The following is a 55,514-nucleotide window of genomic DNA, read 5'->3' as shown; positions in this document are numbered from 1 at the left end:
GCGGGCGTCCTTGAAGCGCTTGAGCTTCTCGTAGTTGCGGTCGAGATGAGCGGAGCACTCGGACTGCGTGAACTTCAGCTGGCCCTTGTACTGCTCCGCGAAGCCCTCGATCTCCTCGAACAGGAAGACGACGCGGTCGACCCATGGGAACTCGGCGAGCAGGAAGTCCAGCAAGCCGTCGAGGTAGCGCGCCTGCACCTTCGTCATGATGATCCGGATCTCGACGAGCTGTCCGGGCTTGCGGTGCCGCTGAAGGTGACGCAGGCCGAGCGTCGTCTGAGCGAAGCTCCCGGGGGTGCGAGAGGTGCTCTCGTGCGTCGCCGCCGTCGGGCCGAACATCGGCACCGCGATCTCGAACGGGTGCTGGCCGATGCCGCAGGTCCGCCGCGCGAAATCCTCGTAGGCGAACATGCGCCCGTTGCTGAGCAGGCGGATCAGGTTCCGCGGGAACTCGGTGCGGATGTGGGCGAGCAGCTTCAGGAAATCGGGGTGGTTCGTCGGCTCGCCGCCGGTCAGGTTGAAGTAGTCGCGCTCCTCGTCGAACTTGACGAAGGTGCGCAGGCCGGACTTGTAGTCGGCCAGCTTCTTCTTGAGCTCGTTGAGGGAATACTTGTCCGTCGTGTGCCGGAAGCCCTCGACCGGGTTCGAGCAGAACACGCACGCGATATTGCATTGAGGCCAGATCGGGAAGTCAGGCATGGACCAGGGGCTTGAGCTCGTCGTCTCCGACGCGCTTGAGGTACTCGTTCCAGACGCCCTCGCAGCGGTCGAACAGCGAGCAGCCGGCGCATTTCGCGGGCTTGCTGCGGCCGGCGACCGCGCGGCCCGCCCCGACGTCGTCGTTCTTGAAGTCCGGGGCCCAGTGGCGCGTGCGGAAGGTCGCGACCTCGCGGATCTCCGAGATCTGGTCGAGGTGGTCCGGGAAGTGGCACAGCGGGACGTAGCGGGCGACGAAGTCCTTGGTCCCCCCGGCGCGGCCGATGTCGAGCGCTTCTCTCATAAACGGAGCTGCGTCGGAGATACGGGGCACCAGGCCGTTGAAGTTGGTGTAGGCGCCGCCGTAGGTCGGGTCGACGAAGATATACTCGACGTGGTGTATCTTGAGCTTCAAAAAAAGCCGGGCTATGTCCGGCAGGTGCCTCATGTTCTGCTTGATGACCGTGCAGTTCCCGAAGATGCGCTCCAGGCCCTCCTTCCGGACGTTCTCGATGCCCTTCAGGAGGTCGTCGAACGAGCCCTCGGCGTACGTCAGCTCGTCGTGCAGCTTGGCGTCGTGGCCGTGGACGGAGAAAACGAGGTCGGTCACTCCCGCCGCGACGGTCTCCTTCGCGAACTCGGGATACGCGAGCATGCGGCCGTTGGTCACGACGACGATGTCCTTGAAGCCGAGCTTCTTGGCGGTCTTGACCAGCGGGATGAAGTCCCGGCGGATGGTCGTCTCGCCGCCGATCATCTCGAGGTACTCGACGCCCTGGGCTTTGGCCTGGACCATCTCCTCCACGATCTGGCGCGTGGACTTGTCCGGCAGGTCGCGCTTGTTGAGGTCGATGCAGAAGTGGCAGTGGCTGTTGCAGGAGAAGCCCGTGAAGAGCACCAGCTTCTGCGTGCGCCCGCCCTGCGGCGGCGTCCAGTCGCTCATGAGCGGAGCTCCCCTTTCAGCGACCACAGGTACTTGCCCTTCACGAACTCGCGCGCGACGACGCCCATCTTGATCAAGGTCTCCGCGGCGTGGATGACCGCGTTCTCGTCCTTGCAGTCCTTGCACAGCGGGAGGGACTCGGCCACGGCGAGGAACTGCTTGGTCGTGACGTTGTTCTTGATCTTGAGGACCTCGAGCACGCACTGCTCGTTGTCGGTCAGGACGCCGCCGCGGCCCTCGTGCTTCTCCATGCGCGGCGCGCGGGCGTCGTAGCGCTCGGGGACCTCGAGGATCGGCTTGATCTCGTCGGTGCCGAAGTAGCGCGCGTAGCTCGCGTCCCAGCCGATGCAGCGGTCGTTGTAGACGCACTTCTTGCACTCGTCGGTCTTCATCGTGTGCGCCTGCGCCGTCTGGTCGAGGTCGCGCTTCTCGCCCAGAGGATTGACGACCATCGTGTTGAAGGCGGACCAGCCCAGCATCTGCTGCTCGTAGCCGGGCAGGACGCAGGGCGTGAAATGGAGGAGGAGAGGAGGCTTCGGGTAGTTGATCTTGGTGAAGACCTCGTAGGCCTTCTTGATGTACGGCGCGATCTCCGTCATCGTCACGCCGATCTTGGCGCCGACCTTCGCGTTGAGCTTCATGTTGCCCTCGTACAGGGGCGCGATGATCACGAAGTTCGACAGCTGGAGCTTGAGCAGGAACAGCTCGTAGAACTCGACCAGATGTCTATAGTTCAGCTCGTTCAAGACGATGTTGACGCCGATGCCGACGTTCAGTTTTTTGAGGTTCTCGATCGAGCGGAGATTCTTCTCGAAGGCGCCGGGAACGGCCACCAATCTGTCATGGAGCTCGGCCGTGTGGCCGTGCAGCGAGTACTTCACGAAGGTCAGTCCAGCGTCCCTGAGCGTCTTCGCGTACTCGTAATCCGCGATGCGGATCCCGTTCGTCTGGATGCGCACGTAGCCGTAGCCTATCTTCTTGGCCAGCGCGATGAGCTTGGGGAGTTCCGGCCGGATGGTCGGTTCACCGCCGGTGAAGCCCAGGCGGCGATAGCCGTTCTTGTAAGCCATGTACATGAACTCCACGGCCTTCTCAAAGGGCAGGTCGTTGGGCTCCTTGCGCCACTCGAAGTCCTGGGAGCAGAACAGGCATTTCGCCGAGCAGTTGTAGTTGAGCAGGATGTCGAAGCACTTCGTGCCGTCGAAGCTCTCGCGGTCGATCCGCTCGAGCTTCGGCAGCTCCGTCATGATCCGGGGAGCGTCAGCCACCGCAGGCCTCCCGGATGTACGCGCGCGCCGCGTCGATGAAGAGGTCGACCTCGGCGGCGGTGTTGTACGCGCCGAGAGAGGCGCGCGCCGTCGCGTCGACGCCGAGCCGCCTGTGCTGCAGGTGCGCGCAGTGCTCCCCGACGCGGATCGCGATGAAGCGCCCGGGCAGCTCGTGGTTCAGGAAAAGGTTGAAGTCCACCGGGGAGAAGTCGTCGTGCGCGGCCGCGAAGGTCACCAGGCTGCCCTTCTCCAGGTCCTCGACCCGCCCGAGCACGCGGACCGCGTCGAGCTTCGCCAGCCCCTCGGCCAGGCGCCGGACGAGGCCGCCGACGTGGGCGCGCAGCCCCGCGGCGGGCAGGGATCCGCGGACCTCGAGCGCCTCGTGCAGGCCGATCGCCCCCCCGAAGTTCTGCACCCCGGCCTCGAAGCGCCCGGGCGCGTCGAGATAGACGGGCACGGGCGCGCTCACCAGGTCCCAGGAGACCGACTTCACGGTCCCTCCGCCGAGCTTCCAGGTCCTGAGGCGGTTGAGCTCGGTCTCGTGGCCCCACAGGACGCCGACGCCGAAGGGCCCGCCGAGCTTGTGCGCGGAGAACGCGACGAAGTCCGCGCCGAGCGTGGACACGTCCTCGCGATGGGTGCCCAGGTACTGAGCGTCGTCGACGAAGACCTTGACGCCCTTGCGGCGCGCCAGCTTCGCGGCCTCCGCGACGGGGACGACGCCCCCCATCACGTTGGACGCGTGCGTGATCGCCAGCAGCGCGGTCCGCTCGTCGAGCATCGACGCCAGGCGGTCGAGGTCGAGCCGCCCCTCGTCCGTGGGGCAGATCGAGAGCTCCAAGCGGCCCGCTCGAGCTGCTTCCATGAACGGGAGCGCGACGGCGTTATGCTCGAGGTCGGTGATGACGACCTTGCGGCGCTCGGCGTCGAACGGGAAGGCGCCGCAGACGATGTTCGCCGCCTCGGTCGTGCCGGAGGTGAAGACGATCTCGTTGGGGGTCTCGGCGTTCAGGAACGAAGCGGCGGAACGCCGCGCCTCTTGAAACCAGTCCTCGACCTGCTGGCTCAGCAGATGCGTCGAGCGCTTCCCGCCGCAGCCGCCCCAGTTCGCGTAGAAGTCCGCGAGGCGCGCGGCGACGCGGGCGGGCTTGAGCGCGGTGCACGCGCTGTCGAGGTAGACGAGACGCTTGCCGCCGATCTCCCGGCCGAGGGCCGGGTAGAGGGCGCGGACGGCCTCGACGTCGAAGGCGGCCGCGGCCGCGGAGGCGGGAGTCAGGGGAGGACCGCCTTGACCAGCGGCATGGGCTTGAGCTCGCCGTAGATCTCGAGATAGTCGCGGCGCGGGCCCGGGCAGGCCTCGCGCATCACGCAGCCGTCGCAGTCGGCGATCTGCTGCTTCTCCGCGAGGTGGACGCCGGGCTTGTGCTCGCGCATCTTCCGGTAATCGGCGTGGTGCTCCCGGTGGTCGATGACGAAGCACACCGGGATGTGGTCCACGTCGAAATCGACGCCCTTCTCGCCGCAGGCCTTGAAGGCGGCGTTGAGGAACGGGGCGGCCTCCTCGAAGCGGGGCATGACGAGCTCGTTGCCCTTGGCCCGGCCCATGCCCTTGCAGTAGCTGAACTGGATCCACTCGAAGCCCGGCATCTCCTTCGCCGCGAAGCGCACGAAATCCTCGCAATGGCGGTAGTTCAGCGCGTGCACGATGTAGTTCAGCCGGACCCTGGAGCCCTGCGCGATGAGCTGCTTGACTCCCGCGACGCGCAGATCGAAGGCGCCCGGAGTCTCCGTCACCTGCACGTCGAGCGCGGCGTCGTGGGCGGAGAAGTTGATGTTGAAGAAGTTCACCAGGCCCCGGATCAGCTTGAGGCGCTTGGGGTCGTAGCGCGTCAGAAGGACCCCGTTCGTCTGGAACTCGATGATCTTCCCCTTCTTGCGGCAATGGAGCAGGATCTCGAGAAGCTCGGCCGGGTCCTTGAGCATCGGGTCCCCGCCGGAGATCTGGACGTGGCCGGTCCTGTCCCGGTCTATCTCATCGAGGAGCGACTTGAGGGCGAAGGTCCCGGCGCGGCCCTCGGAGGAGCAAAAAACGCACTTGATGTTGCAGACACCGTTGACCGGGAGATGCAGTGCCATTGGGGGGAAAACTATACCACATTCTATTTAACGGCCCGGATGTCCCGCGACGGCTAGAGGCTGGGGCAGCCGCTCGTCGGGCAGGCGCAGCAAAGCATCGTTCCCCCGGGGTCGGTGGTGCCGGCGGACGTCTGCCACTTGGTCACCACGCCGCTGGTGAACGTGGCGTACCGGCCGGCCGGGCAGTTCTGGACGCCCAGGCCGTAGGTCGTCATCGTGCAGCTGCCGTAACCCGCCTGGCCGGCGCGGGTGACGAGGTTCCCCCCCGCGAAAAAATTAGGCGAGACGTTGGTTCCGTACCCGTTGCCCGCGGACTCCAGGTTGAGGTCGCCGTTCGTGTAGCGCAGCTGATGCGCGATGACCCCGTGATGGTGCAGGAAGAGCGTCGCGTTGCCGTTGACCGAGGTCGGGCCGGGGCCGCCGACCTCCATCGAGTAGCTGTTCACGCCGCCGGCGCCGGTGCCGTAATATCCCGCGGCGTAGACCTTATCCGTGAAGACGCCGCGGCCGATGACGGTGAGCTTCTCGTTGGGGGCGGTCGTTCCGATGCCGACCATGCCGCCGTCGCGGGCCAAGGTCGTGTCCCCCGTCGTGATCATTTTCGTGTACACGCCGGAAGGCGCCGGGTAGTAGGTGGACAAGGTGACGCTCTCCGAGTCCAACTCCGGGACCGCGCAGAGCATCATCGCGAAGGCGCCCATGGCGACGATCACGCGCCGGCTGAAGGTCAAATCGAACTTAACCCTGATTTCGGTCATAATACCCCCGACAGTCGAAGTGTAGCCCCGGAGAGGGCCTGAGTCAAGGCCTATCCCGGGAACGGGGCGTCGATGCCCAAGGCGGGCAAGGCGGCTCTCAATAACGCGGCTTTGGAGCCCGGGGACAGCGCCCCCGGACGCAGGCCGTCCCAGACGCAGGACAGCGCCTCTGGGAAGTCGAGGTCCCGGCTCAGGGCCTCGCGGAAGCGGTGCAGATAGCCGGTGACGCCCCGCGAACTGGGCTCCAGCGTCACGCCGGACAAAGCCCGGGCCGAGGACTTGAGCGCGAGCAGTTCCCCCCGGGCCGCCGCCAGCCCCTCGCGGGTGACGCTCAGGGGCTTGCGCGGGTGGGTCTTCAAGCACAGGTAATGAAGCTCCTCGGAGTAGGCGAAGTCCCCGCCCGTCGAGGGGCCGAGGAGAACGGTCAGGTCGGGCTTCCCCCCGCCTTGCGCCGGTTCGTAGCCGAGGAAGGTCAAGGCGCCCCGGGCGGCGGCGCTCACGGCGCGAGCCCGCGCGCCCGCCCCCTCCACGTGGAGGACGACTGTCGGGGGCGAGGCGGGCGCCCACGCCGCCAAGGTCCCGTCCGCGGCGAGCAGCCTCAGGCTCATGGGCTTATGTTACAATAAAATTCATGCCGCCCCGGCGCTACCCCGACACCGGCGTCTTCTACCGAGCTCTCGACCGGGAGTTCCCCCTGATCGTGCGCGGCGAGGGGTGCTGGCTGGTCGACGACGCGGGAAAGCGCTACCTGGACGCCTGCGGCGGCGCCTACGTCGCCAATCTGGGCCATGGCGTCTCCGAGGTCGCCGACGCGGTCGCCGAGCAGATCCGCAAGGTCGCCTACGTCAACGGCACGGCCTTCACCAACGAGCCCGCCGAGCTCCTCGCCGCCGAGCTGCGCTCGCTCAGCCCGAAAGGGCTCGATTTCGCCTACTTCCTCTCCTCCGGCTCCGAGGCCGTCGAGGCCGCCTTGAAGCTCGCCCGCCAGCACTGGGTCGAGTCCGGCAAGCCGGACAAGCACAAGATCATCGCGCGCAGCCCCGGCTACCACGGCAACACCTTGCTCGCGCTCTCCGCGTCCGCGCGCGGCGCGTACAAGAAGATGTACGCGCCGTGGCTCGTGCCGGTGACCATGATCCCCGCGCCGTATCCCTACCGCTGCGAGCCCGGCTCGCCCGCGATGACGGCCGAGGCCCTCGAGGCGGCCATCCTCAAAGAGGGCGCCGGCACCGTCGCCGCCTTCATCGCCGAGCCGGTCGGCGGCTCCTCCACGGGCGGCTCGGTGCCGCCGAAGGACTACTTCAAGCGGGTCCGGGAGATCTGCGACAAGCATGACGTTTTGTTCGTCGCGGACGAGGTCCTGTCCGGCGCGGGCCGCACCGGCAAATGGGCCGCCATCGAGCACTTCGGCGTTCTTCCCGACATCATGACCATGGGCAAGGGGCTCTCCGGCGGTTATGTTCCGTTGTCCGCCGTTTTGGCTTCGCGCAAGGTCATCGATCCGATCGCCAAGGGCTCCGGCGCCTTCAAGCACGCCCAGACCTTCTCCCACTCCCCCGCCATCTGCGCCGCCGGCCTCGCCGCCGTGCGCCACATCAAGAAGCACAAGCTCGTCGAGCGCTGCGCGAAGATGGGCGCCGTGCTCCAGGACAAGATCGCCGCCCTGCGCGAGCTCCCGGCCGTCGGCGACACCCGCGGCCTCGGCCTGCTCGCCGGCATCGAGTTCGTCGCCGACAAGAAGACGAAGGCGCCGTTCCCCCGCTCGCTCAAGTTCGCGGAGGCCTTCGTCGCCGCCGCCCAGGACGCCGGCCTCATCGTCTGGCCCAACACCGGCCATGCCGACGGCGAGAACGGCGACCTCGTCATGCTCGCCCCCTCTTTCATCGTGACCGAAGCGGAGCTCGACGAGATCGTCGCCCGCTTCAAGACCGCGCTCGACCGCACACAGGAGAAGCTCAATGTCCACCGCTAGCGCCGCGCCGTTCAAGATCACCTACTCGTCCGCCAACGCGGACCTGACGCAGTTCCACAAGGATTTCGACGCGGCGCTCAAGCTCGTCCGCTCCAAGGCCGGCAAGCAGCACCCCCTCTGGATCGACTACAAGGCCGTCGGCTCCGACTCGGAGCCCCTCCCCGACTACTCGCCCATCGACGGCTCCCTGCTCAACCAGTTCGCCGCCGCGACGCCGGAGCACGTGGACCAGGCCTGCCGCTCGGCGAAGAAGGCGCAGAAGGCGTGGGGAGCGCTCGGCTGGCAGAAGCGCGTGGAGATCATGCGCCGGGCCGCCGCGCTCATCCGCGAGCGCAAGTATGAGATCGGCGCGGTGATGAGCCTCGAGGTCGGCAAGAGCCGCATGGAGGCCATGGGCGACGCCGAGGAGTCGGCCGACCTCATCGAGTACTACGCCAAGAACATCGAGGACAACAACGGCTACGTCGTGCCGCTGGGCAAGCTCTCCCCCAACGAGAACACGCGCTCGGTCCTGCGCCCGTTCGGCGTGTTCGTCTGCATCGCGCCCTTCAACTTCCCGATGGCGCTGTCGACGGGCATGTCCGCCGCGGCCTTGCTCGCCGGCAACACGGTGGTGTACAAGCCCGCGCAGGACACGCCTTGGACCGGCCTGATGCTCTACGAAGTCTACCGCGACGCGGGCGTCCCCGTCGGAGCCTTCCACTTCATCACCGGCAAGGGCTCCGTCATCGGCGACACCTTCTGGAAGCACCCGTGCGTGGACGGCATCGTCTTCACCGGCTCCAAGGAAGTAGGCATGAAGATGGTCAAGGAGTTCTCCACCCTCTACCCGAAGCCGGCCCTGATGGAGCTCGGAGGCAAGAACCCGACCTACGTCTCCGAGACCGCGGACCTCGACATGGCCGCGGAAGGCGTGATGAAGTCCGCCTTCGGCCTGCAGGGCCAGAAGTGCTCGGCCTGCTCGCGCGTGTACGCTCACGAGAAGGTCTACGACGCGTTCGTCGCGAAGCTCGTCGAGAAGACGCAGGCCCTCAAGTGCGGCGACCCGACCGAGAAGGATGTCTTCTTCGGGCCCGTGGTGAACTCCCGCGCGGTCAAGACGTTCGAGGACGCGATCGTCTCCGCCAAGAAGGGCGGCCGGATCCTCGCCGGCGGCGAGCGCCTGAAGGGCGGCGTCTTCGACAAGGGCCAGTTCGTCGCCCCGACCATCGTCGAGCTCCCGCTCGACCACGAGATCTTCATGCGCGAGCTGTTCGTCCCGATCCTCGCCGTGGGCAAGGTCAAGGACATCGACCAGGCCATCGCCGAGGGCAACCGGGCCGAGTACGGCCTGACCGCGGGCATCTTCACGGGCAAGAAGGAGGAGATCCAGAAGTTCTTCGACGAGATCGAATCCGGCGTCTGCTACGCCAACCGCCGCACGGGCGCGACCACCGGGGCGTGGCCCGGCGTGCAGTCCTTCTGCGGCTGGAAGGGCTCCGGGTCGACCGGCAAGGGCGGCTGCGGACCGTACTACGTCACGCAGTTCATGCGCGAGCAGAGCCGCACCATCATGGAGTAAGACTATGGCCACGAAACTCGCGCCGGTGAAGCCCGATTATCCCCGCATCCTCGTCGCCCCTCCCGGGCCGAAGGCGAAGCTCGTCATCGCCAAGGACAAGGAGTTCTCCTCGCCCTCGTATATAAAGGAGTACCCGCTGGCGATCGCCGGCGGCAAGGGCGCGATGGTCGAGGACGTCGACGGCAACCGCTACATCGACTGGATGGCGGGCATCGCCGTCTCGTCGACGGGCTACCAGCACCCGGTGGTGACCAAAGCCGTGCAGGACGCGGCCGGGAAGTTCCTCCACATCTGCGGGACCGACTTCTATTACCAGGGCTTCAGCGACCTGTGCGAGGCGCTGGCCAAGTCCGCCCCCGGCGGCGGCAAGTGGCGGACCTTCCTGTCGAACTCCGGCACCGAGGCCATCGAAGGCGCGGTCAAGCTCGCGCGCCAGCACACCAAGCGCGCGGCGATCGTCTCGTTCCACAGCTCCTTCCACGGGCGCTCGTACGCGGCGATGTCGCTGACGACCTCGAAGGTCAAGTACCGCAAGGGCTTCGGGCCCCTGCTGCCGGAGACCGCCTACCACCTCCCGTTCCACAACCCGTACCGCAACACGGTCGAGGAGTGCATCAGCGCCGCGAAGGACCTCTTCGCGACCAAGCTCGACCCGTCCGACGTCGCCGCGGTGATCATGGAGCCGCTGCAGGGCGAGGGCGGCTACGTGATGCCCTCGAAGGAGTTCCTCCAGTTCTGGCGCAAGTTCTGCACCGACAACGGCATCCTCCTCATTTTCGACGAGGTGCAGTGCGGCGCGGGACGCACCGGCAAGATGTGGGCCGCCGAGCACTACGGCTTAGCACCCGACGTATTCGTCACCGCCAAGGGCATCGGCTCCGGCATGCCGATCGGCGCGATCGTCGCCAAGGAAGCCGTGATGACCTGGCCGCGCGGCTCGCACGGCTCGACGTACGGCGGCAACCCCGTCGCCTGCGCCGCGGCGCTCGCCACCATCTCGCTCATCAAGGGCGAGCTCGCGGACAACGCGACGAAGATGGGAGAGCGGCTCATAGCGGGCATGAAGAAGCTCCAGGCCAAGCACGACTGCATCGGCGACGTCCGCGGCCTCGGCCTCTTCGTCGGCGTCGAGCTCGTCGAGGACCGGGAGACCAAGGAGCCCGCCGGCGAGCTCATGGGCGACCTCGAGCAGTTGGCTTTCACCAAAGGCCTGCTCCTGCTCGGCTGCGGCAAGTCCACCATACGAGTTGCTCCGCCGCTCGTTCTTACTTCATATGACGTCGACAAGGGCCTCGAGATCTTCGACGCGTGCCTCACGGAGCTGACGGCCTGAGGCGTACGTTTATCTCAAGATAAACACGGCGGCCGCGGAACGCGGCCTCCGAACATCGCCCGCGCCCGCTGAAGGTTGTGCGGGCGGCAAAGCAGCCGGATGTTCGCCGGGTCGTCCGACGCGCCGCCGAGCGACCAAGGCACGATGTGATCGTACTCGAGCTTCGTGAGGGCGGCGCAGCGGACCCCGTCCGGCGAGACGAACGCACAGCGCCCTCCGTCGCGGCGCCACACCGCGTCGCGAACCGCGCGGGCCACGCGGCGCACCCGGTTCTTCGAGCGCCGCGTCGCGCGCGCCTTGCGGCGAAAAGGATCTTCCTTCTCGAGAAGGGCCGGACGCGACCGGAAAACGTATCGGATCACCCCGGGGGCTTCTACGTGGATCGCATCTCGCTTCAGGATCGCCGCCTCGCGCGGGGGCATCGCCGGTCTCGGCGGCGGCGACGGATGCCCCTCCGGCGAGCCCTGGGCCGCAGGTTCCACCGCCCCTTGCTTTCCCGCAGCCCCTTCCTCAGCGGAGCAGCTAGGAGCCTCGGCGCAGCCCGTCGTCGCTCCGACGATGGCGGCGAACCCAAGCTCGGCTTGAGAGATCTCCGGCGCCGGCTCAGGGATTAGCCGAGCCTCCTTGTAAGCGAGCTCGGCGACGATGGTCTCGACCTCCCTCAACCGCGCGCCCCGAGGCGCGGGCGATCAGGTCCCGAGCGTTCTCCGTCGTCAAATGCGGCGCCAGGCGCGACACCGACGACAGGCTCAACTCGCCGCTGCGCAGCTTATCGTAGAGTTCCGGCACCTTCGCCGCGGCGCGGGCGGAGTAGATGCGGCGCATCGCGGAGCCCTCGGAGAGCTTCAGCCGCAGCACGCAGAAATCGAACGCGGTGCGGTAGCCCATGTCGAGATGGACGCCGCGGCTCTCCACCTCGGCCAGGTACTTCAGCAAGTGGCAAAGCTTCTCCCGCTCTCCGGCGGCGGCGGCGTCCAATGCCGAGACCAGTTCGGCGTCGGTGAGCGCTCCGATCTCCGCCGCCGTCGGCAGACCGGGATTATCTTGAGATAAAACAACGGCGAGGCTTCCCTTGTTCTCCATTCCTATCATACGATCGAGCCTCCCGAAAAGTTTCAGCCGCGGGCGTCCATGCCCGTGATTTTTCGTAGAATAGCGACGTGAAGAACAAAGTGCTGTCCATGAAGGACGCGGTCGCGTCCTTGGTCCACGATGGGGATACGGTCGTCATCGAGGGCTTCACCCACCTGATCTGCTTCGCCGCGGGCCACGAGATCATCCGCCAGAAGAAGAAGGACCTGACCCTCGCCCGCCTGACGCCGGATCTCATCTACGACCAGATGATCCAGGCCGGCGTCGCCCGCAAGCTGATCTTCTCCTGGGCGGGAAACCCCGGCGTCGGGTCCTTGCACGCCTTCCGCCGCGCCGTGGAGTCCAAGCCCCCGACGCTCGAGATCGAGGAGTACTCCCACTTCGGCATGGTCTCCCGCCTCTCGGCCGGGGCGGCGAACCTCCCGTTCTGGCCGCTGAAGAACTACGAGGGCACCGACATCCCCAAGGTCAACCCGCTGATCAAGTCGGTCGAGTGCCCCTACACCGGAGAGAAGCTCGCGACGGTCCCGGCGCTGCGCCCCGACGTCACCATCGTCCATGCCCAGCGCGCGGACGCGGGCGGCAACTCCCAGGTCTGGGGCCTGATGGGCGTGCAGAAAGAGGCCGCGTTCGCCTCCAAGCGCGTGATCGTCGTCGTCGAGGAGCTCGTCGACGAGTCCGTCATCCGCCAGGACCCGAACCGGACCTTGATCCCCGGCCTGCAGGTCGACGCCGTCGTCGTCGAGCCCTGGGGCGCGCACCCATCCTACGCGCAGGGCTACTACGACCGCGACAACGACTTCTACGTGGCCTGGGACAAGATCGCCCGAGAGGAATCGTCGTTCAAGAAATATCTCGACGAATTCGTCTATGGCGTCAAGGATCGTTCGGAATACATGGCGAAAAACGCCGGCCTCGCCGAGAAGCTCAAGGCCGAGCCCCAGGTCTGTGCGGGCGTCGACTACGGATATTAAGGCCGCGCTCCGCCACCTGAAGAAGGCGGATCCGGTCCTCGCGCGCCACATCGAGGCCGTCGGCGCCTACGGCCTCGTGCCCAAGGACCAGGACACCTTCGAGTCTTTGGTCCAGTCCATCGTCTACCAGCAGCTGAACGGGAAGGCGGCCGCCACCATCCACGGCCGCGTCCTCGCGCTGTTCGACGACGGCAAGTCGCTGACGCCGGAGGGCCTCCTGAAAACGCCTGAGGCGAAGCTGCGCGGCGCCGGCCTGTCCGGAAACAAGCTGCTCGCCATGCGCGACCTGGCCGAGAAGACGCTGTCGGGGATCGTGAAGCCGCGCAAGGAGCTCGAGGCCCTGCCCGACGCCGAGATCGTCGCCCGCCTCACCGAGGTGCGCGGCATCGGCGAGTGGACCGTCCAGATGTTCCTGATGTTCAAGCTCGGCCGTCCCGACGTATTGCCTTCCGGCGATTACGGCGTGCGCAAAGCCTTCGGCCTGCTGTACCGCAAGAGCGCCAAGCTCCCGCCGCCCTCCGCCGTCGAGAAGCACGGGAAGCTGTGGGCGCCCTACCGCACCGTCGCCAGCTGGTACCTGTGGCGGCGCCTCGACACGGTCGGCCAAGGCTGACCTCCGGCGGCCGGCATCACCCCTGCGAGCCCCTCATGAAGTCATGGGTTTAGACCCATAACCCCGTGAGGGGCACGACAAGGTCATGGAACAAAACGCCCCCCTCGATCGTATGATGGTATGCCCCGACTCGTCCGCGTCACGCTGCCGCAGCACCAGGCCCTCAACGAGCTCGTCGTCCTGCTCAAGGACCCGCCCAAGGCGTTGACCTATCCTTTGGGGACTTACCTGAGGGCCTTGCGGGCCCGCATGCGGATGAGCCAGGAGCAGTTGTCCGTCCGCTGTGGGATCGATCAGGCGGAGATCTCGCGCATCGAGCGCGGCAGGATCGACCCGCGCCTGGAGACTCTCAGGACGCTCTTCGACGGGCTTTTCTGCGACCTGCTCATCCTTCCCCGGCCGCGCAAGCGCCCGACCGACGCCCTGGGAGAGATCGAGGCCTATCGGCGGTATTACGGGCACGAGAGATGTCCCTGGAAAGGGCAAAACATTCTAAAATAGACCCATGACCGCCGCGACCCAGGCTTCGACCGACTATACCCTCAATGAGCTCATGTGCGTGCTGGCCGCGCGCGAGATCGGCGACGGCGACGTGGTGTTCGTGGGCATCGGCCTGCCGAACCTCGCCTGCAACCTGGCGCGCGCGACCCACGCGCCGAACATGACCTTGATCTACGAGTCCGGCGCCGTCGGCGCCGTGCCCGACCGCGTGCCCCCGTCGATCGGCGACCCCGCTTTGGTCACCGGCTCGCTGATGGTCACCTCGATGTCCGATATTTTTCAGAGCTTCCTGCAGAACGGCAAGATCCAGATCGGCTTCCTCGGCGGCGCGCAGGTCGACAAGCGCGGGAACATCAACACGACGGCCGTCGGCCCGTACGCCTCCCCGAAGGTGCGCCTGCCCGGCTCCGGCGGCGCCTGCGAGATCGCCCAGCACGCGCAGCGCGTGCTCATCGTGACCAAGCTCGATAAGCGCGCCTTCCCCGACAAGGTGGACTTCATCACCTCCAATGGCAGGCGCGTCAAGAAGGTCATCACCAACATGGGCATACTCGAGCCCGGCGCCGACGGCGAGCTGACCTTGACCGCCCTCTATCCCGGCGTGACGTTCGAGAAGGTCCAGGAGAACATCGGCTGGGCCCTCAAGAAGGCGCCCCGCCTCGCCGAGGTCGCGCTGCCGACGGCCCGGGAGATCGACCTGCTGCGCAACACGCTCGACCAGAAGCGGCTCCACATCAAATGAAGGCGCTCGCTCTCGCCCTTCTGCTGCCGGCCGCCGCCGCCCGCGCGGAGGTGCGCGAGATCAAGTCGATGTCCGAGATCGCCGCCGACATCCGGCCCACGACCTTGCTCGTCTTCGACATCGACAACACGCTCGTCGAGCCCGTCGGGAACATCGGCTCGGACCAGTGGTACGACTACGTCGTGAAGGCCCTCCGGCGCGACGGGCTCGACGCGGACTCCGCCGAGAAGAAGGCCGGAGAGCTGTGGACCAAGACGCTCGGGACGGTCAAGGTCAAGCCCGTCGAGGACCTCACGCCGGTCCTCGTGCGCGAGGAGCAGAAGCGCGGGGTCAAGGTCCTCGCCCTGACCGCGCGCGGGCCCGAGGACGCCGCCGCCACATTCGCCCAGCTCGAGGCGATCGGCTTGGACTTGGAGAAGAGCGCCGCGGCCAAGGGCGGCCTGACCTTCGCGCCGACGGGGCGCTACAGCCGGGGCGTCTACTTCGTCGGGGACGGCCCGGACAAGGGGAAGGCGCTGCTCGCCTTCCTGGAGAAGATCGGCATGCGCCCGACGCGCGTCGTCTACGTCGACGACAAGCCGCGGCACGCGAAGAGCGTGGACGCGGCGATGACGGCGGTGGGCATCCCCTGCGTCGCGTTCCGCTACGGCGCGGCCGACGAGAAGGTCCGGGCGTTCAAAGAGGTCATGAGCGAGGCGTCCGACAAGGCGAGCGCCGAGATGCTCTTTCACGGCCGGGAGACGGTCAAATGACCCCGCCGACCTCGAAGCTGCCCCTGTCCTTCCTGCGCGTCCCCCCGGAATGGTCGCGCGCCGCCGAGCGCGGCCGAGTCGCCCTGTACCTGTCCTCCTGGCTGACCTTGCCGACCGCGGTGTGGCTCGTCGTCGCCGACGAGCTCAAGCTCCTCGCCGCCGGCGTGCTCGGCGCGGCGCTGATGCCGCTCGTCCTGCAGATGATCCTGCTGCCCGGCCACCTCCTCGCCCGGCGCCACGGCCGCCTGTACGCGCTCGGCGCGGCGGTGATGACGGCCGGCGCGCTGTGTGCCTGGACCTGGGCCGCCTCCTCCCCCGTGCTCGAGCGGGAGCACCTGCCCTTCCTCCTGCGCCTCCTCTGGGCCTACTGCGTCGCGGTGCTGCCCCTCGCCCTGATGGCCGCCGCCGACGAGGACTCCTTCGTCGCCTTCGTCGGCGCCGCGCAGATCCAGCTCGGCGTCCTGGCGCTGGCCGCGGCGCAGGCCGCCTCGCTTCCTCCGATCGCGAAGCACGCCGCGCTCTCTTTACTCGCCGCCGTCTCCGCCTGGGCCGTCCAACGCGCCTGGCTCCAGGCTCATCCCCCGAAGAGGTAACCCGACATGGCCAGCACCACGACCGACACGAAGCAGATCATCTACTCGCTCATCGACGTGGGCCGCATCCACCCGCCGAAGAAGCAGGTGCTCAAGGGCATCTATCTCTCCTTCTACTACGGCGCGAAGATCGGCGTGCTCGGCGACAACGGCTCGGGCAAGTCCACGCTCCTGCGCATCATGGCGGGCAAGGACACGGAGTACACCGGCCAGATCACGCAGTCCAAAGGCTACACGATCGGCCTCCTCGAGCAGGAGCCGCAGCTCGACCCGGAGAAGACGGTCAAGGACACCGTCTCGGAGGGCGTGGCCGAGACGATGAAGCTGCTCGCCGACTACAACGCGATCAACGACCAGCTCGCCGACCCGAACCTGACGCCCGAGGGCATGGAGAAGCTGCTCGACAAGCAGGGCAAGCTCCAGGAGCGCATCGACACGACCAACGCCTGGGAGATCGACAGCACGCTCGAGGTCGCGATGGACGCCCTGCGCTGCCCGCCCTCCGACCAGAAGTGCGGGACCTTGTCCGGCGGCGAGAAGCGGCGCGTGGCGATGTGCCGCCTGCTGCTGCAGAAGCCCGACATCCTGCTCCTCGACGAGCCGACCAACCACCTCGACGCCGAGTCGGTGGAGTGGCTCGAGCAGCACCTGTCGAAGTACGAGGGCACCATCATCGCCGTCACCCACGACCGCTACTTCCTCGACAACGTGGCCGGCTGGATCTTGGAGTTGGACCGGGGCGAAGGCATCCCGTATAAAGGGAACTACGCTTCTTGGCTCGAGCAAAAGGGCAACCGCCTCGCGCAGGAGGCCAAGTCCGAGACCAAGATGCAGAAGGCCCTGGCCGAGGAGCTCGAGTGGGTGCGCGCCGGCGTGAAGGGCCGCCGAGCCAAGTCCAAGGCCCGCCTGTCCAACTACGACAAGATGCTCGAGGAGTCGCAGAAGGAGAAGAGCTACGACGCGCTCGAGCTGTACATCCCGCCGGGGCCCCGCCTCGGCGACACCGTCATCGAGGCCGACGGCATCGCCAAGGCCTACGGCGACAAGCTCCTCTACGAGAACCTCACCTTCAAGCTCCCCCCCAACGGCATCGTCGGCGTCATCGGGCCCAACGGCGCGGGCAAGACCACGCTCTTCCGAATGATCACCGGGCTCGAGAAGCCCGACGCGGGCAGCTTCAAGGTCGGCGAGACGGTCAAGCTCGGCTACGTCGACCAGAACCGCCAGCTCGACGGCGAGAAGAACGTCTGGGAGGTCATCTCCGACGGCCTCGACATAGTGAAATTGGGCAAGCTCGAAATGCCTTCGCGCGCGTACTGCGGCCGCTTCAATTTCGCCGGCCAGGACCAGCAGAAGCTGGTCAAGAACCTCTCAGGCGGAGAGCGCAACCGCGTCCACCTCGCCAAGATGCTCAAGGAGGGCGCCAACGTCCTCCTCCTCGACGAGCCGACCAACGACCTCGACGTGCACACCTTGCGCGCGCTCGAGGAGGCGATCCAGGCCTTCCCCGGCTGCGCCGTCGTCATCAGCCACGACCGCTGGTTCCTCGACCGCATCGCCACGCACATCCTCGCCTTCGAGGGCGACTCGCAGGTGACCTGGTTCGAGGGGAACTTCGAGGCGTACGAGGAAGACAAGAAGAAGCGGCTCGGCGACGTGCAGCCCAAGCGCATCCACTACAAGAAGCTCACGCGCCGCTGATGGCGGAGGCCTATCCCGCGGCGCTGGCTCTGCTCCTCGCGGGGTGGCTCGCTTTGCTCCCCGCGGCGCTCGGCCGCCTGCGGGAGCGCCTGAGCGCGCGCGCCGGGTGCCTGCTCGGCGCGCTCCTGCTCGCGGCCCTGGCCCTGCGCCTCGCCGCGGGCGGGGCCCATCTCGTCTACAACGACGAGTTCGAGCACCTCGACATCGCGCGCCACCTCGCCGCGTCGGGGCGGTTCGTGGAAACGCTGGCGGGCGGCCTTCCCGGCTGGGACGTCCTCTCGCGTCCGACGTGGCCGGGAGGACACCATGTCGCCTTGGCCGCGTTCATGAGGCTGACCGGCGGCGGCGCCTTCCTCTGGAGCGCGCTCCTGTCGACGCTCACCGCGCTGTTCGTGTTCTGGGCGGCCCTCGAGCTGTTCGACGACGAGCGCGGGGCCCTGGCCGCCGCGTTCGCCTGGGCGGCCCTGCCGCTGGCCGTGCGCTACGGAAGGGCGAGCGACCTCACCAGCTCGTCGATATTCTGGCTCGCCGCCGCGCTCGCCGCCCTCCACGCCCGGGAGAAGGAGCCGCGTCTCGACGCCTTCGCGGCATGCACCGTCGCCTTCGCCGTCCAGGTCCGTCCCGAGAACTCCCTGCTCATCGGGTATGCCGCGCTGATCCGGGCGCCCTTCGCCGTTTATCTGCCCGCGCTCCTCGGCGCCGCCTTTCCCGCCGCCATCGCGCTCGCCAATCGCGCCGACGCCCTGCCGGGCTATTCCGCCGCGACGACCGCGCCGCTCTCGCACCTGGCCCGCCAGATCGGGCCCAACGTCTCCTTTCTCGCTTCGCGGGCCGAGTTCCTGCTCCTCCTCGTCCCGGCGGCCCTAGCCGCCTTCACGAAGCGCCCCGCCGCCCGGCTCGCGGCCCTGTCGGCGGCGCTGTTCCTGCTGTACGGCTGTTTTTTCCGAGGGCGCTTCGACACGGGGACCGAGGACCGCTACGCTCTCGCCGTGCTCCTGCCGCTCGCCGTCTCGGCCTCGGCCTGGCTTTCCGGCGCGGCCGTCCCCGCGGCCCTGCTCGCGGCGGGGCTCGCCTTCGCCCCGCCGGCGGCGCCCGAGGCGGAGCACGAGGCCTCGCGGCGCTTCCTGGAGAAGTCGGCGCACCTGATCCCGGAGCGCGCCTTCGTGGCCGCCTTCAACCCCCCGTTCGTGCGCGAGGTGGCGCGGCGTCCCGCGGCCGCGGCGTTCCTGCTCCTCGAGGACCTCCCCGCCTTCGAGCTCCAACGCGCGCGCGTCGGCGCGGACCCGCGGCTGGTGCTCTACAAGGATTGGGCCTGGCGCTCCCGTCCGGAAGCGGCTGCCCGCCTCGAGAAGGCCCTCTCCGCCGGCTACGGCGCGACGCCGCTGGCCGGCAACGGCTTGGACTCCTTGGTCTTGCTCACGCCCCGAGGCGAACGGGCGAGGTAGAGCGCGGCGGCGACGCCGTCCAGGTCGCGCCCCAGCTGCCGCTCGACCCAGACGAGGTCCACCGTCACATACCCCGGAGAGACGTGGCCGTCGATGAAGGCGACGTTCTTCCTCACGGCCTTCAGGTGCTCCGCGACGGTCAAGGTCCTCCGAGCCAGAGTCGCAGCGACGTCGGCCCAATCCTCCGGCTCGATCACCTCGCGCGCCAGCGCGCGGGCGCGTTTCTTGTCCTTCGCGTCGCGCACGACGAGAAGGGCAGAGGTATGCCCTCCCGGCGCCTGGCTGCGGTCGATCGACTCGGTCACGCGCAGGCCCTTGATCGCGTTCTGCCGGTACTCGAAGTCCGGCTTGCGCCCGCTCTTGGCCCGGAGCTGGGTCACCAGGTCGATGTATTCGGGACCGATCGTGACCGGGAGATAATGCTCCCCATGCTCCGCGGCCCGGTGCGGCGCCGCCGCCGGAGCCGGGCAGGCCAACGCGAGCGTCAGGAGAAGCCCGGCCGTCATCCGAGGACCTCGCGGGCGACGATGAGGCTCTGGATCTCGGTCGTGCCCTCGTAGATCTCGGTGACGCGCACGTCGCGGTAGTAGCGCTCGACGGGGAACTCGCGCACGAAGCCGTTGCCGCCGTGTATCTGCACGGCGTCGAAGCAGGCCTTGTTGGCGATGCGCGAGGCGAAGGACTTCGCCATCGACGCCTCCATCGTGCATTTCTCCCCGTTCGCCAGGCGCGACGCCGCGCGGTAGACGAGCAGGCGCGCCGCGGCGATGTTGGTCGCCATGTCGGAGAGCTTGGCCTGGGTGAGCTGGAACTCGGAGAGCTTCTTGCCGAACTGCTTGCGCTGCTTCGCGTAGGAGACCGCCTCCTCGAGCGCCGCCTGGGCGATGCCGACGGCCTGCGCGGCGATGCCGATGCGGCCGGAGTCCAGCTGGCTCATCGCGATCTTGAAGCCGCCCCCGACCCCGCCGAGCAGGGCCGTCTTCGGGATCTTCGCGCCGTTGAAGTTGATCTCGCGCGTGTCGGAGGCGCGCAGGCCCATCTTCTTCTCCTTCTTGCCGACGGTGAAGCCGGGCATGCCCTTCTCGACGAGCAGGCAGGTGATGCCGCGGGAGCCCGCCTCCTTGTTCGTGGAGACGAAGGTCAGGAACACGGTCGCGAAACCGCCGTTGGTGACCCACGACTTGGTCCCGTTGACGAGCCAGTGGTCGCCCGCGTCGACGGCCGAGGTGGACAGCGAGCCGGCATCGGTCCCGGCGCCGGGCTCGGACAGCGAGTACGCGCCGATCCATTCGCCGGAGGCCAGCTTGGGCAGGTACCGCTTCTTCTGCTCGTCGGTGCCGTGCTTGGCGATCGCCGCGCAGACGAGGGAGTTGTGCACCGTGGCGCAGACCTGGAAGGAGGCCGAGCCGCGCGCAAGCTCCTCCATCGCCGCCGCGTAGGCGAGAGGATCGACGCCCAGCCCGCCGAACTCCTCGGGCACGGACAGGCCGAAGAAGCCCAGCTCGGCGCCCTCTTTATAAACCTCGGCGGGGATCGCCTCGTGCTCGTCCCACTCCAGGGCTCCGGGCTTGAGGCGCTTGTCGGCGAACTCCCGCGCGGAGTCGCGCAGCATCGCCATCGATTCGGTGTAATTGAAATCCATGTTATTTTTTCGGGTACTCGTAGAAGCCGGCGCCCGACTTGACGCCCAGCCTGCCTTCCGCGACCATCCTGCGCAGCAGGCCGGCCGGCTTGTACTTCACGCCGCCGAAGCCCTTGTCGAGGACCTCCATGATGGCCAGGCACACGTCGAGGCCGATGTAGTCGGCGAGCGCGATGGGCCCCATCGGGTGCGCCATGCCGAGCTTCATGATGGTGTCGATGTCCTCCTTCGTCGAGACGCCTTCCTCGAGGCACAGGATCGCCTCGTTGATCATGGGCATGAGGACGCGGTTCGAGACGAAGCCCGGGAAATCGTTGGCGACGGCCGGGATCTTCCCCAAGGCGGCGGTCAGCGCCTTCGTCGCCTCGGTCGCCGCGTCCGAGGTCCTCTTGCCGCGGATGATCTCGACGAGCTTCATGACCGGGACCGGATTCATGAAGTGCATGCCGATGACGCGCGACGGGTCTTTTAAGGAAGCGGCGATGTCGGTGATGGGCAAGGACGAGGTGTTCGTCGCGAGGATCGCGCCGGGCGCGCCGTGGGCCTCGAGTTCCTTGAACACCGCGGTCTTGACGTCGAGGCGCTCCGGGACGGCCTCGACCGCGAACTGGAAGCCGGCCGCCTCCGCGATGGAGGTCGCGGTCTTCAGACGCGCCAGGGCCGCGTCCTTGTCGGCGGCCGTCATGCCGCCCTTGGCGACCTGGCGGTCCATGTTCTTCGAGATCGTCGCCACGGCCTTGTCCGCGAGCTCCTTCTTCGCCTCGACGAGGGTGACGTGATAGCCTTTCGAGGCGAAGACGTGGGCGATGCCGTTGCCCATCGTGCCGCCGCCGACGACGCAGACGCGGGTGATGTCCATGGGCCGAGTCTATCACATCTCACCCGCGGTCCAAAATAGACGCCGCGCCCGCGCCGGAGCGTGGTATACTGAGAACATGAACGATCGTTCATTCACCCGCGGCGGAGAGTCCGGCAACCGGGCCGCCATCCTCAAGGCCGCCGCGGCGCTCTTCCGGCGCCAGGGCTTCCACGGGACGTCCATCCGCGAGATCGCCGAGAAGGCCGGCGTCAGCCTGGGCAACATCTACAACCACTTCCCCACCAAGGAGCAGCTCTTCGCCACGCTCCTGAAGGAATACGAGCGGGAGTACTTCTCCCCCGAGCAGCCGCTCGCCCGCGTCCTCTCCGAGATCCCCTTTCCCGAGAACATCGAGGCGATGGGCCGGGCGAGCCGCGCGACCGTGGAGAACTTCGCCGACTACATGCGGCTGATCTACGTGGACATGGTCGAGTTCGACGCCCGGCACATCCGCAGGATCTTCCTGGCCATGCGCGAGCGCTACCGGAATATCCAGGCGAAGACCGGGACCGCCGTCGCCTCGGACGTGGACCCCGTCGCCGCGATGATGATGGTGTCCTTCGGCTTCTCGAACTTCTTCATCATGGAGAAGCTCTTCAGGGTGACGGGGCATTACGGCATGTCCGAGGATTCCGCCATACGGCTCTTCGCCCGGATCTACCGCCGCGGCGTGTCGCCGGAGACGCAACCGACAAGGAGGCTCAATTGCAAGTCAAAGACAAGGTCGTGATGATCACCGGAGCGGCGCGCGGGATCGGCAAGAACGCGGCCAGGATGTTCCTCGCCAACGGCGCCAAGGTCGCCGTCTGCGACGTCAACGAGGCCCAGCTCGCGGACGCGGGCCGGGAACTCGACCCGACCGGCGCCCTGCCGCTGCTGACCGTCGCCGCGAACGTCGCGGACCGGGCCTCCATGGACAAGGCGGTCAGGACGGTGACCGAGAAGTGGGGCCGGGTGGACGTGCTCATCAACAACGCGGGCATCACGCGGGACTCGCTCCTGGCCAAGATGTCGGAGGCCGACTTCGACAGCGTCATCGGCGTCAACCTCAAGGGCGTGTTCAACTGCACCCAGGCCGTCCTGCCGGTGATGTCGTCCCAGCGCAAGGGCGCCATCATCAACACCAGCTCCATCGTGGGCGTCTACGGCAACGTGGGGCAGACCAACTACGCGGCCGCCAAGTCCGGCGTGATCGGGATGACCAAGACGTGGGCCAAGGAGCTCGGCCGCAAGGGGATCACGGTCAACGCGGTGGCCCCGGGGTTCACCATGACCGACATGCTCGCCACGGTCCCGGAGAAGATCTTGGACGCGATCAAGGAGAAGACCCCCTTGCAGCGCCTGGGCACCCAGGACGACATCGGCAACGCCTACCTGTTCCTGGCTTCCGACGCGGCGGCCTTCGTCACCGGCCAGGTGCTCGGGGTGGACGGCGGCCTGGTCATCTGAGATGGCCGACCCTTACCTCGGCAAGCTCGTCTCCATCGAGGAGGCCGTCTCCCGGATCAAGTCCGGCGACGACGTGATCGTCGCCCAGTGCGCCTCGGAGCCGCAGGGCTGCATGGCCCGGTTCCACACGCTCACGGACCGAGAGGACGTCCGCGTCTTCGCGGTCCTGACCCTGAAGCCGTATCCCTTCTTCATGGACCCGGCGATGAAGGGGCGCTTCGAGCTGTGCTCCTGGTTCCACTCGCACGGCGCGCGCCAGGCGATGAAGGCGGGGACGGGCACGGTCACCTACGTGCCCAACATGCTCCATCGCGCGGCCCTGGACCGCATCTACGCGCACAAGCCGGACGTCTTCTTCGGGACCTGCACGCCGCCGGACCGCCACGGGTTCGTTTCGCTCTCGCTGGGCGTGACCTACGAGAAGGACGTCATCGACGCGGCCGGGACCGTCGTCCTGGAGGTCAACCCGAACCTGCCGCGCACCTTCGGCGACACCATGATGCACGTGCGCGACGTCGACCTCTTCGTCGAGCACGCGCAGGACGTGCCCACGCTCCCCGTCCTCCCCTCGGGGCCGGTGGACCAGGCGATCGGCGCGCACTTCGCCGAGCTGGTGCCGGACGGGGCCACCCTCCAGCTCGGCATCGGCGGCATCCCCAACGCCGCGGCGATGGCCCTCAAGGGCAAGAAGGACCTCGGCGTGCACACGGAGATGCTGGTGGATTCCGTCATGGAGCTCTACGAACTCGGCGTCATCACCAACCGCCGCAAGACCCTGCTCAAGGACAAGTTCGTCGCCACCTTCGCGATGGGCTCGCGAAAGCTCTACGACTGGCTCGACGACAACCCGACCGTGGAGCTGCGGCGCGGCTCCTGGGTCAACGACCCCGCCATCATCCGGCGCAACTCGAAGATGGTCTCCCTCAACACCGCGCTGATGGTGGACTTCACCGGCCAGGTGGCCAGCGAGTCCATCGGCACGGCGCAGTACTCGGGGACCGGCGGCCAGACGGACACCGCGGTCGGCGCCAAGGAGGCCTTCGACGGCGAGGGCAAGTCCGTCATCGCCACGGCGTCCACGGCCCGGAACGGGACCTTGAGCTGCATCGTGCCGACCTTGCCCGAGGGGGCGGCCGTGACCTTGCACCGCGCCAACTGCGACCACGTGGTCACGGAGTTCGGCATCGCCTACATGCGCGGCCGCACGGTCCGGGAGCGGACCCGCAACCTCATCGCCGTGGCGCATCCGGACTTCCGCGGCGACCTCACGGCTCAGGCCAGGAAGCTCGGCTACATATGAAGACTCAGGCACGCGTCGGCATCGCGGCATACGGATTGTACATCCCCGAGACGCGCATGACCGCCGCGCAGGTGGCGGCCGCGACCAACGGCGCGTGGACCGAGGCGGCGGTCAAGGACAAGCTGGGGTTCGACCGCAAGCCGATCCCCGGGCCGGACGACGGGACGCAGGAGATGGGCGTGAAGGCGGGCCTCGACTGCCTGAAGCGCTTCGATTACGACGCCGCGAAGATCGACGTCGTCCTCTGCACCGGCGAGGAGTGGAAGGAGTACCCGCTGACGACCTCGGGGATATACATCCAGGAGAAGATCGGAGCGAAGAACGCCTGGGCCCTGGACCTCCAGCAGCGCTGCTGCAGCCAGGTCTCCGCGATGAAGATGGCCAAGGACATGCTCCTCGCCGACGACGAGGTCCGCTCGGTCATGATCGTCGGCGGCTACCGGAACGGGGACTTCGTCGATTACGCCAACCCCCGTATGTCCATGATGTACAACCTCGGGGCCGGCGCCTGCGCGATGATCCTGGAGAAGGACGCCGACCGCAACCTCCTGCTCGGCTCCCACCTCATGTCCGACGGCAGCCTGGCCCGCGACGTCGGCGTGCGCGTCGGCGGCACGGCGGCGCCGATCACCCGCGAGAACCTCGACGGCGCGTACCGCTCCCTCGACCTCATGGACGCCGCGCACATGAAGGACCGCTTGAACCTCGTCTCGCTGCCCAACTGGTACGCCTGCATCGACAAGGCCCTCGCGAAATCAAGGTTGACGCGCCAGGACATCGGCTACGTGGCCGTGCTGCACTTCAAGCAGTCGATGCACAAGGCCCTCCTGGCCGAACTCGGGCTGAGCGAGGACCGCAGCACCTACCTGCGCGATTACGGGCACCTGGGCCAGATCGATCAGGTGCTCTCGCTGGACCTCGGCCTCAAGTCGGGGAAGATCAAGGACGGCACGGTCGTCGTCATGACCGCCGCCGGGATAGGCTACTCATGGGCCGCCAACGTCGTGAGATGGGGCCCGGCGTAGACGTCGAGGAGAGAGACATGAACCACCCGAAACGGACTGGGCCCATTGCCGGACTCTCGCGGACCGTTCGGCCCAGGGGAATACCGGCGCCTCGCCTTAAAATAATGGTGATGAACGCTCTCCTTCTCTCCATCGCGATGGGGTTCGCGTCCCCGGCTCGCGCCGGCGTCGTCGCCGCCCCGAGGCTGACCGGGTCGCTCGCCCCCGGCGGCGTCCCCGCGATCGCGGCCGGCGTGTCCGCTCCCGCCCTCTCGCCCGCGGCGCTGTCCGCCCCCCTCTCCTTGTCGGCGCCCGTGATCTCGGACGCTCCACGCCTCATGCTGCCGACCGCCATCCCCGCGCTGCCCGCTCCGCCAGTGATCGCGGCGTCGGGCCTGGCGAGCGTCGCCGGCCCGTCCGCCAAGGCGGAGGCCCGGTCGAAATCGCTCGACGACTCCGCCGCGGAGGCCAAGGCGCTGTTCGACGGCGGCCGCGCCGCCGCTCCGGGCGAGGGCTGGACGCTCGGCTCCTTCGAGGGCGACGGCGGAGCCCCGATCCACTACAAGTCCCGGGAAGGGACCGGCGGCACGCCGTCGCGCGTGTACGCCGGCGGCCTCGCCCTGACGGAGAGCTTCGAGCCCCTGTTCGCGCGAGCCCAGAAGCCCGCCGGCGACGAGCTTTTCGTGTGGACCCGCGGCCACGCGCCCTCCGCGTGGCTCATGACGAAGAGCCCCCTCGACGCCGACGCCCGCGACCTCGCGCGCGCGGTCCTCATCGCGGCGAAAAACTCTCCCGGCGGGAAGGTCGAGCTCGCCCTCCATTCCTTCGGCACGCTCGTCTTCCAGCGCATGACCCAGCTCCACGCCGAGCCCGCCGTCGCCGCGGCGCTCAAGGCGCTGTCCGGCTCCAGCGTCTTCCTGCTGCACGCGACGACGCACTTCGAAGGCAGCGAGAAGAAGGCCGGGCCGGACTTCGAGCGCATGGGCCAGGCCACGCGCGCGGTCGTGGACTGGCTCAACGCCGGCGACGCGACCGCCGACCTCTGGGAGCAGACGGCCCGCATGAACCCCTTCCTCGGGCCGGCCATCGCCGCCTGGCTCGAGACCTGGCGCTTCCAGCGCGGCCAGGTCATCGCGCTCGCCGCGAAGGACGCCGCCGGCATGATGCTGGCCGACCTCAAGGACCCGTGGGACAAGGCCTACGACCACATCCGCAAGGCGTTCATCAAGGACCTCAAGAACGACGCCAAGGACGCGGGCTGGCAGGAGGCGATGCTGCGCCGCTCGAGCGACATGTTCCGCCTCGAGTTTTCGCCCGAGGACGCGGCCCGCATCCGGACGCTCGGGATCCGCCTCGAGCTCATCCACGCGGACGACGACAAGCTCCTGAACTGGGAGAGCGCCAAGGTCCTCTTCGAGCGCCTCGGCATCGAGGCCCCCGAGAAGGCACCGCCCTCGGGCACCGTGCTGACCGACAAGACCGGCCGGTTCCGCGCCCGCATCGTCGCCGGCGATCACTACTGGCCGCTCAAGAAGCGCGACGAGCTGGCCAAGATCCTCAAGCCGTGAGCGTCCCCCGCGCCTTCGCCTTCCGCGTCGACCTGCCCCGCGAGCCGGGGATCGTCGAATACGAGCTGCCGGACCTGACCACCGCGCCTCAGCGCGCGGCCGGCACCCTCTCCGCCGACGCCGTCAACGTGGCCCCGCCGAGGGACCGCTGGACGCCGCTGGCCGCGGCCGTCCCGGGCACGCTCGTCGCCGGCGCGCTGCCGCCCGACCATCGCGCGCGCTTCCTCCTGCGCGTGCCGCGCGCCTGGAACGGCAAGCTCGTCGTCGCCGCGTCCGCCGGGCTCACGGACGAGACCTGCTACGACCTGTATTTCTCCGACTTCCTCCTCGCCCGCGGCTACGCCTTCGCCGCGACGGACAAGGGCGTGCGCCGCGCCGTGATCGACGGCGACACCATGGTCATGGCGATGACCCCCGAGAGCTCCGTGCTCCGCTGGGCCGAGCGTCTCGAGACCTTGGCCGCGACCGCGCGGGAGCGTCTTCTGCGCCTGCGCGGGTCGGCGCCGAGCAAGGTCTACGCGGTCGGCCTGTCCAACGGAGGCTTCCTCGCGCGCCGCGCCGCCGAGCTCGGCTTCGTCGACGGCGCGGTGGACGTCTCCGGCGTGCTGTGGCGGGCCGGCCAGGGGAACATCCTCCGCGAGCTGCCCGCGCTGCTGCGCGCCGTCTCCCGGGACCCCTGGGACCAGGAGGCGATCGCCCGCGCGGGCTTCCCGCGCGTCGACGCGAAATGGAAGCCCCTCGCCGACCTCTACAAGCTCGCGTTCTGGGAGTCGTCGCTCGCGTTCTTCCTGAGCGACCTCGACCCGTCGTACGCGGGCGCCCCCGCCGACTACGACCTCGATTCGCGCCCGGAGGCCCTGGCCGCCGTCCGCTCCTTCGAGAACACCGGAGACCTCAAGGCCCCCCTGATCTCCATCGCGGGGCGCCGCGACTACCTGATCCCCTGCGCGGGCCACGCCGAGGCCTACCGCGAGTTCGTACGCTCCAAGGGGCGGATCGAGCGCCACCGCCTCGTCGTCGTCGACGACGCCGCGCACATCGACGCGAACGCCGGCGCCTTCTCGTTCGCGGAACCCCTCATGCCCCGCGCCCACGCCGCCTTCGACGAGCTCGTCGCCTGGGTCGAAACGAAGACTCCCCAACCGGCTTAATCCCTCTGGCGCCGACGGGGCAGGCGCCGGATTTGGCTGAGTTTGCTAGAATGAACTATGGCCAAGAAAGTCAAAGCCGACGCGTCGCGACAGCCGTTCCAGTACCCGTTGAAGAGGGAGTTCCGGGAACCGGATTGGACGCGCCTGCCCCGGTATAAGGGCGTCACCAAGGAGCAGTGGGAGTCGGCGTTGTGGCAGCGCCAGCACTCGGCCAAGAACCTCAAGGATCTGAAGGACGTGTTCGGCTCTTTCCTCTCGGACGAGCTCGCCGAGGAGATCGTCAAGGACCAGAACGAGAAGGCGACGATGTCGCTTCTGATCCCTCCTCAGATGCTCAACACGATGAACGAGGCCGACCTGCGCAACGACCCGGTCCGCCGCTACATGATCCCGATCGTGTCCGACCGGCATCCGGAGTGGCCGAACCACCCCAAGGCGAGCCGCGACAGCCTGCACGAGTCGGAGATGTGGGCCACCGAGGGCCTCACGCACCGCTACCCCACCAAGGTGCTCGCCGAGATGATCGCGACCTGCCCGCAGTACTGCGGCCACTGCACGCGCATGGACCTCGTCGGGAACTCCGTGCCGCAGGTGACCAAGCACAAGTTCGAGGGCCTGCCCAAGGACCGCTACGGCGCGATGCTCGAGTACCTGCGCAAGACGCCGTCCGTGCGCGACGTGGTCGTCTCCGGCGGCGACATCGCCAACGTGCCGATCGCCCAGCTCGAGACTTTCCTGATGGAGCTGATGGACATCCCCAACATCAAGGATATCCGTCTGGCCACCAAAGGTCTTCAAGGCCTGCCCCAGCACTTCCTGCAGGACGAGGTCCTGAGAGCGCTCGAGCGCATCTCCAAGCGCGCATGGGACCGGGGCATCGACATCGCGGTGCACACCCACGTCAACCACGCCCAGCAGGTGACGCCGCTCGTCGGCAAGGCCGTGCGCAAGCTCCTCGAGATGGGGTTCAGGGACGTGCGCAACCAAGGCGTCCTGCTGCGGGGAGTGAACACCACTCAAAAAGACCTCCTCGAGCTGTGCTTCATGCTGCTCGACCACGCGAAGATCATGCCGTACTACTTCTATATGGCCGACATGATCCCGAACTCCGAGCACTGGCGCCTGTCCATCGCCGAGGGCCAGAAGCTGCAGCACGACATCATGGGCTACCTGCCCGGCTTCGCGACGCCGCGCGTGACCGTGGACGTGCCGTACGTCGGCAAGCGCTGGATCCATCAGCTCGCCGACTACGACAAGGTCAAGGGCATCTCCTACTGGACGAAGTCCTACCGGACCGGCATCGAGGCCGACGACGCGGACGCGCTGACGCGGCGCTACGAGTACCTGGACCCCGTGTACACCTTGCCCGCCGAGGGCCAGGAGTACTGGCGGAAGGAAGCCGCGGCCTTAGCGCGCTGAGCCGAGGTAGAACCTCACGCCGATCCCGCCGTCGGCGTCGACGCCGCCCGACGGCGTCATGCGGAACACCGGGCCGGCCTCGACGAAGAACTCGATCGGCTGGCGCGTGATGCGCCAGGTCAGGCCCGCGATCGTGCGCACGCCGAACTCCGCGTCGCGGCGGGTCTCGATGCGCGGGCCGGCGCCGGCGTACACGCCGAGCTTGCCTTCCTCGGGCTGGGGCAGCAGGTTCCACATGTGGTACAGGACGTCGCCCCACATCACGGTGTCGCCGCTGAAGCCGACGCCGAGGTCCAGGGCGTAGTCGTCGTCGAGCCACAGCTTGGCCGTGCCGCCGATCGGGTCGCCGGCGATGATGCCGAAGCCGGCTTCCTTCACGGGAGGCTGCGCCGAGGCGGGGACGGCCGCGAAGGCCAAGGTCAACGCGATCAGGATGTTCTTCATATCGCCTCCGGTCGAGCTCCGAGATTATAGCCCCGACTCGAAAAGACGGCCATCAAATGATCCCTAAATCAGGTCTCGGCCTCTTGTCCGGAGCGCCGCCCCGGAGTTAAACTGAGGCGTGATGAACGACCTCCAGCCGATACTGCTGGCCGCGGCGGCCCTGCTCGGGACCGTCCTGGCCTCGCGCCTCATCATGCGCAGGCAGGTGCGTCGCCTCGCGGAATGGCTGAGGCTCTCCCGGACCGGGGAGCCGCCCCCCCCGCCCCGGACGCGGGCCGGGGCGCTGATGAACCCCCTGATCCAGGAGGCCGAGGCGCTGGCCAAGGATCTGGCCAAGGCGCAGGAGAGCGCCGTGCAGGAGGCGCGGCTGCGGTCCCAGGCCGACGCGCTCTGGACGGCGGAGCGCCTGCGCGGGGACGTCCACGCGAAGCTCGCCGGCCGCCCCCTCGTCGTCGTGGCCAACCGCGAGCCGTACCGCCACACGCGCAGCGGGTCGAAGATCGAGGTCGTCATGCCCGCCAGCGGCCTGGTGACGGGGCTCGAACCGCTCCTGCGCGCCTGCGGCGGGACCTGGATCGCCCACGGGGACGGCGACGCCGACCGCGAGACGGCGGACGAGCGCGGCCGCCTGAAGGTGCCTCCGGACAACCCGCAGTACGCGCTGCGCCGCGTGTGGCTCGGCGCCGACGAGGAGAAAGGCTATTACTCCGGCTTCGCCAACGAGGGGCTGTGGCCGCTGTGCCACATCGCGCACACCCGTCCGGTGTTCCGGCCGGACGATTGGAAGTACTACCGCCAGGTCAACGAGAAGTTCGCCGAGGCCGTGTTCGAGGAGATCGAGGGGCAGAGCGAGCCGTGCGTCCTCGTGCAGGACTACCACTTCACCTTGCTGCCGCGGATGATCAAGGAGCGCCGGCCGGACGCGCGCGTCGCGCTGTTCTGGCACATCCCCTGGCCCAACCCCGAAGCCTTCGGCATCTGCCCCTGGCAGCAGGAGCTCCTCGACGGCCTGCTCGGAGCGGACCTCATCGGCTTCCACACGCAGGACCACTGCAACAACTTCCTCGACACCGTGGACCGCGTCCTCGAGTCGCGGGTCGACCGGGCCCGGTTCGCGGTCAAGCGCGCCGGGCACGAGACCTTGATCAAGCCTTTCCCCATCAGCGTGGCCTTCCCGGAGACCCCGGCCAAAGAGCCGGCCGCCGCGGCCCGCGCCGCGAGGGAGAGCGTGCTGCGCGCGGCCGGACGCAAGGACGAGTTCGTCGCCGTCGGCGTCGACCGGCTCGACTACACCAAGGGCATCCTCGAGCGCTTCCGCGGCGCGGAACGGCTGCTCGAGCTCTATCCCGAGTACCAGGGACGGTTCGTCCTCTTCCAGATCGGCGCGCCGAGCCGCATGGCGCTGGCGGGCTACCGGGATTTCGAGGCGGCCGTGGCGGCGGAGGCCGCCCGCATCAACGCGCGCTTCAAGGGACCGCCGCCGATCGTCGTGCTCTCCCGCCACCACAGCCATGACGAGCTGAAGCCCTACTACCTGGCCGCCGACGCCTGCCTGGTGACGTCCCTGCACGACGGCATGAACCTCGTGGCCAAGGAGTTCGTCGCCGCGCGGGAGGACGAGCGCGGGGTGCTGATCCTGAGCCGCTTCGCCGGCGCCGCGCGGGCGCTGCGCGACGCCCTGATCGTCAACCCCTACGACGCCGACGCCGTCGCCGAGGCGCTCAAGACGGCGCTCACGATGCGGCCGGACGATCAGGCCCTGCGCATGGTCCGGCTGCGCCGCGAGGTCCGGGAGAACAACATCTACCGCTGGTCGGCCAACCTGATCACGGAGCTCGCGGCCGTGCGCCTCCCGGCGGGCGTTTGAAATCGCTATCATGAGGCGTGCGCCGCGAACTGACCTTGTCCTTGTGCATTCTGTTGAGCGCCTGCGCCGGCGGCGCCGAATGGCGCCGTGACCAGGAGCTGGGCGGCCGCGCCCTGAGCCGCGGGCGCCTGTCGGAGGCCGAGCCCGCGCTGAGCGCGGCACTCGCCCGGGCGGAGACCTTCGGCCCGGAGGACCCGCGGCTGGCCGCCTCGCTGAACTCCCTCGGGGACCTGCGCATGGCCCAGGGGGCGCCGGCGAAGGCCGAGAAGCTCTACCGCCGCGCGCTGACCGTCATGGAGAAGCGCTACGGCCCCGATTCGCCGCAGACCGCCGCCGCGGTCGCCTACCTCGCCGAGGCCTGCGCCGCCGCCGGCAAGGACGTCGACGCGGCGAGGTTCCTGCACCGGGCCCTTGCCTCCGCCGAGAAGGACCCCAAGCGCCACGCCGAGGCCGCCGCGCGGCTCGCCGAATTGGCCGGGCTCCAGCGCTCACGCGGCCGCGACGACGAGGCGGCGGCGGCGTACCGGCGGGCGCTCGCCGTCACGGAGAAGGCGATCGGCCCGGAGAACCGCTTCACGGCCGACCGCCTCACGGACCTGGCCCTGTTCCATCACGCGCGGGGAGACTTCGCCGAAGCCGACGGGTACTATCAGCGCGCGCTCACCGTCAAGGAGAAGGTCCTCGGCCCCGGGCATCCGGAGACCGAGGCCGCCTTGAACGACCTCGCGCTGTTCCTCGAGGCGCAGGACAAGCTCGACGAGGCCGAGGCGGCCTACGCCCGCGCCCTCGCCCAGCTCGAGCGCGCGCACGGCAAGAGCAGCCCCCGCCTCGCGGCGACCTTGGGACATTACGCGCACCTGCTGCGCCGGCGCGGCCGCGCCGCCCAGGCCGCGGCGCTGGAGGCGCGCGCGCGCGCCCTGCTCCCGCGCGCGAAGGCGCGCCCGTGAAGACCCCGAACCTGCGCACCCAGCTCGTCCTCGCCTCGGGCCTGGTCTGGCTGTATTCGCTCGGCGTCGGCGCGTCGTACTGGCGGCAGAGCCGGGCCCACGGGAGGCTCGAGGCGGCGTTCCATCAGGGGCTCGCGGTGCTCTCGTCCTTGCCCCGCCTGCGCGACGAGCTGCGCCGGGTCGACCAGAGCGGGGACCAGTACCTGCTGTCCGGCCTGCCCGCGTGGCTCGAGCGCCGGGAGGAATCCCTCGACCGCGTGCGCGCGGCCCTGCGCGAGCTCGAGGAGTCCGTCTCCGATCCCCGCGACCGGGCCACGATCGCCGAGGCGGACCGGCGTCTGACCGCCTACCTCGCCGAGCGCAGCCCGTGGATCTCCCGCCGCCGCGCCGGCCGGCTCTCGCCCTCCGACGCCTCGCGGGCGACGAGGCGCGCCCGCGAGCTCGACGCCGTCGCCGAGCCGCTCAACGAGCTCAAGAACGTCAACGTCGCCGACCTCCGGGCGCGGCGGCTCGAGACCGAGGAGGCCTCGCGCTCCGCGCTGCGCCTCATCCTCCTCGCCGGCGCGTCCGCCGCGGCCTTCGTCGCCTTCATGCTCTCCCGCGCCCTGATCGGGCCCGTCGCGACCTTGCGCGAGAACGCGCGCAAGTGGACGCTCGGCAAGCCCTGGGACTTCCCGCCGCCGCGCGGCGCCGGCCCCGAGGTCCGCGACCTCCACGAGACGATGGGCGAGATGGCGACGCGCCTCAACGCGCAGTTCGAGCGCGAGGCCGAGCTCGGGAAGCTCAAAGGCAGCCTCGTCTCGATGGCCAGCCACGAGTTCAACAACGCGCTCAGCGTGCTGGGGACCACCGTCAACCTCCTGAAGCAGACGGAGGAGGCCAAGCCCGCGGGACGGCGCGCCGATTACTATCTTATCGTCGAGACCAACCTCAGGTCGCTGTCGCTGGCCACGCGAAACCTCCTCGACCTCGGCCTGCTCGAATCGGGCCGCTTCGCGGTCCGTCCCCACCGGGCCGACCTCGGCCTCGTGCTGTCCGCCGCCGCCAAGGCGCTGCAGCCGCTGCACGAGCGCAAGGGGCTGCGCTTCACGCTCGACATACCCGAGGGGACGCCCCCCGCCAAGGCCGACCCCGAGGCCCTGGTGATGGTCGCGACGAACCTCGTCGGCAACGCCGTCAAGTACGCGCCCGAGGGCGGGAGCGTCGACGCCGGCGTGTCGGTCGAGCCGGACGGCCGCCTGCGGGTCTACGTCGCCGACGACGGCATCGGCGTCGCGCCGGAGGACCGGGAGGCGATCCTGACCGGCCACCGCACCGAGCAGGGACGCCAGGCCGCGCCCGGCTTCGGCGTGGGCCTCGTGCTCGTCAAGAAGATCCTCGACGCCCACGGCGCGAAGCTCGAGATCGAAGGGGCTCCCGGGAAAGGCTCGCGCTTCTCCTTCCTCTTGCCCCCCTGGACCGGGCCCGGCGAGGACCTGTTTACTTGAGCGAGCCGGCGCCGGAGAGCGCCTCCGCCAGCGCCTCCAGCAGGCGCCGCCGGTCGATCGTCTTGTTGAGGAAGCGCGTGCCTCCCGCCTTCAGATGGCGGCGGTAGTCCGCGCCCGAGCTCGAGGCGGTCAGGAAGATGATCGGCGTGTCGGCGAAGTGCGGGTCGGCGCGCAGGTCGCGGCACAGCTCGAAGCCGCCCTGCTCCGGCATGTTGATGTCGAGCAGGATCAGGTCCGGGTCGATCGCGGCGACCTGCTTGACGGTCCACTCGCTGCCGTACAGCGCCGTCACGCGGTAGAGCGGGCTCAGGGAGCGCTCCATCGTCGTGAGGAAGTCGGATTCATCGTCGACGATGACGATCTTCGGACGGTCGTCGGTCTTGTTGTCCATCACACTGATAGGGTAGCCCCGCGGCGCGCGGGGAGGCCACCAAATTTCCGCCAAATTCCTCTAGGCCTCGAAGCGGTAGCCGAGGCCGGGGACGGCGACGATGCGAGCGCCGATCCTCGCGCCGATCTTGCGGCGCAAAGTGGAGACGTGCACCCCGATCGTGTGCGGATCGGAATAATCCGCGGGGTCGTACCCCCAGACGGTCTCTAAGAGGAAAGGCACCGAGACCACGGTCCCCGCCTTGCGCAGCAGGGCCGTGAGGAGGTCGAACTCCTTGCGCGTCAGGCGCACCCGCTTGCCCGAGACCGTCACCGTGCGCGCGAGCACGTCGAGGACCAGGCCGTGGGCCTTGAGGCGGTCGCCGAGCTCCTCCGGAGCCGCGTAGCGGCGCAGCACGGCCGCGACCTTGGCGAGCATCAGGGCCGGCGCCACGGGCTTGGGCAGGTAGTCGTCGGCGCCCTGGTCGAGGCCGTCCGCCTGGTCCGCCGCGCCCTTGTGGACGCCCGACATCAGCACGACGGGGACGCGCGCGGTGACCTTGTCGGCGCGGAGCTTCGCGAGCAGGGAAAGCCCTCCTCCGCCCGGCATGGACACGTCCGAGAGCACGAGGTCGGGGAGGTCCGCGACGGCGGCGGCGAACGCCTCTCGCCCGCCCGCGGCGCGCTCGACCTCGTAGCCTTCCGTCGCGAGGACGTCGCCGTATACCCGGCGCATGTCGGCGTTGTCATCGACGAGCAGGATCCGGCCTTTGGAGGACATGCGCGTATTATACGGAGCGCTGACGCCGCTGACAATGCCCGCATTGTAACCATGGGACGCCGCCTCTAAACTGAGAAGAAGGACGCGGAGGCCGAATGGACGATCTGACTTCGGACCCGATGTCGCGCGTGATCTTGACGGTGGCCGCGGCGGGAGCGGCGGCCTACGCATCGGCCCGCTTCGGGCTCGGGCTTCCGTTCGCGAGCCTGGTCCTCTCCGCCGGGGCGGTCCTGACGGCCCTCCGCCTTCGCGCCCTGCTCGCCGAGAAGGACGCGGCCCGGGCGGCGCTGGAGCGGCGCGTGTCGGCGCAGGACGACGACCTCTGGACCGCGAACGCCCACCTGAGGGTGGCGGCCCTCGGCCGCCGCGAGGACGGGCGCCGCATACAGCTCTACCGCCGCATCTTCGCGGAGGTCCCGGTCGGCCTCGCCGTCCTGCGCGTCGACGACCCGGGCGAGCCCGACGGCTGGCTCATCGTCGAGCTCAACCCCTCGGGCCTGCGCCTGGCCGGGGCCGCGGCCGAGGACCCGGCGGGGACGCGCCTGCTCGATTTCGCCCCGGACCTCCGCGGCGGCGAGCTGACGCGGGCCTGCGCGGAGGCGCTGAGGCTCAACCGGTCCGTCGGACTCCCGGACTTCTCCAGCGCCCGGGTGCCCGGCGCCCGCTTCGCGATCAACGTCTTCTCCCTGGGCGCGCCCTTCGTCGGCGTGGCCTTCGAGAACGTCACCGCCCGCAAGGCAGCGGAGGAGGCCCTCGCCCGCTCCAACGCCGAGCTCACCCAGTTCGCCTACGTCGCCTCCCACGACCTGCAGGCGCCGCTGCGCAAGATCGCGGCCTTCTCCGAACAGCTCGCGCTGCGCCTCGCCGCGCAGCGGGACGCGACGGTCCAGGATTATCTCGCCCGCATCGGGCGCTCGGTCGCGGGGATGCAGGACCTCATCGAGGGCCTTCTGGAGCTCGCCCGGGTCGACGCGAACACGGAGGAGCTCCGCGAGGTGCGCCTCGCGGACGTCGCCGACGAGGTGCTCGAGGATCTCAAGGAGACGATCGACGGCCTCGGCGCGACGGTCGAACGCGGCGACCTGCCCGTCGTCATGGGAGACCCCGGCCAGCTCCGCCGCCTGCTGCACAACCTCGTCGGCAACGCCCTCAAGTTCGCGGCGCGGGGACGCGCCCCCCGCGTCCGCCTGCGCGGCGGCCCGCGCGACGCGGGCCTGCGCGAGCTCGTCGTCGAGGACGACGGCGTGGGCTTCGACATGGCGTTCGCCGGCCGGCTCTTCCAGCCGTTCCAGCGGCTGCACAGCCGCAGGGATTTCCCGGGAAGCGGGATGGGGCTCGCGATCTGCCGGAAGATCGCCGAGCGCCACGGCGGGGCGATCTCGGTCCAGAGCGCCCCCGAGCGCGGCACGCGCGTCACCGTCGTCTTCCCGGCCGTCCGGGCCGCCGGTCCGGAGCCGGCGCCGCGGGAGAAGGTCTTCATCTGAGGGAGAACACCATGGAGCAGCGAGTCAGCATCCTATTGATCGAAGACGACCCCGACTACACGATGCTCATCAACGTGTACGTCAACGAGGCCTGCGGCGCGTCCGTGAGATACCTCATCGAGAGCGCCGTCAGCCTGCAGAGCGGCCTGGACCTGATGTCCCGGCAGGAATACGACATCGTCCTGCTCGACCTGATGCTTCCCGACAGCCGCGGCCTCGACACCTTGATCAAGGTCCGCGCGAAGGCGCCCAGCATGCCCGTCGTCGTTCTGACCAACCTCGATCAGGACGACCTCGGCGTGGAGGCGATCGCCCACGGCGCCCAGGACTTCCTCTCGAAGAACAAGCTCGACGCCGGGCGCCTGCGCCACGCGATCGGCTTCGCGCTCGCCCGCGACCGCCTGTTCCATCAGATGGAGCACCTCATCGAGGGCCTGCCCGACGGCATGATCATCGTCGACCGCAGCCGCATGGTGCGCTACGCCAACGCGGCGGCCCTGGCCCTGTTCGGCCGCAAGAGGGAGCAGCTCGTAGGCCGGCTGTTCGAGCACTCCCTGTCGACCGACAAGGCCCTGGAGATCAAGCTCCCCGACGCCTCCGGCGAGGCGCGCTGCGCCGAGGTCCGCGCCGCCGAGATCGAATGGAAGGGCTACCCGGCCTGGGTCGCCACGGTCCGGGACGTCAGCGAGCTCAAGAAGCTCGAGCAGGTCCGCGCCGAGGTCAAGGAGCGCCGGCACACCGACGGCCTCAAGGACCAGCTCCTGAGCACGGTGGCCCACGAGCTGCGCACGCCGCTGAGCGTGGTCAAGGCCGTCATCGGCACCTTGCGCGACCACCTCGCCGGCCCGTTGACCCAGGACCAGGCCGACCTCGTGGGCACGGCCGACCGCCACATCGGCCGGCTGACCCGCCTGCTCAACAACTTCCTCGACCTCACGCGCCTGGAGTCGCGCCGCTCGCGCGTCAACCGCGTGCCGCTCGATCCGCTGACGCTCGTCTTCGAGGTGTGCGAGGGCGTGCGCCTGGCCCACCGCGGGCGCGCCGTGGTGCTCAACGTCGACCTCCCGAAGAGGCTCCCCAGCGTGAGGGTGGATCCGGACATGATCGCGCAGGTCCTGGGAAACCTGCTGGACAACGCCCTGCGCTACGCGCGCGGGCGCGTGACCGTGCGGGCCAAGGCCTCCGAGGACGAGGTCGAGATCTCCATCGTCGACGACGGCCCGGGCATCCCGACCGAGAAGCTCGCGCTGCTGTTCGACAAGTTCGTCCAGCTCGACCGGCCGAAAGGCGGCGAGGGCTACAAGGGCACGGGGCTCGGACTCGCGATCTCGCGGGAGATCATGGCGCTCAACGGCGGCCGGATCTGGGCGGACAACGCCTCCGGGCGCGGCGCCTGCTTCCGGTTCACGCTCCCGCTCTCGTCGAAGACGGAGGCCGCGCCGGCGGAGGAATACTCCCATGCCCGCCCCGGCGACTGAGACCAAGAAGATCCTGATCGTCGACGACGAGCGCGACCTCGTCGCGCCGCTCGCCCTGCGCCTGAGATCCCTCGGCCGCTACGAGGTGGCCGTCGCGTTCGACGGCGCCGAGGGGCTCGCGAAAGCGGCGAAGTTCCGTCCCGACGTCGCGCTCATCGACCTGTCCATGCCCAAGCTCGACGGCTGGGCGCTGTGCCGCCGCCTGCGCGGAGACCCGCGCACGCGCGGGGTCAAGGTCGTCATCATGACCGCCTGGCTGTCGCCGGACCTGGGGCGGCGCGCCCTCTCCGAGGGGGTCGCCGACCTCCTCATCAAGCCGTTCGAGGACGAAGACCTGCTGAAGGCATTGTAAGTTAACTGCTTGTTTGGCGGCGCGCGGACGCGCCCGCGTCTATAATCCGGCAAGATGCCGCGCATCCTGAGCGTCGAGGACGACCCCGACTTCCAGCACCTGATCTCGATCGCGCTGCGCAACCAGGGCTTCGAGGTCCATTACGCGTTCACCGGCCCGGAGGGAGTCGAGAAGGCCCTGTCGCTCAACCCCGACCTGATCCTGCTCGACATGATGCTGCCGGGCTTCAGCGGGGCGGAGGTCGTCAGGCGGCTGACCAAGAACAAGGCGACGAGCGACATCCCGATCGTCGTCCTGACCGCCTATCCCACCGACGCCGATTTCTTCGAGAGCGCGATCAAGTCCCTCGGCGCGGTCGAGTACCTGCGCAAGCCCGTGCAGATGGAGGCCCTCGTCAAGGTCATGCGCCGCCTGCTCTCCTCCCGCAAGACCAAGCCGCCGTTCGCGGTCTGGAGGCGCGGCGCCTTCCGGATCATGCCCGAGTCGAAGTCGGTCTGGATCGGCGGGACCTTGATCGCCAACCTCGCCCCGAAGCGCTTCGAGGTCCTCTTCCATCTCCTGCAGAGCGACGGGCCGGTCCCCTGGGAGGAGCTGCTGCGCAACATCTGGGGCCGGGACGGGACGAAGAACGACCTCGAGAAGGCCGTGCAGCGCCTGCGCGAGGACCTCGGCGCCGAGGGCTACCGGCTGACCACCACGCGCGAAGGCTACCGGCTCACGGTTTGACCCGCGAGTGACGCGCAGGGCCTAAAATCGGTAAGATGGGCCGATGCCCCTCGCCTTCAAGCCCTACGGCGGACTCGACGGCCTCCTGGTCGTCGAGGGCCCCTTTTTCCCGGACGAGCGCGGATATTTCTTCGAGGCCTTCCGCGCCGACGAGTGGGCCGAGGCGGGCCTGCCACCGCTGGTGCAGGACAACCTGTCCCGCTCGAGGAAGGGCGTCGTGCGCGGCCTCCATTATCAGATCCCCCCCCAGGCCATCGGCAAGCTCGTGCGCTGCGCGCGCGGGAGGATCTTCGACGCGGTCGTCGACCTGCGCCGCGCCTCGCCGACCTACGGTAAGTCCGTCTCGATCGAGCTCGACGACGCCGGCAACCGCATGTTCTGGGTCCCCGCCGGCTTCGCTCACGGCTTCTGCGCGCTGACGGAGACCGCGGACGTGACCTACAAGGTCACCGGCTACTGGAGCAAGGCGGTCGACGCGGGCATCCGCTGGAACGACCCCGCCCTCGGCATCGCCTGGCCGGTCACCCCGGCCGAGGCCGTCGTGACCGCCAAGGACGCGGCCCTGCCCCTGCTCGCCGACGCCGCCAGCCCCTTTTAGTGGCCATCCTCCCGTCCCTCCTCATCGAGCAGGTCCGCATGGCGGCGCCTTTCCTGTTCGAAGGTCCGCAGCCCGAGGGGCCCGCCCGCCGCTACCTGCGCGTGCTGCGCGCCTACGACGGGCTGGAGCTCAACGCGCTGGAATACTACGAGCTGTGCCTGTGCGCGCACTGGGCGACGGCGGGCAGCTTCGTGCCGACCGACGTGGACAACGGCATCCGCTGGAAGCACTGGCAGGACGTCCAGCCCGGCCTCGTCGAGGAGCAGGCGAAGCTCGTGCTCGAGTCGCTGTCCTGGGACTACGCCCCGGTCACGGCCAAGATCACCGGCGAGGGCGCGCGGAGGCTCTCCACGCACGAGGGGACCTGGTTCTCCGTCGCGGTCGGCGCCTACGCCGCTTGCCTGGAGGCCCGTCCCGCCCTCTCGACCATCGTCCTCGACGCGATGCGGACCGAGGCCGACCGGGAAGACCGCGCCTACGCCGCGAGCGGCGGCCCGCTCGAGCTCCTCAAGTCCTCGGCCCTGATCGCCCACAACTTCGGGGACCTCGACCGCGTCGCCGACCAATGGGAGCTCGCCCCCGGCGACCCCCTGCGCCGCGCCCTCTACGACGCCGCCAAGCCCGGCTCGCCCCTGTTCGGCGGCCGCCTCGGACGCGCGGGGCTCCTCCACCAGAAGCACATGGGCGCCGACAACCACCGCCACTACCCGCTGCGCTCCGCGAAAGGCCTGCGCAAGTCCGCAGACCTCCTCCTCCCCGTCGGACCTTTCTTCGACGACTGGGGCCGCCGCGTCGGCCGCCATCCCGCGCTGACGCCCGAGGAGGTCGCCGAGGCCGTGCGCGCGCTGACCGACGGCTGGGTCCGCATGCACGCGCCCGCGGGCTACGCCCGCGCTCTCTCCGGCATACTCGAGGTGTTCCCGGGCGGCCGGCGCGCGCTCGGCAAGCTCCTCCCCGCGAAGGACCAGCGCATGCTGGAGTCGGGACCGCTCAAGGCGGCGATGGACATCCCGCAGGAACGCTTCGAAGCCCAGTGGGCGAACAAGGTCGCCAAGGACCGCGGCGCTTCCGCGCTCCGGGCGTTGATGGCCGCAGGCCAGCTCTTTCTTTGCGGCATGGCATGGAGCGCGCCGCTCGAGGATGGGAAAGCGGCTTTGAGCTCCGGCGATCTCAAAACGGCCGTTATCCTATTCGAATCGGAGGCGAAAAAGGGGAACGCCGAGGCCCTGCTCGAACTGGGAAGGTGCTACCAAACCGGACGCGGCGTGAAGAAAGACATTGGGACGGCGATCCGGCACTTCGAGACCGCCGCTGAACGAGGGAATACCCGAGCCGCGGTCTATCTTTGGGGCCACTACCGGGAAGGGAAGGCGATTCCCCGCGACGCTCCCAAAGCGATGCAGTGGTTGAGACATGCCGCCGCTCACGACGATACGCTGGCGCAGACGATCCTGGGCGGCATGCATTATAAGGGCAGCCCCGAGGACGGCGTAACGCAGGATTACGTCAAAGCCATCGGATGGTTTCGAAAGGCCGCCGGACTCGGGGATGATGAAGCGCGGGCGAACCTTTGCGCGGCCTATTCGGACGGGAAGGGAGTACGCAAGGACTTGATCGAGGCGTACGCATGGTGCCTGCTCGCGAATAAGCCGGGGATCCGCTTCGTCGGAGACATGATGTCGCGAATGGAGCGGGAATTGACCGCGGAGCAGATCGCGTCCGCAAGGCTGCGCGCCGGGGCCTTGGAACGGAAAGCCCGGCCGCCCAGAGGTCTCTGACCGCCGGCATGAAGGTCCTCATACTCGGCGGCACGAAGTTCGTCGGGCGGCACATCGTCGAAGCCCTGCTCGCGGGCGGGCACTCCGTCGGCGTCCTGACGCGCGGCAAGACGCCCGACGACCTCCCCCCGCGGGTCGAGCGCCTGCGCGGCGACCGGGACGAAGGGGCGGCCGGCCTCACGGCCCTGAAGGGCCGCTCCTGGGACGCCTGCGTGGACGTGAGCGGTTACATACCGCGGCAGGTGCGCCCCAGCGCCGAGGCTCTCAGGGGCATAGTCAGCCGTTATGTATTCATCAGCACGGGGAGCGTGTACGGCGACGCGAAACAGCGGCCGGTGACCGAAGAGAACCCCACGATGCCCCCCGCCGCCGAGGACGTGACGGTCATCGACGGCGACACCTACGGCCCCCTCAAGGTGACCTGCGAGAACATCGTCCGGGACATCTACGAGGCGAAGGCAACCATCCTGAGACCGCAGATCGTCGCGGGGCCGCATGACCCCAGCGGGCGCTTCACTTATTGGGTGAAGCGCGCGTCCTTGGGCGGGACGATGCTTGCCCCCGGCGACGGGACCGACCACGTCCAGGTCATCGACGGCCGCGACCTGGCGCGTTTCGCGCGCAAAACGCTCGAGGAAGGCATCACGGGGACGTTCAACATGGCGGGGCACCGCGTCACCTGGGCGGAGTTCATGGCTATCCTGGCCCCGAAGGACCCCGTTTGGGTGCCCAAGGACATCCTCGAGGACGTGGACTCAGCCGAGCTGCCCCTGTATCGCCCCGAGCACGGCGCCTACGCGGGCTTGATGGACGTCGATAACGCCAAGGCGCTCGCGGCGGGATTGAGATTGAGCGGCCTCGCGGTCACCGTCAAGGACACGCGCGACTGGCTCGCGGGAGTGGACCTTCCATTGCCGCTGACGCCCGCGAAAGAGAAGGAACTGATCTTGAAAGCGCGCCGTTGAGCCGAGTCATACACCCTATCCACAGGCAAATCCGGAAAAACTGTTGTTGACAACAGTTTTGTCGCGGCGAGCGTATCGCTACTCGTAGTGCAGCGCCTCGACGGGGTCGAAGCGCGAGGCCTTCCAGGCGGGATATAAGGCGAACAGGAAGCCGGTGCCGAGCGCGATGAGAAGCGCCCCGGCGACGTGGACCAGGCTGATCTCGAGCATGCGGTCCTCCTTCGGCGCGAGATACCAGATGCCGAGGATGCCCAGGCCCGTGCCGCCGACGCCGCCGATGACGCCCAGCATCATCGCCTCGGAGACGAACTGCCAGACGATGTCGGCGCGCGTCGCGCCCAGCGCGCGGCGTATGCCGATCTCGCGCACGCGCGAGAAGATGGTGGCGAGCGTCACGTTCATGATGCCGATGCCCGAGGCGAGGATGGCCACGATGCCGATGATCATGATGGAGACGACGAACTCCCGCATCTGGCTCAGGGCGCTCTGCATGATCTCGCGGTAGTCCTTGACCTCGAAGTCCTCCTCGCCGCGGTGGCGGGCCTTGAGCAGGACCTTGATGCGGCGCAGGTAGGCCGACGCCGTCGCCGCGTCGCCGGTGTCCACGCTGATGGACTCGATGACCTCGGGGTTGCGCTGGTAGCGCGGGACGAGGAAGCGCTGGTAGGCGGTGGCCGGGACGAGGGCGACGCCCTGCCCGCCCCAGGAGCGGCCGAACCAGCGCGGGTCCTTGTCTCGGGGCGGCTCCTTGAGGACGCCCACGACGGTGAAGAGGTGCTCGCCGAGCAGGACGCGGCGGCCGAGAGGGTCGCGGCGGGAGATGTGCTTGGTCAGGGCCTGCTCGGGCCAGTACTTGGCCCAGTAGGGCTTCTTGATCCAGCCGCCGGCCTGGATGAGGACGCACACGCGCGCCGCCTCGGCGACGTCGCGCTCGTTGATGAGGCGGCCCCGCACGGCGTACACCCAGTCGCGCTTGGCCCATTCGGCGGTGACTCCGCGGGCGCGGATGCCGTCGTTCTTGAAGTCGTCGAGGCGCATGCGCGTGCCCCAGCTGGAGATCATCGGCGAGACCATGAACAGCTCGGGGTACTGCCGGCGGATCTCGAGGGCGTCGCCGTAGGTGAGCCCAGGGGAGAGCCCCTTCGACTTATAGTTGTTCTTCTGGGAGACCTCGATGCGGCCGGGGCCGGCGAGGCGCAGGGCGTCGTTGTAGCGCTTCATCATGCCCGCGGTCTGAGAGAAGGTGAACAGCATCGCGGCGATGCCGATGGCCAAGGACAGGCTCGTCATCGCGGAGCGCGTCTTGTGGGCGCGGATCTCGACGAGCGCCGAGCGTCCAAGTTCGGAGAGCTTCATTCGGCCTTGAGCGCCTCGACGGGATCGAGCCGCGAGGCCCGGTAGGCGGGGATGAAGGCGAAGGCGGCGCTCACGAGCGCGGCGAGCGCGATGCCCGCCAGGCATTGGAGCCAGGTGATCTGCGCGATGTCGCGGGAGCCGCCGAGCCCGGAGAGCCACCTCACGCCCCCGAGGCCGAGTCCGACGCCCGCCGCGCCGCCCGCGGCGCCGAGCATGGCCGCCTCGAAGAGGAACTGGGCGAGGATGTCGGCGCGGGAGGCGCCGATGGCGCGGCGCACGCCGATCTCCCGCACGCGGGCGAAGATGGTCGCCAAGGTCACGTTCATGATGCCGATGCCGCCCGCGAGCAGAGCCACGACTCCGAGGGCGAGGCCGGCCTTCACGTACTTGCGCATCTCCTCCATCTTGGTCTCGATCTCCTCGCGGTCGTCCTTGACCTCGAAGTCCTCCTCGCCGCGATGGCGGCGCTTGAGGATGGCCTCGACCTGCCTGCGGCGCGAGGCCAAGGTGCGCTCGCTGCCCGTGTCGATGCGGATCTCGTCGACGGCGTCGGGGTTGTTCGAGTCCTGGGCGAGATGCTGCTGGTAGGCGGTGATGGGCACGAGGATGTTGGGCGTGTTCCAGCTGTCCCAGCGGGGGTCCTTGTCGCGCGGCGGCTGGGTCAGCACGCCGACGACGGTGAACACGGAGTTCTCCAGGCGCACCTGGGCGCCCAGCAGGTCGCGGCGCTTGGCGAAGGCGTCGTACTCGTTGTCGTCCATCCAGAACCTCGCCCAGAAGGGCTTCTTGATCCAGACCGCGGGCTCGATCATCACCGCGACGCGGGAGCGGTGCTCGACGTCCCACTCGTTGAGGAAGCGCCCGCGCAGGCGGTACACCCAGTCGCGCCGCGCGAAATCGGAGGTGCCGCCGGTGATCTTGACCCCGTCGACCGAGGAGCGGCCGTGGACGAGCTTGGCCCAGTTGGTGGACTCGGGCTCGACCATGTACAGGTCGGGGAGCTCGCGCCGCAGGGCCAGGGCGTCCCCGTAGGTCAGCCCCTGGGAAAGTCCTTTCGAGACGTAGTTGCGCTTCTTCTCGATCGTCAGGCGGCCCGGGCCCATCAGCTCCAGGTTCCTCTCGAGAGCCTCTTTCATCCCCTGCGTCTGCGCCATCGTGTAAAGCAGGGAGGCGACGCCGACGGAGACGGCCGCGAACGACAGCGTGGAGCGGAACTTGTTGGCGTAGATCTCGCGGGCGCCGGCGCGCAGGGCCTCGCCCGCGTTCACGCGAGCGCGCCGTCCTTGATGCGGATGACGCGCCCCGCCGCCGCGCCGATGGCGGGGTCGTGGGTGACGAGGACGACGGTCATGCCCTCGGCGTTGAGCTCCTTGAAGAGGGCCAGGATCTCGACGGAGGACTTCGAGTCGAGGTTGCCCGTGGGCTCGTCGGCGAGCAGCAGCGCCGGCTTGTTGGCGAGCGCCCGCGCGATGCCGACGCGCTGGCGCTCGCCGCCGGAGAGCTGCAGCGGCGTGTTCTCCGCCTTGCGGCCGAGGCCGACGCGCGTCAGCAGCTCGCGGGCGCGCGCGCGGCGCTCGTCGACGCCCGTCCCCGCGTAGGCCATGGGCAAGGCGACGTTCTCGAGCGCGGAGAGGCGCGGCAGGAGGTTGAAGGCCTGGAAGACGAAGCCGATGCGCGCGCGTCGCAGGCCGGTGATCTCGGCGTCGGTCAGGCGCGCGGTCTCGGCGCCCTCGAGGAGGTATTTGCCGCCGGTGGGGCGGTCGAGGAGGCCGAGTATGTTGAGGAGGGTGGACTTGCCGCACCCCGAGGGACCCATGATCGCGACGAATTCGGCGTTCGCGATAGCGAACGATACCCCTTTGAGAGCCTGATAGCCCCCCTGATAAGTCCGGGTCAGACCGTCGACGTGTATCGCGTTCACGACTTGGGCTTGTCGTCCGGCTTCTCGGTGAGGAGCTTGTCGCCTTCCTTGACGCCCTCGAGGACCTCGACGTCCATCTCCGAGCGCAGGCCGAGCTTGAGCGGGGTCTTCTTCGGCTTCTCCTCGCCGGCGACGACATACGCGAACTCCTTGCCCCCTTCCTCGAAGACGCCGGACAGGGCCAGCTTGAGGACCTTCTTGCGCGAGTCGAGCAGGCCGTCGACGCGGGCGGTCATGCCGGGCTTCAGGCGCGCGTCGCTCTTGAGCAAGGTCACCTCGACTTTGAAGTTCTTGAGGTTGTTGTTGTCCTTCTCCGCCTGGGGCGAGACCAAGGTCACCTTGGACGGGAAGTCCTGGCCGGGCAGGGCGTCGACGGTGACCTTCACGTCCATGCCTTCCTTGAGCTTTAAAATATCCATCTCGGAGATCTTCATCTTCACCACGAGGCGGGAGAGGTCCGCCACGGTCATCAGGTAGGTCGGCGTCTGCGACTCCATCAGCCCCGTGACGTACTCCCCGAGCTTGGAGAGACGGCCTTCCTGGGAGTTGTTCGAGCCCCGGTCCTGGTAGCGCATGACGACGCCGTCGATGGGCGCGGTCAAGGTCGTGGGCACGTAGGCCTCGGCCTCGGTGCGGCCGGGCTGGATGACGGCCAGCTTCTCCCCCTTGCGCACGCGCGTCCCCTCGTCGACGAAGAGCTCGATGACGCGGCCCGACACCTTCGAGGCCACGTCGACGAAGGTCTTCGGCGTCAGCTCGCCGGAGTCCATGAAGTGGAGCTCGATGTCCCCGCGCGCGACGGTAACGACCGCCGCGCCGCTGCCTTCGGCGGCGCCTCCTTTATACTTCTTCCAGCCGGCGGCGCAGAGCAGGACGGCGACGACGAGGACGACGACGGCCGTCTTCGACGATCTCAGCTTCACCATAATGGCTCTCCCACCGCGCGCTTGTAGCGGGCGCGGTCGATGAAAATGTCGTGCAGGGCCAGGGCGCGCTCGACGCGGGCGTTGAGGTAGTCGTTCTGCGCCTGGTTCATGCGGATCGCGTCCGCCGCGCCCTGCTGATACTGCCGTCCCACCAGCTCGAGGGACCTCGCCGCGATCTCCTCCTTAAGGAGCGCGACCGTGTAGGAGCTCGAGACCCTCTCCAGATTGATGTACGCATTGTACACTTCGGACTTGACCGTCCGCTCGGCGGAGCGGCGCGCCGCCTCGGCCCGTCTCTGCTGAGCCCGCGCCGAGGAGACCGCCCAGCCCTGGGTGAAGCCGTTGAAGCCGACGGGCAAAGACAGCGAGAGGCCCACCTGATGGTTCGGGTTCGGCGAAGCCGTCCCGCCGCCGGCGGCGTAGCGCGTCCGGGTCCAGGTCGCGTCGGCCTTGAGGCTCGGCAAGGCTCCCTGGACGGCCTGCTGGACGGCGACGCGGGCGCGGTCGAACTCCTCCCGGGCCTGGACCACCTCGGGGCGGAGCTCGAGGGCGCGGGAGAAGTCGGCCTCGACGAGCGGCAGGTCGGTGGCGCCCGCCTGGAGGTTCACCGTGAGCGCCGCCTCGTCGAGGGCGCCGCGGTCGATCAGGTCGTTGAACTCGACCAAGGCCTTCTTGCGCTCGGCCCCGGCCGAGATGAGGCGCAACTCGGAGGAGCGCATGTCGGTCTCGCTCTTGAGCAGGTCGGCCAAGCTCTTCATGCCGTTCTTGTACAGGTCGAGGGACTGCTCGTACTGCCGCTTCTGGTCGCGCAGGTTCTGCTGGGCCACGCCGAGCAGCTCGGTCTTCGAGTCCAGGTCGTAGAAGGCGGAGATCGCCGCGAAGGCCCGGTCCTGGCGGGCCGCGTTCCAGGCGGCGCGGGCCGCGCGCCGCGTCATCGCCGCCGCGCGCGTCTTCTGCAGGTCCTCGAAGCCGTTGAACAGGTTCCAGTTCGCCGTCGTCACGGCTTGCCCCAGGCGCGGCGCGAACTCGCCGCGGCGGTAGCGGGAGCCGCCCAGGAGGTCGTGGCCGTAGGAGTATTGGGTGTAGGAGAAGCCGAGCGTGGGAAGGAACATCGCGGCGGCCTGCCCCTTGAGCGCGGCGTCCGCCGCGGTGAACGCGTCCTCCGCCGAGCGAACCTCCGGGGAGGACGCGAGCGCGGACGCCGTGTAGGAGGAGACGGTGAAGCCGTCGGCCAGGACCGGGGAGGAGAGCAGCACCAGATAGGTCAGGGCGGAGAGGAGGTTCATCTCGGGGGCCGGGCGGCTTATTCTAGCATGCCTCCGGCGGGCTCATCGAGCATGACGCCCATCATAGGTCCTTGGACCTCCCACTTGACCGGGCCCTAGGCCCCTTCATCCCTGGGCCCGCCGGGCCCATACTCTGTCATGGCCCTGAACCGAGCGCTGCTGCTGCTCCTGCTCCTCGCCGCTCCGGGCTCCGCCGCCGTCCGGCTCTCCGTCTCCCCCGGCCCGCTGTCCCCCGAGGCCGTCGCCCGCACCGAGGCCGCCGCCGCCAAGCTCCTGGAATACCCCGTCCGCGACGCCCACGCCCAAGGGCTGGTCCTGACGGCGAGCTCCTGGAAGGCCGGCCTCGCCCCCGCCGAGCGGGAGCGCCTGCTCCAGACCCTTTCGGCCTCGTGGGGCCGCCGCCTCGCCGTCCGGGAGGACGCCGCTGCCGGCGCCGGAGTCCGCGGCCTCGTCCCGCCGCCCTCCGCCCTCGACTTCCGCGGCCGCACCGACGCGATCCGCGCCCGCCTCGACGCCGCTCCCCGCCCGCTCGACCGCTCCGGCCAGGACCGCTTCTACGACGGCGGGCGGAGCGCGGAGGAGCGATCCGTGAGCGCCGGCGCCCCGTCCGCGCGCCCCCGCTTCGCCTTCGCCGCCGCCGCCCCGCGGCCGGCCGCCGCGGTCCCGCCCGCGCCCTCCGCGCCGAAGGCCTCCGAGCCGATCTCCTGGAAGAAGGCGGGCGTCGAGGTCCTCAAGGGCGCCGGCCACGCGATCAAGGACGTCTTCACGTGGAAGGGCCTGGCCATCGCCGCGGGCTCGGTCGCCCTCGTCACGGTCGCCCCGGTGGCGATCTACGGCCTGCTCGCGCTCGGCGCGGTGTTCTCCGTCTACACCATCGGCAAGGCGGTCGTCGACGGCCGCGCCGCCTACAAGGCCGGCGACGCGCAGAAGTTCTACGGCGCCTCGCAGGAGATGGGGCGAGGCCTGCTCGGTCTGACGCTCACCGCGCTCGGCGCGCGCCACCTGCCGACCAACCTCCGCCCGCACTTCCCGAGCACGTCCGGCGAGTGGCGCGCGATGGCCGCCGCCATGGACGACGAGCCGGTGATCGCCGTCTCCCTCCTGCGCGACCGCCCCAAAAAGCCTTAGCCCTCCGTCCGGGGGAAAAGCTAAAATAGCGAGCTTCGCTCATTTTCGCGTTCCCGGGGAATCCATGGCCGCCGTTCCGCTGCTCGTCGCCAAAGGACTGACCAAGACGTTCCACGGCCAGCAGGTGCTCAAGGGCGTCGACTTCGAGGCCGCCGCCGGCGAGCTGGTCGTCATCGTCGGCCGCTCCGGGTGCGGCAAGTCCACCTTGCTGCGCTGCCTCAACGGCCTCGAGGCGTTCGACGAGGGCTCGATCCGCTTCGGGGACCTCGTCCTCGACCGCGGCGTCGGCGACCCCCGCCGCAACGACCGCTACGACCGCCTGGCCCGGGCGCTGCGCTCCAACTTCGGCATGGTCTTCCAGAGCTTCAACCTGTTCCCCCATCTCGACCTGCTGTCGAACCTCGTCATAGCGCCGATGATCGTCAAGGGCATGACGCGCGCGCAGGCCGAGGCGGTGGCCCTCCCCCTCCTCGAGAAGGTCGGGCTCGCGGGCCACGCGCGGCACTACCCCTCGCAGATGTCGGGCGGCCAGCAGCAGCGCGCCGCCATCGCCCGGGCGCTGGCGATGTCGCCCAAGGTCATGCTGTACGACGAGCCCACCTCGGCCCTCGACCCCTGGCTCGTCGACGAGGTCTTCGACGTGATGCGCAAGCTCGACGCCGGGGGAATGACGCAGATCGTCGTCACCCACGAGACGCGCTTCGCCCGCGAGGTCGCCCGGGAGATCGTGTTCATGGAGGAGGGCCGCGTCGTGGAGAAGGGGCCTCCGGCCCAGATATTCGGGTCCCCGCGAGATCCGCGCACGGTCAAGTACATGAGCAGGTTCGCGGCATGAGCCTCGCACCCCTCCTGCTACTCGCGTGCGCGCTCGGCGCCCACACCGCCCCCGCGAAGACCTTGCGCTGGGGCGGCGACTCCTCCGGCGGCGCGCCCTTCGTCTTCCAGGACCCCAAGGACCCGTCGAAGACCGTCGGCTTCGAGGCCGACCTGGCCGAGGCGCTCGCCGCCGAGCTCGGGCACAAGGCGGAGTTCGTGCAGAACCAGTGGGACAGCCTGGTGCCCGGCCTCAAGCGCGGGAACTACGACGTCGTCATCAACGGCCTCGAGATCACCGAGGACCGCAAGGCCGAGGTGGAGTTCTCCGACCCGTACTACCTGACCTACGAGACGCTGACCGTGCCGAAGGCGGACTTCAGCGTCGCCTCGCTGGCCGACCTCAAGGGCCGCCGCGCCGGCACGCTCAAGGGCGCGCTGGCCGAGCGCCTGCTGGCCGAGGCCGGAGGCGTGACCGTCGTCGGCTACGACACGCAGACGATGCTCTACGACGACCTGGCCAACGGGCGCATCGACGCGGTGCTGATGGACCATCCCGCCGCGGTCTACTACGGCATCGACGCGCGCCTGAAGAACCTCCCCGGACAGTTCGGCCGCATGGCCTACGGCGTGGCGATCCGCAAGGGCGACGACAAGCTTCTCGCCGCCGTCAACGGGGCGATCGCGCGGCTGATGAAGTCCGGCAAGCTGCGCGAGATCTACGAAAGATGGGGCATATGGAATCCGGTGATGGCCGCAGCGTTCGCCGACGAGTCTTCGAACCATGCCGAGCCTACCGAATATGCCGCGTACCTCGCCGCGCGCGGGGTCAAGCTCGGCTGGCGCGCGTCGCTGGCCAAGTACGGGAGCTACGTGCCGCTGCTCGCCAAGGGCGCGGTCACCACGGTCGAGCTCTCCTTGCTCGCGATGTTCTTCGCCGTCCTCCTCGGATTGACCCTCGCCCTGATGAAGCTGTACGGCCCGTGGCCCGTGTCCGCGCTGGCGACGCTGTACGTCGAGTTCATCCGCGGCAGCCCGCTGCTCATCCAATTGTTCTTCATCTTCTACGGCCTGCCCACCGTCGGCATCAAGCTCCAGCCCTTCGCCGCCGCCGTCCTCGGACTGGCGCTCAACTACGCCGCCTACGAGGCCGAGGTGTACCGCGCCGGCATACAGGCCATCCCCCACGCCCAGATGGAGGCCGCCTTGGCGCTCGGCATGACGCGCTGGCAGGCCCTGCGCCACATCATCATCCCCCAGGCCCTGCGTCTGGTCCTCCCCCCGACGACCAATGATTTCATAGCATTGCTCAAGGACTCCTCCCTCGTGTCCGTGATCACGATGGTCGAGCTGACCCGCGTCTACGGGCAGCTCGCCGCGTCGACCTACGACTACCTGGGCATCGGCGTCCTGACCGCTCTGATGTACGTGCTCATCGGCCTGCCGTTCGTGCGCCTGTCGCGCTGGGCCGAGGCGCGCCTGGCCGTCGAGCGGCGGCCGAGGATTTCTTAGGAGACCGATCTCATGGGACAGAACCTGAAAGCCGCGAAGGCCGAATCCGCCTGGGTGCTCGAGCTGATCGCGAAGAAGAAGCTCACCGCCGCCGAGAAGAAGAAGGTCGTCGGCGAGTCGGTCAAGTACTGGATCGACCACGTCAACGAGGGCTTCCTGAAATACCGGAAGTCCGTCAGCACCGACTACACGGCCGTCGAGTGGGAAGACGACGGCGCGGTCTTCCGCGACATCAATGGCAAGGAGTTCATCGACATGCTCGGCGGCTTCGGCGTGTACGTCACCGGCCACCGCCACCCGAAGGTCCTCAAGGCCGTCATGGACCAGCTCGGCCGCCAGGGCATCCACTCCCAGGAGCTCATCGACCCCCTGCGCACCTACCTCGCCCATCTCGTCTCTTTGATCACGCCCGGCGACCTGCAGTACGCGTTCCTGACCAACTCAGGCACGGAGTCGGTCGAGGGCTGCCTGAAGATGGCCGTGCTCGCCACCGGCCGCCACAAGTTCATCGGCGCCATCGGCGGCTTCCACGGCAAGAGCATGGGCTCGCTCGGCGGCACCTCGAAGGCCGTGTTCCGCGAGCCGTTCCTGCCGCTGCTCAACTGGTCGCACGTGCCGTACGGCAACGTCGACGCGCTCAAGACGATGATGGAGTCCTGCGACTTCTCCGGCGACCGCGTGGCGGCCGTCGTCCTCGAGCCGATCCTGGGCGAGGGCGGCATCGTCGTCGCCCCTCCCGGCTACCTGGCCGCCGCGCGCGAGCTGTGCGACAAGTTCGGCGCGATGCTCATCCTCGACGAGATCCAGTCCGGCATGGGCCGCACCGGCAAGATGTTCGCCTGCGAGCACGACGGCGTCGTGCCCGACCTGATGGCCCTGGGCAAGGGCTTCGGCGGCGGCATCATGCCGATCGGCGCGGTCGTCGGCACGGCCAAGACCTGGGAGCGCTACATCGACAACCCGTTCCTGCACACGACCACCTTCGGCGGCAATCCCCCGGCCTGCGCCGCGGCCATCGCCACCATCAACGTGCTCCTCGACGAGGACCTCCCCCGCCAGGCGGCGGAGAAAGGCGAGTACATGCTCACGCAGCTGAACGCGCTCGCCGCGCGATACCCGCGCATTTTAAAGCTCGCGCGCGGCCGCGGCCTCATGCTCGGCATGGAGTTCATGGACAACGACCTCGGCTACGAGGTGGCCAAGCAGCTGTTCGGGCGCAACATCCTGATCAGCGGCACCTACATCAACGCCCGCGTCCTGCGCCTGGAGCCCGCGCTGACCATCAGCCGCGCCCAGCTCGACGTCTTCCTTGGCGCGCTCGAGGCGTCGCTGAAGGCGGTGGCCAAGGCGCGCGGACTCAAATAGGCCCGACGAACAGCGCCTCAGAAAACTACTGATAATCACTGTTCCGGGGAATAGCGATTATCAGTAGTTTTTCCCGAACAAGGGCCGTTGACGGTCGTGGGGCGATGCGGTAGACTCGCTTCATGCTCACCCTCCTTCTTCTCCTCGTGGCGGCCCCCGCGGGCGCCGAGACTCTCGTTCAGTCACGCCCCGCCAAAGCGCTGCTCAACGAGCGCATCGAGCTCAAACCCATCGCGGGGCATCACTTCAACGCCGAGGCGCCCCAGAAGTGCGGCAAGAACCGGGCCGACGAGGTCACGCCGCGCGTGTTCCGCTGCCGGCTCGCCTCGTCGGGCGAGGTCGAGGTCGTCGCCAGCGTCTGCGACGACGCCAAGACCTTCTGCCGCCAGGAGCGCTTCACCGTCTCGGTCGCCGGCAAGAAGAAGGACGCCCAGCGGGCGAAGGTCGAGCCCAAGCCCCACCCCTTCGCCCCCGGCTTCCTCGTCAACGAGCCGGGCAAGGCCGTGACCTTCGCCCGCCGCGCGCACGAGCCGATCTTCGTCCACTTCTACGGCATCTGGTGCCCGCCCTGCAACATGCTGGAGGAAGGCGTCTACCCGACCGAGACCTTCCAGAAGGCCGCCGAGGGCTTCACTTTGCTCGCGCTCGACGCCGACGCGGAGTTGAGCTGGGAGTGGAAGGCACGCTTCAAGATCGGCGGCTACCCGACCTTGCTCGTGCTCGACGAGCGCGGCCAGGAGGTCTCCCGCGCCGTCGGCTACCGCTCCCCCGACGCGCTGGCCGCCTTCCTCGCCGAGTCGCGCCGCCTGATGGACGAGCCGATCGAGGTCGCGGCCTTGGCCGTCGAGAAGGCCGGTCCCGCGGAGGACGGCCCGCGCCGCGCCCGCGTCGCCCGCTGGCGCCTGGAGCGAGGAGAGCCCGCCGAGGCCCTCGCCGCCGCCGCCAAGGCCCCCGCGGCCCGGCGCGAGGCGCTGCTCGCCGCCAAGGAGGTCGCCGCCAAGGCCGACGACGCCGTCGGGGTGCTCGCCGCGCTGACCGCGCTGACCTCCGAGTATCCGGAGGACGCCGAGTTCACCGACTGGGCCGGCGACCTCCTCGAGCGCGACCGCCCCACGGGCGAGGCGCTGTGGGGCGCCGTGCGGGCCTCCGTCGCGCGCTGGTCCGCGGATCCCAAGCTCAGCGAGCACGGCCTCGTGCCGGGCGACATGTTCGCCTACGAGGCGTCCTTCCTCGAGTCGCTCGGCAAGGAAGACCTGGCGAAGAGCGCCTGGTCCCGCGCCGCCGAGGCCTACGGCGCCGACGCCAAGGCCTCCAAGCTCAAGGTCGCGCGCGGCGCGAACCTGGAGCGCGCCTACTGCCTGGCCAAGGCCGGCCGCCTCGACGAGGCGCGCGCGCTGTACGACTCCCTCGTCGGCGCCTACCCCGACGAGTTCACCTTTCAATACGGCTACGCGCGGCTGCTGTTCGAGCAGAAGGAGCTTCCCGCCGCCCTGATCTCCGTCCGCGCCGCCGTCAAAGCCGGCTACGGCGACAACTGGCTGCGCGCCGTCGCCCTCGAGGCGAAGATACTCAAGGCCATGGGCCTCAAGGACGAGGCCGCCAAGTCGCTCGACGCCGCGCTGGCCGAAGCCGCGGCGCCCAAGTCCGCCGCGGTGCGCACTCACCGCTACCTCGCAGAGCTGCGCCGCCTGCGCGCCGAACTTTAAACGCAGACGGCCGAGCCGCAGCCGGGGCCTGCCGTCAGGGCGCGCTCGGCACGCTGCGCAGGGTCTTCAAGGCTCCTCCCCACGCGACGAGCTGATCGAGCATCGCGTTGACGGCCTTCTCCTGGTGGGCGCCGGGCGTGAAGACCTCGAAGCGCTCGAAATCGGAGCGCAGGGACAGGACGACCTGGTTGCGCACGGTCGCGACCTGGAGCTCGGCCAGGGAGAGCCGCAGCTGCTCGACGGCGCGCGTCCCCCCCGTGCCGCCGTAGGCGACGAAGCCGGCCGCCTTGTCGTTCCACTCGGGGTACAGGAAGTCGAGCGCGTTCTTGAGGGCCGCGGAGGTGCCGTGATTGTACTCCGGCGAGACGAAGACGTAGGCGTCGAAGGTCTCGATCTTCGCCGACCAGGCCTTGGTGTGCGGCTTCGCGTACTGTCCCTCCGCCACCGCCGCGGGGACGTCCTCGTCGAGCAGCGGCAGGGCGAAATCCAGGAGGTCGACGAGCTCGTAGCGGTCGCCGCCGCGCTTCTGGGCGACCTCGTGGACCCACTTCGCGACCGCCAACGCCTTGCGGCCCGGGCGGGTGCTCCCGACGATGATCCCGATGTTCAGCATGACGCCAGTGTACCGCCGCGGACGGCTTTCCGGGAATTGAGGAATTGGAACCGTTTGATGAAAAAGCCCTCCGTCGCCGGAGGGCTTTCGACTATCCTTGAGGAGAGAGGCGCGGCTTAGAACATGTCGTGGTAGGGCGG

54 protein-coding genes (2 of these 54 only partly in view) are annotated in these 55,514 nt (G+C 68.8%); 33 read left to right on the top strand and 21 right to left on the bottom strand.

The features are described 5' to 3' along the window. The 6 genes from HYV14_04470 to HYV14_04445 all read right to left on the bottom strand — a co-directional run. On the bottom strand, window positions 1–699 hold the 5' portion of the coding sequence (locus tag HYV14_04470) for a radical SAM protein (GenBank protein MBI2385251.1). 243 nt of this gene lie to the left of the window's left edge; only the first 699 of its 942 coding nucleotides appear in the window; it begins with the start codon at window positions 697–699; its stop codon lies beyond the left edge, outside the window. Next, on the bottom strand, window positions 692–1,639 hold the full coding sequence (locus HYV14_04465; GenBank protein MBI2385250.1) for a radical SAM protein: 948 nt from the start codon (window positions 1,637–1,639) through the stop codon (window positions 692–694). The genes HYV14_04470 and HYV14_04465 overlap by 8 nt, the downstream gene beginning before the upstream one ends. After that, complete coding sequence (locus tag HYV14_04460; GenBank protein ID MBI2385249.1) at window positions 1,636–2,907, bottom strand: radical SAM protein; 1,272 nt, start codon at window positions 2,905–2,907, stop codon at window positions 1,636–1,638. The genes HYV14_04465 and HYV14_04460 overlap by 4 nt, the downstream gene beginning before the upstream one ends. Beyond that, window positions 2,900–4,387 (bottom strand): aminotransferase class V-fold PLP-dependent enzyme, encoded by a 1,488-nt coding sequence (locus HYV14_04455; GenBank protein MBI2385248.1) that lies wholly within the window; start codon window positions 4,385–4,387, stop codon window positions 2,900–2,902. The genes HYV14_04460 and HYV14_04455 overlap by 8 nt, the downstream gene beginning before the upstream one ends. Before the next feature lie 709 nt (window positions 4,388–5,096). Then, the gene (locus HYV14_04450; GenBank protein ID MBI2385247.1) at window positions 5,097–5,801 is read right to left on the bottom strand and encodes a hypothetical protein; all 705 of its coding nucleotides are present in this window, start codon (window positions 5,799–5,801) and stop codon (window positions 5,097–5,099) included. Window positions 5,802–5,851: 50 nt separating this feature from the next. Next, entirely contained in the window at window positions 5,852–6,409 is a 558-nt protein-coding gene (locus HYV14_04445; protein ID MBI2385246.1) for a hypothetical protein, read from the bottom strand. 23 nt (window positions 6,410–6,432) lie between these two features. Here HYV14_04445 and HYV14_04440 point away from each other — a divergent pair, with 23 nt between their 5' ends. From HYV14_04440 to HYV14_04430, 3 genes are read left to right on the top strand one after another with little or no spacing between them, the layout of a single operon-like run. After that, the gene (locus tag HYV14_04440; protein MBI2385245.1) at window positions 6,433–7,773 is read left to right on the top strand and encodes an aminotransferase class III-fold pyridoxal phosphate-dependent enzyme; all 1,341 of its coding nucleotides are present in this window, start codon (window positions 6,433–6,435) and stop codon (window positions 7,771–7,773) included. Further along, window positions 7,760–9,334, top strand: a complete 1,575-nt coding sequence (locus HYV14_04435) for an aldehyde dehydrogenase family protein (GenBank protein ID MBI2385244.1) — start codon at window positions 7,760–7,762, stop codon at window positions 9,332–9,334. The genes HYV14_04440 and HYV14_04435 overlap by 14 nt, the downstream gene beginning before the upstream one ends. 4 nt (window positions 9,335–9,338) lie before the next feature. Then, window positions 9,339–10,667, top strand: a complete 1,329-nt coding sequence (locus tag HYV14_04430; GenBank protein ID MBI2385243.1) for an aminotransferase class III-fold pyridoxal phosphate-dependent enzyme — start codon at window positions 9,339–9,341, stop codon at window positions 10,665–10,667. 14 nt (window positions 10,668–10,681) lie between these two features. On the opposite strand, the gene HYV14_04425 is transcribed toward HYV14_04430, so the two are convergent. Together HYV14_04425 and HYV14_04420 are read right to left on the bottom strand one after the other, a co-directional pair. Next, window positions 10,682–11,089, bottom strand: coding sequence for an HNH endonuclease (locus HYV14_04425; protein ID MBI2385242.1), 408 nt, complete (start codon window positions 11,087–11,089; stop codon window positions 10,682–10,684). Window positions 11,090–11,270: 181 nt separating this feature from the next. After that, window positions 11,271–11,750: a hypothetical protein gene (locus HYV14_04420; GenBank protein ID MBI2385241.1), complete on the bottom strand. Its 480-nt coding sequence runs from the start codon at window positions 11,748–11,750 to the stop codon at window positions 11,271–11,273. 98 nt (window positions 11,751–11,848) lie between these two features. On the opposite strand from HYV14_04420, the gene HYV14_04415 reads away from it, so the two are divergent. The 8 genes from HYV14_04415 to HYV14_04380 all read left to right on the top strand — a co-directional run bounded on the left by HYV14_04415 (window position 11,849) and on the right by HYV14_04380 (window position 19,080). After that, window positions 11,849–12,733 (top strand): CoA transferase subunit A, encoded by an 885-nt coding sequence (locus HYV14_04415; GenBank protein ID MBI2385240.1) that lies wholly within the window; start codon window positions 11,849–11,851, stop codon window positions 12,731–12,733. Further along, window positions 12,630–13,346 (top strand): DNA-3-methyladenine glycosylase 2 family protein, encoded by a 717-nt coding sequence (locus tag HYV14_04410; GenBank protein ID MBI2385239.1) that lies wholly within the window; start codon window positions 12,630–12,632, stop codon window positions 13,344–13,346. Before HYV14_04415 ends, HYV14_04410 begins: the two co-directional genes overlap by 104 nt. Before the next feature lie 120 nt (window positions 13,347–13,466). Further along, on the top strand, window positions 13,467–13,847 hold the full coding sequence (locus HYV14_04405) for a helix-turn-helix transcriptional regulator (GenBank protein MBI2385238.1): 381 nt from the start codon (window positions 13,467–13,469) through the stop codon (window positions 13,845–13,847). 52 nt (window positions 13,848–13,899) lie between these two features. After that, complete coding sequence (locus tag HYV14_04400) at window positions 13,900–14,589, top strand: CoA-transferase subunit beta (protein ID MBI2385237.1); 690 nt, start codon at window positions 13,900–13,902, stop codon at window positions 14,587–14,589. Beyond that, window positions 14,586–15,341, top strand: coding sequence for a DUF2608 domain-containing protein (locus HYV14_04395; GenBank protein MBI2385236.1), 756 nt, complete (start codon window positions 14,586–14,588; stop codon window positions 15,339–15,341). Before HYV14_04400 ends, HYV14_04395 begins: the two co-directional genes overlap by 4 nt. After that, a complete protein-coding gene (locus HYV14_04390; GenBank protein ID MBI2385235.1) occupies window positions 15,338–15,934 on the top strand; it encodes a hypothetical protein in 597 nt (198 codons plus the stop codon). The genes HYV14_04395 and HYV14_04390 overlap by 4 nt, the downstream gene beginning before the upstream one ends. A 6-nt stretch (window positions 15,935–15,940) precedes the next feature. Continuing rightward, a complete protein-coding gene (gene ettA, locus HYV14_04385) occupies window positions 15,941–17,635 on the top strand; it encodes an energy-dependent translational throttle protein EttA (protein ID MBI2385234.1) in 1,695 nt (564 codons plus the stop codon). Beyond that, on the top strand, window positions 17,635–19,080 hold the full coding sequence (locus tag HYV14_04380) for a hypothetical protein (GenBank protein MBI2385233.1): 1,446 nt from the start codon (window positions 17,635–17,637) through the stop codon (window positions 19,078–19,080). The genes ettA and HYV14_04380 overlap by 1 nt, the downstream gene beginning before the upstream one ends. On the opposite strand, the gene HYV14_04375 is transcribed toward HYV14_04380, so the two are convergent. The 3 genes from HYV14_04375 to HYV14_04365 are packed head-to-tail and all read right to left on the bottom strand — an operon-like array spanning window position 19,002 to window position 21,581. Beyond that, window positions 19,002–19,586, bottom strand: coding sequence for a hypothetical protein (locus tag HYV14_04375; GenBank protein ID MBI2385232.1), 585 nt, complete (start codon window positions 19,584–19,586; stop codon window positions 19,002–19,004). The two genes, HYV14_04380 and HYV14_04375, sit on opposite strands and share 79 nt — an antisense overlap. Then, a complete protein-coding gene (locus HYV14_04370; GenBank protein ID MBI2385231.1) occupies window positions 19,583–20,722 on the bottom strand; it encodes an acyl-CoA dehydrogenase family protein in 1,140 nt (379 codons plus the stop codon). The genes HYV14_04375 and HYV14_04370 overlap by 4 nt, the downstream gene beginning before the upstream one ends. Before the next feature lies 1 nt (window position 20,723). Then, complete coding sequence (locus HYV14_04365; protein ID MBI2385230.1) at window positions 20,724–21,581, bottom strand: NAD-binding protein; 858 nt, start codon at window positions 21,579–21,581, stop codon at window positions 20,724–20,726. Between the two features lie 76 nt (window positions 21,582–21,657). Here HYV14_04365 and HYV14_04360 point away from each other — a divergent pair, with 76 nt between their 5' ends. From HYV14_04360 to HYV14_04330, 7 genes are all read left to right on the top strand, one after another. Then, window positions 21,658–22,311, top strand: a complete 654-nt coding sequence (locus HYV14_04360) for a TetR/AcrR family transcriptional regulator (GenBank protein ID MBI2385229.1) — start codon at window positions 21,658–21,660, stop codon at window positions 22,309–22,311. Beyond that, window positions 22,287–23,030 carry a beta-ketoacyl-ACP reductase gene (locus HYV14_04355; GenBank protein ID MBI2385228.1) on the top strand — a complete coding sequence of 248 codons (744 nt, stop codon included), beginning with the start codon at window positions 22,287–22,289 and terminating at the stop codon, window positions 23,028–23,030. Before HYV14_04360 ends, HYV14_04355 begins: the two co-directional genes overlap by 25 nt. A gap of 1 nt (window position 23,031) precedes the next feature. Further along, window positions 23,032–24,330, top strand: coding sequence for an acetyl-CoA hydrolase/transferase family protein (locus HYV14_04350; GenBank protein ID MBI2385227.1), 1,299 nt, complete (start codon window positions 23,032–23,034; stop codon window positions 24,328–24,330). Beyond that, window positions 24,327–25,355 (top strand): 3-oxoacyl-ACP synthase, encoded by a 1,029-nt coding sequence (locus HYV14_04345; GenBank protein ID MBI2385226.1) that lies wholly within the window; start codon window positions 24,327–24,329, stop codon window positions 25,353–25,355. Before HYV14_04350 ends, HYV14_04345 begins: the two co-directional genes overlap by 4 nt. Before the next feature lie 110 nt (window positions 25,356–25,465). Continuing rightward, window positions 25,466–26,902, top strand: coding sequence for a hypothetical protein (locus tag HYV14_04340; GenBank protein MBI2385225.1), 1,437 nt, complete (start codon window positions 25,466–25,468; stop codon window positions 26,900–26,902). Further along, window positions 26,899–28,053, top strand: coding sequence for a hypothetical protein (locus tag HYV14_04335; GenBank protein ID MBI2385224.1), 1,155 nt, complete (start codon window positions 26,899–26,901; stop codon window positions 28,051–28,053). Before HYV14_04340 ends, HYV14_04335 begins: the two co-directional genes overlap by 4 nt. 57 nt (window positions 28,054–28,110) lie before the next feature. After that, window positions 28,111–29,472, top strand: coding sequence for a lysine 2,3-aminomutase (locus HYV14_04330; GenBank protein ID MBI2385223.1), 1,362 nt, complete (start codon window positions 28,111–28,113; stop codon window positions 29,470–29,472). Here HYV14_04330 and HYV14_04325 read toward each other — a convergent pair. Further along, window positions 29,461–29,916, bottom strand: coding sequence for a hypothetical protein (locus tag HYV14_04325; protein ID MBI2385222.1), 456 nt, complete (start codon window positions 29,914–29,916; stop codon window positions 29,461–29,463). The genes HYV14_04330 and HYV14_04325 overlap by 12 nt on opposite strands. A 121-nt stretch (window positions 29,917–30,037) precedes the next feature. Here HYV14_04325 and HYV14_04320 point away from each other — a divergent pair, with 121 nt between their 5' ends. The 3 genes from HYV14_04320 to HYV14_04310 are packed head-to-tail and all read left to right on the top strand — an operon-like array spanning window position 30,038 to window position 34,217. Further along, window positions 30,038–31,783, top strand: a complete 1,746-nt coding sequence (locus HYV14_04320; GenBank protein MBI2385221.1) for a trehalose-6-phosphate synthase — start codon at window positions 30,038–30,040, stop codon at window positions 31,781–31,783. A gap of 17 nt (window positions 31,784–31,800) precedes the next feature. Next, window positions 31,801–32,730 carry a tetratricopeptide repeat protein gene (locus tag HYV14_04315; GenBank protein ID MBI2385220.1) on the top strand — a complete coding sequence of 310 codons (930 nt, stop codon included), beginning with the start codon at window positions 31,801–31,803 and terminating at the stop codon, window positions 32,728–32,730. Continuing rightward, on the top strand, window positions 32,727–34,217 hold the full coding sequence (locus HYV14_04310; protein ID MBI2385219.1) for a hypothetical protein: 1,491 nt from the start codon (window positions 32,727–32,729) through the stop codon (window positions 34,215–34,217). The genes HYV14_04315 and HYV14_04310 overlap by 4 nt, the downstream gene beginning before the upstream one ends. On the opposite strand, the gene HYV14_04305 is transcribed toward HYV14_04310, so the two are convergent. Further along, on the bottom strand, window positions 34,210–34,608 hold the full coding sequence (locus HYV14_04305; protein ID MBI2385218.1) for a response regulator: 399 nt from the start codon (window positions 34,606–34,608) through the stop codon (window positions 34,210–34,212). The two genes, HYV14_04310 and HYV14_04305, sit on opposite strands and share 8 nt — an antisense overlap. Window positions 34,609–34,668: 60 nt before the next feature. Then, window positions 34,669–35,367: a response regulator transcription factor gene (locus HYV14_04300; GenBank protein ID MBI2385217.1), complete on the bottom strand. Its 699-nt coding sequence runs from the start codon at window positions 35,365–35,367 to the stop codon at window positions 34,669–34,671. 95 nt (window positions 35,368–35,462) lie between these two features. Here HYV14_04300 and HYV14_04295 point away from each other — a divergent pair, with 95 nt between their 5' ends. From HYV14_04295 to HYV14_04265, 7 genes are read left to right on the top strand one after another with little or no spacing between them, the layout of a single operon-like run. Then, window positions 35,463–36,851 carry a PAS domain-containing protein gene (locus HYV14_04295; protein MBI2385216.1) on the top strand — a complete coding sequence of 463 codons (1,389 nt, stop codon included), beginning with the start codon at window positions 35,463–35,465 and terminating at the stop codon, window positions 36,849–36,851. 11 nt (window positions 36,852–36,862) lie between these two features. Further along, the gene (locus tag HYV14_04290; protein MBI2385215.1) at window positions 36,863–38,329 is read left to right on the top strand and encodes a response regulator; all 1,467 of its coding nucleotides are present in this window, start codon (window positions 36,863–36,865) and stop codon (window positions 38,327–38,329) included. Next, window positions 38,310–38,681, top strand: a complete 372-nt coding sequence (locus tag HYV14_04285) for a response regulator (protein MBI2385214.1) — start codon at window positions 38,310–38,312, stop codon at window positions 38,679–38,681. Before HYV14_04290 ends, HYV14_04285 begins: the two co-directional genes overlap by 20 nt. Before the next feature lie 54 nt (window positions 38,682–38,735). After that, on the top strand, window positions 38,736–39,407 hold the full coding sequence (locus HYV14_04280; protein ID MBI2385213.1) for a response regulator transcription factor: 672 nt from the start codon (window positions 38,736–38,738) through the stop codon (window positions 39,405–39,407). A gap of 43 nt (window positions 39,408–39,450) precedes the next feature. After that, window positions 39,451–40,005, top strand: coding sequence for a dTDP-4-dehydrorhamnose 3,5-epimerase (rfbC, locus tag HYV14_04275; GenBank protein ID MBI2385212.1), 555 nt, complete (start codon window positions 39,451–39,453; stop codon window positions 40,003–40,005). Then, window positions 40,005–41,783, top strand: a complete 1,779-nt coding sequence (locus tag HYV14_04270; protein MBI2385211.1) for a sel1 repeat family protein — start codon at window positions 40,005–40,007, stop codon at window positions 41,781–41,783. Before rfbC ends, HYV14_04270 begins: the two co-directional genes overlap by 1 nt. Window positions 41,784–41,791: 8 nt before the next feature. Further along, a complete protein-coding gene (locus HYV14_04265) occupies window positions 41,792–42,748 on the top strand; it encodes an NAD-dependent epimerase/dehydratase family protein (protein MBI2385210.1) in 957 nt (318 codons plus the stop codon). 78 nt (window positions 42,749–42,826) lie between these two features. Here the strand turns inward: HYV14_04265 and HYV14_04260 are convergent, their stop codons facing one another. The 5 genes from HYV14_04260 to HYV14_04240 are packed head-to-tail and all read right to left on the bottom strand — an operon-like array spanning window position 42,827 to window position 48,237. Then, the gene (locus HYV14_04260; protein ID MBI2385209.1) at window positions 42,827–44,104 is read right to left on the bottom strand and encodes an ABC transporter permease; all 1,278 of its coding nucleotides are present in this window, start codon (window positions 44,102–44,104) and stop codon (window positions 42,827–42,829) included. After that, on the bottom strand, window positions 44,101–45,372 hold the full coding sequence (locus HYV14_04255; protein MBI2385208.1) for an ABC transporter permease: 1,272 nt from the start codon (window positions 45,370–45,372) through the stop codon (window positions 44,101–44,103). Before HYV14_04255 ends, HYV14_04260 begins: the two co-directional genes overlap by 4 nt. Then, window positions 45,369–46,025 carry an ABC transporter ATP-binding protein gene (locus tag HYV14_04250; GenBank protein MBI2385207.1) on the bottom strand — a complete coding sequence of 219 codons (657 nt, stop codon included), beginning with the start codon at window positions 46,023–46,025 and terminating at the stop codon, window positions 45,369–45,371. Before HYV14_04250 ends, HYV14_04255 begins: the two co-directional genes overlap by 4 nt. Continuing rightward, on the bottom strand, window positions 46,022–46,951 hold the full coding sequence (locus HYV14_04245) for an efflux RND transporter periplasmic adaptor subunit (protein MBI2385206.1): 930 nt from the start codon (window positions 46,949–46,951) through the stop codon (window positions 46,022–46,024). The genes HYV14_04250 and HYV14_04245 overlap by 4 nt, the downstream gene beginning before the upstream one ends. Continuing rightward, complete coding sequence (locus HYV14_04240; GenBank protein ID MBI2385205.1) at window positions 46,945–48,237, bottom strand: TolC family protein; 1,293 nt, start codon at window positions 48,235–48,237, stop codon at window positions 46,945–46,947. The genes HYV14_04245 and HYV14_04240 overlap by 7 nt, the downstream gene beginning before the upstream one ends. A 138-nt stretch (window positions 48,238–48,375) precedes the next feature. On the opposite strand from HYV14_04240, the gene HYV14_04235 reads away from it, so the two are divergent. From HYV14_04235 to HYV14_04215, 5 genes are all read left to right on the top strand, one after another. Further along, window positions 48,376–49,365 carry a hypothetical protein gene (locus tag HYV14_04235; protein ID MBI2385204.1) on the top strand — a complete coding sequence of 330 codons (990 nt, stop codon included), beginning with the start codon at window positions 48,376–48,378 and terminating at the stop codon, window positions 49,363–49,365. 64 nt (window positions 49,366–49,429) lie between these two features. Further along, window positions 49,430–50,200, top strand: a complete 771-nt coding sequence (locus HYV14_04230) for an amino acid ABC transporter ATP-binding protein (protein ID MBI2385203.1) — start codon at window positions 49,430–49,432, stop codon at window positions 50,198–50,200. Then, window positions 50,197–51,690, top strand: a complete 1,494-nt coding sequence (locus tag HYV14_04225) for an ABC transporter permease subunit (protein MBI2385202.1) — start codon at window positions 50,197–50,199, stop codon at window positions 51,688–51,690. Before HYV14_04230 ends, HYV14_04225 begins: the two co-directional genes overlap by 4 nt. Before the next feature lie 12 nt (window positions 51,691–51,702). Next, complete coding sequence (locus HYV14_04220) at window positions 51,703–53,055, top strand: putrescine aminotransferase (GenBank protein MBI2385201.1); 1,353 nt, start codon at window positions 51,703–51,705, stop codon at window positions 53,053–53,055. Between the two features lie 122 nt (window positions 53,056–53,177). Then, window positions 53,178–54,761: a tetratricopeptide repeat protein gene (locus tag HYV14_04215; protein MBI2385200.1), complete on the top strand. Its 1,584-nt coding sequence runs from the start codon at window positions 53,178–53,180 to the stop codon at window positions 54,759–54,761. 34 nt (window positions 54,762–54,795) lie between these two features. Here HYV14_04215 and HYV14_04210 read toward each other — a convergent pair whose 3' ends face one another. After that, the gene (locus tag HYV14_04210) at window positions 54,796–55,374 is read right to left on the bottom strand and encodes an NAD(P)H-dependent oxidoreductase (protein ID MBI2385199.1); all 579 of its coding nucleotides are present in this window, start codon (window positions 55,372–55,374) and stop codon (window positions 54,796–54,798) included. A gap of 116 nt (window positions 55,375–55,490) precedes the next feature. Continuing rightward, window positions 55,491–55,514: the final stretch of an AAA family ATPase gene (locus HYV14_04205; protein MBI2385198.1), read on the bottom strand. 8,127 nt of this gene lie beyond the right edge of the window; the window shows 24 of its 8,151 coding nt (coding positions 8,128–8,151); its start codon lies off the right edge, out of view — the gene reads right to left on this strand; its stop codon occupies window positions 55,491–55,493.

This window comes from Elusimicrobiota bacterium (assembly GCA_016182905.1).
In the GTDB taxonomy this organism is placed as follows: domain Bacteria; phylum Elusimicrobiota; class Elusimicrobia; order UBA1565; family UBA9628; genus GWA2-66-18.
This window is presented reverse-complemented; position numbering and strand designations above follow the sequence as displayed.

Coding starts and splice junctions, on each gene's coding strand:
- HYV14_04465 (MBI2385250.1), bottom strand. CDS start 1,639: ATGAGCGACTGGACGCCGCCGCAGGGCGGGCGCACGCAGAAGCTGGTG.
- HYV14_04450 (MBI2385247.1), bottom strand. CDS start 5,801: ATGACCGAAATCAGGGTTAAGTTCGATTTGACCTTCAGCCGGCGCGTG.
- HYV14_04445 (MBI2385246.1), bottom strand. CDS start 6,409: ATGAGCCTGAGGCTGCTCGCCGCGGACGGGACCTTGGCGGCGTGGGCG.
- HYV14_04440 (MBI2385245.1), top strand. CDS start 6,433: ATGCCGCCCCGGCGCTACCCCGACACCGGCGTCTTCTACCGAGCTCTC.
- HYV14_04435 (MBI2385244.1), top strand. CDS start 7,760: ATGTCCACCGCTAGCGCCGCGCCGTTCAAGATCACCTACTCGTCCGCC.
- HYV14_04430 (MBI2385243.1), top strand. CDS start 9,339: ATGGCCACGAAACTCGCGCCGGTGAAGCCCGATTATCCCCGCATCCTC.
- HYV14_04425 (MBI2385242.1), bottom strand. CDS start 11,089: ATGCCCCCGCGCGAGGCGGCGATCCTGAAGCGAGATGCGATCCACGTA.
- HYV14_04420 (MBI2385241.1), bottom strand. CDS start 11,750: ATGGAGAACAAGGGAAGCCTCGCCGTTGTTTTATCTCAAGATAATCCC.
- HYV14_04415 (MBI2385240.1), top strand. CDS start 11,849: ATGAAGGACGCGGTCGCGTCCTTGGTCCACGATGGGGATACGGTCGTC.
- HYV14_04410 (MBI2385239.1), top strand. CDS start 12,630: ATGGCGTCAAGGATCGTTCGGAATACATGGCGAAAAACGCCGGCCTCG.
- HYV14_04405 (MBI2385238.1), top strand. CDS start 13,467: ATGCCCCGACTCGTCCGCGTCACGCTGCCGCAGCACCAGGCCCTCAAC.
- HYV14_04400 (MBI2385237.1), top strand. CDS start 13,900: ATGTGCGTGCTGGCCGCGCGCGAGATCGGCGACGGCGACGTGGTGTTC.
- HYV14_04395 (MBI2385236.1), top strand. CDS start 14,586: ATGAAGGCGCTCGCTCTCGCCCTTCTGCTGCCGGCCGCCGCCGCCCGC.
- HYV14_04390 (MBI2385235.1), top strand. CDS start 15,338: ATGACCCCGCCGACCTCGAAGCTGCCCCTGTCCTTCCTGCGCGTCCCC.
- ettA (MBI2385234.1), top strand. CDS start 15,941: ATGGCCAGCACCACGACCGACACGAAGCAGATCATCTACTCGCTCATC.
- HYV14_04380 (MBI2385233.1), top strand. CDS start 17,635: ATGGCGGAGGCCTATCCCGCGGCGCTGGCTCTGCTCCTCGCGGGGTGG.
- HYV14_04375 (MBI2385232.1), bottom strand. CDS start 19,586: ATGACGGCCGGGCTTCTCCTGACGCTCGCGTTGGCCTGCCCGGCTCCG.
- HYV14_04370 (MBI2385231.1), bottom strand. CDS start 20,722: ATGGATTTCAATTACACCGAATCGATGGCGATGCTGCGCGACTCCGCG.
- HYV14_04365 (MBI2385230.1), bottom strand. CDS start 21,581: ATGGACATCACCCGCGTCTGCGTCGTCGGCGGCGGCACGATGGGCAAC.
- HYV14_04360 (MBI2385229.1), top strand. CDS start 21,658: ATGAACGATCGTTCATTCACCCGCGGCGGAGAGTCCGGCAACCGGGCC.
- HYV14_04350 (MBI2385227.1), top strand. CDS start 23,032: ATGGCCGACCCTTACCTCGGCAAGCTCGTCTCCATCGAGGAGGCCGTC.
- HYV14_04345 (MBI2385226.1), top strand. CDS start 24,327: ATGAAGACTCAGGCACGCGTCGGCATCGCGGCATACGGATTGTACATC.
- HYV14_04340 (MBI2385225.1), top strand. CDS start 25,466: ATGAACGCTCTCCTTCTCTCCATCGCGATGGGGTTCGCGTCCCCGGCT.
- HYV14_04330 (MBI2385223.1), top strand. CDS start 28,111: ATGGCCAAGAAAGTCAAAGCCGACGCGTCGCGACAGCCGTTCCAGTAC.
- HYV14_04325 (MBI2385222.1), bottom strand. CDS start 29,916: ATGAAGAACATCCTGATCGCGTTGACCTTGGCCTTCGCGGCCGTCCCC.
- HYV14_04320 (MBI2385221.1), top strand. CDS start 30,038: ATGAACGACCTCCAGCCGATACTGCTGGCCGCGGCGGCCCTGCTCGGG.
- HYV14_04305 (MBI2385218.1), bottom strand. CDS start 34,608: ATGGACAACAAGACCGACGACCGTCCGAAGATCGTCATCGTCGACGAT.
- HYV14_04300 (MBI2385217.1), bottom strand. CDS start 35,367: ATGTCCTCCAAAGGCCGGATCCTGCTCGTCGATGACAACGCCGACATG.
- HYV14_04295 (MBI2385216.1), top strand. CDS start 35,463: ATGGACGATCTGACTTCGGACCCGATGTCGCGCGTGATCTTGACGGTG.
- HYV14_04290 (MBI2385215.1), top strand. CDS start 36,863: ATGGAGCAGCGAGTCAGCATCCTATTGATCGAAGACGACCCCGACTAC.
- HYV14_04285 (MBI2385214.1), top strand. CDS start 38,310: ATGCCCGCCCCGGCGACTGAGACCAAGAAGATCCTGATCGTCGACGAC.
- HYV14_04280 (MBI2385213.1), top strand. CDS start 38,736: ATGCCGCGCATCCTGAGCGTCGAGGACGACCCCGACTTCCAGCACCTG.
- rfbC (MBI2385212.1), top strand. CDS start 39,451: ATGCCCCTCGCCTTCAAGCCCTACGGCGGACTCGACGGCCTCCTGGTC.
- HYV14_04265 (MBI2385210.1), top strand. CDS start 41,792: ATGAAGGTCCTCATACTCGGCGGCACGAAGTTCGTCGGGCGGCACATC.
- HYV14_04260 (MBI2385209.1), bottom strand. CDS start 44,104: ATGAAGCTCTCCGAACTTGGACGCTCGGCGCTCGTCGAGATCCGCGCC.
- HYV14_04245 (MBI2385206.1), bottom strand. CDS start 46,951: ATGGTGAAGCTGAGATCGTCGAAGACGGCCGTCGTCGTCCTCGTCGTC.
- HYV14_04240 (MBI2385205.1), bottom strand. CDS start 48,237: ATGAACCTCCTCTCCGCCCTGACCTATCTGGTGCTGCTCTCCTCCCCG.
- HYV14_04235 (MBI2385204.1), top strand. CDS start 48,376: ATGGCCCTGAACCGAGCGCTGCTGCTGCTCCTGCTCCTCGCCGCTCCG.
- HYV14_04230 (MBI2385203.1), top strand. CDS start 49,430: ATGGCCGCCGTTCCGCTGCTCGTCGCCAAAGGACTGACCAAGACGTTC.
- HYV14_04225 (MBI2385202.1), top strand. CDS start 50,197: ATGAGCCTCGCACCCCTCCTGCTACTCGCGTGCGCGCTCGGCGCCCAC.
- HYV14_04220 (MBI2385201.1), top strand. CDS start 51,703: ATGGGACAGAACCTGAAAGCCGCGAAGGCCGAATCCGCCTGGGTGCTC.
- HYV14_04215 (MBI2385200.1), top strand. CDS start 53,178: ATGCTCACCCTCCTTCTTCTCCTCGTGGCGGCCCCCGCGGGCGCCGAG.
- HYV14_04210 (MBI2385199.1), bottom strand. CDS start 55,374: ATGCTGAACATCGGGATCATCGTCGGGAGCACCCGCCCGGGCCGCAAG.